Raw genomic sequence first — 41,642 nt, forward strand, 5'->3', positions numbered from 1 at the left:
GACCGACCTCGCCGATCGGGCTCGGCGTGGCGGGCGAGTCGTCGTAGCGGTCTCGCCGGACCCGGCCGAGCAGCGGCACGCCTGGCTCTTCCTGCCGCGCACCACCGACGGGCTACGGTTCGGTTCAGGTGCCGTAGTGGGCTGCGAAGCCGACGGCCGCCAGCGTGGAGAAGGCGTAGCGGACGTACCCGGCGTAGGCCTTGATCATGATTGTCACCTCCCCTCTGCAACGGTGGAGATCGCGCGGTGTGCGAGCGGCTCCGCCAGCAGGTACTGCCGGGTTGTCCGCTCGTCGCCGCGAGTCAGATGCCAGTACAGGTACTGGACGACGGTGACCGGTCCGAGGAAGACCATCACGGGGATGGTGTGTCCGATCAGTCCGGTAGCCAGGAGCACCAGCACGGCGGTGAGGGTGCCGAGCCCGCAGGCCAGGGCCACCAGGCCGGCGGTACGGCCGTACGCACGGCGCAGCACCAGCGGAGCCAGCGTCGCCATCAGCAGGTCTCCCACACCGAGCAGCGTGCTGTGCTGCACGTCGTCGAGCGCCCAGGCTGCCATCGGGAACAGCGGCAGTCGGCTCAGATCGACAAACAGGTCGAACATGATCGTGAACTGCCAGGTCACGACGATGTCGTAGACCGTCAGTGCCGCGGCGAACACGGCGAGATGGCGGGCGCGTAATCCGCCCTGTGCCCACAGATTCGCTATCCCGATCACCATGAGCACGACGACCGCATCATTGACGACCAGGAACACCTCGCTGGTGACACCGGCAGCGAGCCCGATACCGACATCGGCACCGACCAGGGCGAGGCAGACGGCCCATCTCGTCGCGCCGCGCACGAGCGGCTCCAGGACCACCAACAGCCCGGCGAGTGTGAACACCGCGAGCACGACCGCGACAACGATGATCGGGATCGATCTGTAGATGTGCGGCAGCAGTGCGAATGCCGTCATCGCCACGGCGACGTCGCGCAGGTTGACCACACCGAACGGCGGGCGTGTCACGGCCAGATGCCGGAAGTACCACCAGCCGCCGACGACGGAACAGGCCGAGCAGAAGAGCACGACGAGCATCGGTGCGATCATGACCGGCGCTCCCCGCTGACGAGGTCTGCACTGACCGCATGGTCGTCTGGTCGGGACGCGGCGTCGGTGCCGGCGCCGGGACTGAGGTCGGCCTCGCGCAGATCGCAGCGCAGGGGTGCGGGTGAGCGCAGCAGCGCGGGATCCTCGACCAGCCGCAGCTCCACCAGCGGTACACCATGACGCTGCAGGGCGTCACCTATCTGGGTGCGCACCGCAGGTCCGGATGAGCGCACCACGACATCGACAGCGACGCCGGCGCCGGCCGCCCTGAAGCCGTATCGGGCGGGCAATGGCACCGCCTCGACCGACTCGAGGGCCTGCACCACATCGGCGGGGAACGTGTGGCCGGTGCCGTGCCGCACCGACAACCGCCGCCGGCCCAGCACCTCGGCGAGCGCCGGCAACCGCCGCAACTCGCACGACACCGGCCCGTCGACCGTGCGCACGACGTCTTCGGTGTCGTAGCGCAGCAGCGGGGTCGAGGTGCGGAACGGTGGCAGCGGCGTACCGACCAGCGTGCCGACCCCGCCCGGTGCAACCGGTTGCCCGTCGTCGATGCCCAGGACCTCCACGAAGCACACTGTCGGCTCGTAGTGCAGGTGCCCTTCCCCGCACCGCATGGCACCGAACGGCACCAGCTCGGTCAGGGCGTACGTCTCGACCACCTCGATCGGGCCGAACACCCGCTGTGCCCGCTCCCGTAGCCCACTGGAGACCACCTCGCCGTTGACCAGTACCCGTTCCAGGCCGAAGTCATCCGGCCGGTAACCGGCGGCAGGCGCGAGCTCGACGAGCTGGCCGAAGTAGGACGAGGACGCCGACATCACGGTGATGTGCGGCCGGTGCCCGGCGACGGGGCGATGCTGAGCAAGGATGCCCAGGGTGATGAGCGGGTCTACCATGCCGTTGAGCTGGACAGTGGCGCCGACCGCTGTGGCCGCGTCCGACAATGCCGAAACGCCCAGTACATTGCGCGCGCTGACGGCGACGAGCACCTGATCCTGGGCACGCACGGTGCCTGCCTGAAACGCTCCCATGGCCGACAACGCGCCGATCAGATGCAGCTCATCGGCGGAGAACCATACCGTCGTGGCGCGACCGGTCGTGCCGGTTGTCGTGCACCGGTGGGCCGGCCGGGCATCCGCGCGGAGAAACGCGTCCGGGTCCTGCCGCAACGCGCGCTTGGGTGTCACCGGCACAGTCGCGAAGGTGTCGTAGGTCAGCGATGCCGGGTCGAGACCAGCCGCGGCGAAGACATCGGCGTAGTAGCGGGTACGCCCCGCGCGTACTGCCTGTTTCCGCAACCGCCGGCCATGCACCGCGCGTCGCGCTGCGTCGTCGAGCGTCACCCCGCCGAGCAGGTCGTCGCCGCCGACCTGCGGACCGAACTCGTCGGCGGCGGCACGCATGCCGGCAAGCAGGCGGTCGAACGAGCGTCGCTGGAACGGCACCCCGAGGGCGATCGATGCGCCGAAGCGCAACGCCGCGTACGCAGTCTCCAACATGGCGGCCCCCGTAGGTCTCCATCGATCAGCTGCGATCCAGCTTGTACGAGCGGGCGACAGAACCCGTATAGAACCCGTATACAGGCCGCATGGTGCGGCACCGACGAGGACTTCGTTGCCGCACGGCCTGCGGACTGGACTCGTCCCCTTCGACACGACTGGTGCTGCTGCTGGGCGGTTTCGCATGGCGAAGGGAGGAGCTGTCGATCTTTTGTCTTTCTGGTTCATGGCGTTCAGCAGCCGACCACCGGGCTGAGCGACGCGGTTTGCCGACGCCCGTCGGCGAAGGTGACGTGCTCCGTGACCGTCATCGAGGCATCGCTCGGTACCTCACGGGTGCCGGGCATTTTAAGGCGGTTGCGACCTTGCGACCACGCCACTCGGAATGGGTCATCACATCCTGCACGTACAGGTCGGACGGTCGGTCTTGGCTTCGCATGGCGATCACGGCGCCGACGACGCGACCGCCCACGATCGCTAGTGGACACGTCGAAGCGAATAGCTCGGCGTACAGCCAGTAGTCCGATGCGGTGCGAGGACGTACGTAGGGCTCGCCGAGTTACATGCGCTGCTCGACGTCGGCGAGGACGGTCTTGTCAAGCGGTCGGATCTGCATCGGGCTCCTTGATGCTCCGGCGACGGACGAGGTCAACCAGCTGCCGTGCCGGGGCCGCCGGATCGACGGCCTCGGCTATACCGCGACCGACGATGAGGAGGTCCCAGTCGGGGGCGGCGACCACGCCATGGACGCTGGCGCTGAAGCCGCCGGAGACGGCGACGGCAGTCTGCTCCAAAGGCGCATCTGCCGTGACGAGTCCAGCGGAGTTCGGCCGCGGACGCCGAGGTCGATGTTGGTGGTGACGACGAACCCCGGCGATCGCCAACACCGGCAGCGTCTCGGCGGCCGGGACACCACCAAGACCGATGCGACTGTCACCGATCCACCGCACCGGCGGCACCTGCCGACCCGGACCGTACATCCGAGTGCTGCATCGATGCGCCAACGCCCGCAGAGGGCATCCCCGCCACCTGTCCGCCCATTGAAAGCTACCGCAGCTGTACCCGCAATGCCGGCGTGCAAAGCCGCCGAAGCGACCAAGCACGAACGCCCGCAGGTCACCGCAGCCGCAGCAACACCCCCGGCGGGAGTTGACCCGCGACGGGTTTGAGCTGTGGGCACCTGGTAGCCCCGAACAGCAGATGCCTCGGCATCAGCGAAATCCTCGCTGCCGTACTGCCCCATCGACTGCGGCGTGAGGCGACGCCACATGGTGGCGAAGCCGCTGGCTCCGCCACCGACGTCATTCACCGTTCGTCGCTGCAGGACGTGCGACGTGCACTAACCGCATGCAGAGCAGCGCGTTCAGCGTGCCCGCGGCGGGGCCCTCGACGGCGTCGGTCGGCGCGACGCACGGACGAAGCCGGTGATGGCGGCCCGAGCGAGCCGAGGCGGCGCCCGACCAGCAGTGCCGCAACACCGACTCGGTCAACGGCAGCAATCACCGGCACCGCGGATCGGTGATCGGGCACAACCTGTGCACGGGTGTCCCCGACCGCGAGCCCTTCTCAGCGTCACGGCATCCCACCTGCTGGATCGGCCCGAGGGTAGCGGTCATCGAGCCTGGGTACCACGTATGGATTGATTGCAGTCGACCCGGAGGTCCACGTTGAGTGAGCGCTGGTACCGCAACGCGGTGATCTACAGCTTGGACGTGCGCGCGTTCCAGGATTCCAACGGCGACGGCGTCGGCGACCTACAAGGCGTGATCAGCCGCATCGACTACCTGAGCCGGCTCGGCGTCAACACCATCTGGCTGGGACCGATCCACCCGAGCCCATGGCGCGACGGTGGCTACGACGTCACCGACCACTACGGCATCCACCCGGCGCTGGGCAGCCTCGGCGACTTCGCCGAACTCATGAACGTCGCCGACGAACGCGGCCTGCGCGTCATGCTCGACCTGGTCCTCAACCACACCAGCGACGAACATCCATGGTTCACCTCCGCCCGGTCCGACCCCCGCTCCCCGTACCGCGACTGGTACGTGTGGTCCGAGGACGAACCGGCCGACCGCACCGAAGGCATGGTGTTCCCCGGCGTGCAGGAAACCACCTGGACGTACAGCGACCAGGCCGGCGCCTGGTACCACCACCGCTTCTACGACTTCCAACCCGACCTCAACATCTGCAACCCTGAAGTCCGAGACGAACTCGCCAAGATCGTGTCGTTCTGGCAGCGGCTCGGCGTCAGCGGCTTCCGCATCGACGCCGCACCGTTCACCATCGAACAGACCAAGCCGGGCGGCGACCCGACCGACCGCGACTACGATTTCCTGACCGAACTGCGGGAGAAGACCTCGTGGCGGCGAGGCGACGCCGTGTTCCTCGCCGAGGCCAACGTCCAGCGCGACGAACTGATGGAGTTCTTCGGCAACGCCGACGGCGCCGCGAACCGGCTGCAGATGCTCTTCGCGTTCGAGCTCAACGAAGCGCTCATGCTCGCCCTGGCCAAACAAGACCCGAAAGCCGTCCAAGAGGCGCTGGCGACCCTGCCTGCCCTGCCGCGGCACGGGCAGTGGGCCACTTTCCTGCGCAACCACGACGAGGTCGACCTGTCCGGCCTCGACGAACAGGACCGGCAGGACGTCCTCGACGCGTTCGGCCCGCAACGGCGCCACCAGCTCTACGAACGTGGCATCCGCCGCCGCCTCGCCCCGATGCTCGACGGCGACCAACGGCGGCTTCGCATGGCCTACAGCCTGCAGTTCACCATGCCCGGCACCCCGGTGCTGCGCTACGGCGACGAGATCGGTATGGGCGAGAACCTCCACCTGCCTGAACGCGACGCCATCCGCACACCGATGCAATGGTCCGCCACCGCCCACGCCGGCTTCACCACCGCCGACGTCGCCGACGCCGCGCTCATCCGGCCCGTCATCGACGACGGGCCCTTCTCCCACCAACACGTCAACGTCACCGACCAACGCCGCGACCCCGACTCGCTGCTCGTGTGGTTCGAACGGATGCTGCACACCCTGCGCGAATGCGAAGAGATCGGCGTCGGTGAGCACGACCTGATCCCCGTCGACCCAACCCCGGTCCTCGCCCACCGCGCGGAGGCGCCCAGCGGGACGGTCATCTTCGTCCACAACCTCACCGACCAGCCCATGCGGGTCGCATTGCCGCCAGACCTCGAGCACGACGACCACCCCGTCGAAGTGTTCAGCAACCGCGAGTACGACTCCCTGGACCTGCGAAATCTCGAACTCGACGGATACGGCTTCCGCTGGATTCGGCTACGCCGCACGCATGCCCGCCGCTGACGACATCGAGGAACCCGCGCGCCTGATGCGTTGCTGACCTCGCACGTCAGCTCGGCGCTGTTGGGCGACGTCGAGTACCCCGGCAACCGCCACCACGGTCGGTGCGTCTGGGGTGGAGGTCACGGACAGCTGCAGGATCGCGGCGCTGCACTACCACGACGCCGACGCGGCGGCCCGGCCCGCCACGTCCGGCTGACCTCTGCGTCGGCAAGCGCATCGACGCTGTGCAGCAGGCCGGGCCGGCCGAAAGGGCCCAGCCGCGCAGGGGCTCAGCGGACCTTGGGGCACCGTCGAAGAGCTCGTGTGCATCCTGGGCGCGGTGCCAGGTACTCCCGAAGGGGTGCGTTGACCGGCTGGTTGCCGAAGTCGGCACTGAGGACTGGATGCGGTTGAGGGGACCAGCTCATCGAGGACCGCTGGGTACACCGGCGCCGCGTCGGTGATGACCTCGGTGGGTCGCACCTTCAACGGGGTCATCGCCCGGCGGAAGAAACGTCGTGCCGCCGAGGCATCGCGGTGCTTGGAGACGAGTACGTCGATGACCTGGCCGTGCTGATCGACGGCGCGGCTCTACGGCGAGCACCAGGACCGCTGCGTCGTGGTCGAGGACCCGAGTCCTGGTGCATCTACATCGAGCGGGCCGACGAGGGCGTGGTACTGACGCGACCGGGACGGGTGCCCGACACCCGTCCCCCGTCGCCCTCCCCCACCACGCCGGCCAGCAACGCGAGGACCTGCTCCCGCAGGGCCGGTGCGACAGGGCCAGGCCCAAGCAGCTGCTCGAGCCTGGTCACGATCGCATCCGCCGGCCGCTTGTCCGCCACTCCTGCGCGCGAATAAGCACAGAGAGAGCCGCGCCCGAGGTGCGGCCAGTTCAATATCGACAGCTACTGCCCGGTGGGCAGGGGTCATGAGAAGAAGAGGACGGCTGCGAGCCCGGCGATCGACGCTATGACGCCGAAGGTAGCGGCGACGACGGCCGAGCCGAAGGCCACCACGAGCGCTGAGCCGCGCATGCCGGCGAGGTAGCACACAGCGATGATGCGGACTTCGCAAAAAAAGAGCAGCGGTCGTCGAGCTCTACACCCACCCGCCGAAGCAGACCACGGTGGTCTGCGCCGACGAGCTCGGGCCGGTGATCCCGCGCACGTTCCCGCCCGCGGCGGGCTGGTCGCCCGACGGCCACCGGATCAAAGCGCCCCTGGAGTACTCCCGGGGCAGCGACAAGCTGTGGGTGTTCGGCGGTCTGCGTATCCGCGACCGCACCGAGGTCACCTACTGCGCCGCATCCCGCAACAGCGACGGCTGGATCCAGTTGCTGACCCGCATCGCCGAGGCCAACCCCCGCGGCCCGATCCGGGTGGTCACCGACAACCTCTCCAGCCACACCAGCGGCAAGGTCCGCCAGTGGCTGACCCGGCATCCCCGCATCCAGCAGGTGTTCATCCCGAAACGAGCCTATTGGATGAACATGGCGGAGGGCTGGTGGCGGCTGCTGCGCCGGGCCGCGTTCGCCGGACAGACCTTCGCCGACACCGACGAGATCACCCACGCCGTGGACGTGGCCACCGCCCAGCTCAACACCCACGCCAACCCCTGGATCTGGGGACGCCCGGCACCACCGACCCGCACACTATGCCGCAAGTTCGTGTACTGCCTTTGAGGAACTACGCACTAGTCGGTTCGGCGATCGTCATCTCCAGCGTCGCCGTCTACGCCGACCGCACCGGGCAGCACTTCTACGACCCGAACGGCGGCTGGCCGGACCTGCCGCCGGCGGTCACCGAGGACCAGCCCACGATCCCCGCCGGGGACGAGAACTACGGCGCCCGGACGGTGGCGCTGGAGCAGACGCTGCTGCGCGCGGAGCGGTTCCCGGTGACGGTGCTGCGGCCCGGCTCCATCCACGGCCGTTTCGGGCACTATCCGCGGGAGTGGTACTTCGTCAAGCGGGCGCTAGACCGCCGGCCGTTCCGGATCCTGTCGCAGGGCGGGCGGAGCCGCTTCCACACCATGGCCGCGGTCAACCTCGCCGAGCTGATCCGGCTCGCCGCCGAGCGGCCCGGCAACCGGGTGCTCAACGCGGGTGATCCCGAGCCGCCGACCGTCCGGCAGATCGCGGCGACCATCTTCGCGGTGGTCGGGCACGAGGCGGAGGAGATCATCGTCGCGGGCGACCCGCCGAGCCCGTCGGTCGGCGACACCCTGCGGACGGTACCGCGGGCGGTCGTGATGGACATGTCCCGGGCGGCCGTGGAACTGGGCTACCGGCCGGTGGCCCACTACGCGGACGCGGTGCCGGACGCGGTGCCGGACGCGGTGCCGGACGCGGTGCCGGACGCGGTGCCGGACGCGGTGCCGGACGCGGTGCCGGACGCGGTGGACTGGATGGTGCGCGCGACCCGGGACGCGGAGTGGGAGGACGTGTTCGCGTACTTCTACGCCAACCAGGGCGACGCGGCGTTCGACTACGACGCCGAGGACCGGTGGGTGGCGTCACACCACCGCCGGTGAGCTCAGCGCGGCCCTGCCCGGTCGGCTTCGATCTCCGGCTCCGGCTCGGGTTCCAGGGTGGTCTCCAGCTGGCGGAACCTGCGGATCACCGGCATCGCGAGCAGGGCGCCGTTGGCCAGGACCTGCCAGCCGACGCCGATCACCAGCACTGCCTCGATCGAGGTGGCTTCGGCGACCGGTCCGCTCGCGGCGAGGCCGAGCGGACCGAGGGAGAACGCCCCGAGCGCGACGTAGGAACGGATCCGCGACAGCGCGTCCGCCGGGACCCGCTGCTGGACCGCGGTGGAGAAGACGGCGCTGAACGTGGTGCTGCCGAAGCCGGCCAGGAACGCCGCGACCACCACCGCGGCGAGCGGCGCCCGCAACGCCAGCGCCGCGGACGGTGCGGCCCAGGCGATCGTGACCGTGGTGGCGAGCACCAGCGGCCGGGACGGGCGGCGGCCGAGCATCGCCGCGCCGCCGACGATGGCGCCGACGCCGTACACCGCCATGACGATGCCCCAGGCCCCACCGCCGCCGTAGTGCGACTGCATCTGCACCGGGCCCAGGACCAGGAACGGCGCCCAGACGAGCAGGTTGAACATCGTGAACTGCAGCGTGATCGCCCACAGCCAGCGCTGCGAGCGGAACAACGTCCACCCCTGCCGCAGCTGACGCAACATCGACGGTCGGCCCTCGCCGGAGGTGTCCTGCAGATGCTTGTCCTGTACCCGCAGCAGCAGCACCGTGGTGACGCTGATGCCGTAGCCGGCGGCGCAGACCAGCAGCGCGGAGACCGGACCGGCGACCGCGACGAGCACACCGGCGATGGCGGGGCCGCCCACCGCCGCCGCGGAGCGCAGCAGCCCGAGCAGCGCGTTGGCGTCATGCAGCTGTTCGGTGGTGGCGAGCTCGGGCACGAGGCCTTCGAAGGCCGGCTCGAACAGCGCCTCGCTGAAGCCGACGAACGCGCACAGCGCCAGCACCGCCGCCAGCGGCGCCTGGTCGAACAGGAAGCACGCGGCCAGACCGAACTGCCCGAGCAGCCGCAGCGAGTCGGCCACGGCCAGCACGTAGCGGCGCGGGAACCGGTCGCCGATCACGCCGCCGCCGAGCAGGAACAGCGTCAGCGGCAGAATCCGGGCGGCCAGCACGAGGCTCAGGTCCGACAGCGAGCCGCCACGCGACAGCATCGCGAAGGTGAGCACGACGGCCGCCATGTTGGCACCGAGCAACGAGGACGCGAACCCCGCGGCGAAGATCCGGAAGTTTCGTTGCTGCAGCAGGACCAGACTGTTGCGATCGAATCCGATCAGACGCACGACGAGAACCCTCCCCCACCACCGCGTAGCCCAGACTGCTCACGTACATCATCTAACTCAATCCACCGACGAACGTTGAGGTCACAGGCTGAGACGGGCATGGGAAATGCCCTCCGACCTGGAAGGATGGGAGTTGTCTAGGCTTCCGCCATCCGGGTCGAGAGGGCATCTCGTAGGTGCGATTGTTACATGCCCGCCGCGCGGTGGGCGCGGTGTTCGACGACGCGAATCTGGTGTCGTGTGCCGGGCTGGTCCCGGTGATGGGGTTGGCCGAGCGGGTCGATCTGGCCGGGCTGGTCCAGCGCCGGGTGCGGCCGGACATGTCGACCGGGTCGAACCCGGGTGGCAAGGCCGCTGCGGTCGTGGCGGGGATGTGCGCCGGTGCGGACAGCATCGAGGACCTGGACGTGTTGCGGCACGGCGGGATGGGCAAGCTGTTCGCCGGGGTGTACGCGCCGTCGACGCTGGGTTCGTTCCTGCGGTTCTTCACCTGGGGTCACGCCCTGCAGTTGGAGGCCGCTGCCCGGGACCTGCTGACCGCGCTCGCCGTGCGGACGCCGCTGCTGCCCGGAGCGTCAAGGCAAACGTATGTGGACGTGGATTCGTTGCTGCGCCGCGTCTACGGCCACGCGAAGCAGGGCGCGTCGTTCGGGCACGCCAAGGTCGGTGGGTACAGCGTCAGGTTGCGTGGCCTGTCGCCGCTGGTCGCCACGATCAGCACCGCCGGGTCGGCGCCGGTGATCGCCGCGACCAGGCTGCGGGGCGGCAGCGCAGGTTCCGGCCGCGGCGCGGCATCGCTGATCCGGCAGGCGATCGGCACCGCGCGGGCCTGCGGTGCCACCAGCCGGGTCCTGGTCCGCGCCGACTCCGCGTTCGGATCCGGTGTCGTGGTGTCGGCCTGCCGCAGGTCCGGGGTGAACTACTCCGTGACGCTGCAGTCCAACAGCAAGATCCGGGCGGCGATCGCCGCCATCGACGAGACCGCCTGGACCGCGGTGCGCTACCCCGGCGGCGTCTACGACGAGGAGACCGGTTGCTGGGTCTCCGACGCGCAGGTCCGAAACCACCTACACCGCGTTCGAGACCAGCAGCCACAAGGTCACCGCCCGGCTCGTCGTGCGCCGGGTCAAGGAACGCAACCCCGCACCCGAAGGGCAGGAGGAACTGTTCCCGCTCGGGCGGCATCACGCGTTCCTCACCGACACCGACGAGTCCACAGTGGACGCGGACCTGACCCACCGCGGGCACGCCATCATCGAACAGGTCTTCGCCGACCTCATCGACGGACCCCTCGCCCACCTGCCCTCCGGCCGGTTCGCCGCCAACGCCGCCTGGCTCACCCTGACCGCGATGGCCCACAACCTGCTGCGCGCCGCCGGCTGCATCATCGGACCCCGCTACGGCACCGCACGGGCCGCCACCATCCGCCGGCACCTGATCAACATCCCCGCCCGGATCGCCCGCCGAGCGCAACGCCTCGTGCTGCACCTGCCCGTCCACTGGCCCTGGCAACAGCACTGGCAGACCCTCTTCGAGCACATCCACCCACCACCCACCACCGCCTGAACCCCGACCAACCTGCCCCGCCCCGGGGCCCGATCACCACCACGGAGCACGCCGGAGCGCCCGGCGGAACAGCCACACCCACCGGCCGACACATCAACAAGCCTCAATCAAATGCCATCACAGGCTGCCGAACCCAAGATCGTCGGTGGATTGAGGCTAAGGTGGTTGGGTGTCTGTACTGATCACGGGATGTTCCTTCCAGTACCGTAAGAGCGTTGCCGTCTTCCGTAACCTGAACCTTGAATTCCAGCCAGGCGCGACCGTCGTCCTGGGTCCGAACGGGGCCGGTAAGTCCACATTGCTCTCCCTGATCGTGGGACTCCTGCAACCCGACTCCGGCACTGTCCGCGTCGGCGATCTCGCCAGCCACGTTCGGCGTACCCGGCCCCAGTACCGACGCTCCGTCGGATGGCTCCCGCAGAACGTCACCGCGATGCCCGGCCTGAAGGTGCGCGAACAGGTCGCTTACGCCGGCCCGCTGAAGGGACTCAGCCGTCGCGACGCCTGGGACAGTGCCGCCCGGGCACTCCATCGGGTGGCCATGCTTGACTTGGCGGACCGGCCCAGCAGGGCGCTTTCCGGCGGCCAACTGCGTCGCGTCGGGATCGCTCAGACTCTCGTGCACGACGCACGGCTCGTCGTCATGGACGAACCCTCCGCCGGCCTGGACCCGCGACAGCGACGGAGTCTGCGCGACGTGCTGAACGCGGTGGCCGGTGACGTCGACGTGCTGGTGTCAACGCACCAGACTGAGGACATCAGCGACGTGTACCAGCACGTAGCCGTCCTGAATCACGGTGTGGTGCGCTACCACGGCACGGTGCCGTCTTTCTTGGCGCTCGCCAAGCCAGGCACGGAATCGTCGCGGCAAGCGGAGGACGCGTACATCCGGCTCGTCGGCGCATCGGAATGACCATGCGCACGCTCTACTCCTGGCGCACCCGCGCCGAGACGTACGCGACCGTGCCCATGCTGGCCCTGGTGCTGCTGCAGGGTGCGGCGGTGGTCGACACCGCCACGCCCGGATACAGGACCGCCGCCACGGCAAAAGCAGACCTGATGCTGTTTATCGTGGTGCCGCTGTGCGCGGCGTGCGCGGCGTGGGAGGGTGCCCGACACAGGATCGGTCGCATCGACACGTTGACCATTGCCCGCCGGTCCTGGCAGGTCGCGCTCATTGCCGTCGCCCCGACGTTGGTGATGGGCCTGTTGGGGATCGCCGCCGCCGTCGCGGCGACAGCGCCGGCCGCAGCGGGCGCACCGGGCCTCCCCGACCCATGGCTGATAGCTGTCTATCTGCTGGTATTGGCTGGTCATACGATAGTCGGCTACGGCCTCGGCCGATGGCTGTCACCGGCCCTCGCCCTGCCGATCAGTTTGGCCGGCTCGTACGTCTGGCTGGCCTACCCGGCCGCGATCGAACCCTTCTGGATCCGTCACCTCAATGGGCTCTCCTTCGAGGGCTGCTGTGCAATCGACCAGAGCCCATCGCCGAGGGCTCTGTTGGCCACCGCCCTGTTCGCGGTCGCACTTGGCGCGGGCGTATTGATCGCCTTGGCAGGCACCCGCCGGATGCGCGCGGGTGGGGCCGCGACGTTGGCGGTACTGCTTGTCGTGGCGGCCACGGTGGCTTTGCCGCTGGGACCGTCCGCCGGGGCACCCCGCACCGGAGCGGTCCGGTGCGATGGAAGCAGGCCAGTGCTGTGCCTGTGGCCCGAGCAGGAGGGCTCCCGTAGCCTCATTCACGCCGCTCTCACCTCGGCGTACGCGCGGCTGGTCGATGTCGGCATGCCGCTGCCCGCGGTTGTCACCACCAAGGATGCCGAAACGCCGGATGCCATCTTCGTCGTCCTGGCGGCGCGACCACAGCGCCGGGGTGTCGTGCTCAGCCTGGTTGCCAGCGCCGTGCCCGACACTGTGCCGGACTGTGCCACGCGCGGTGAGTGGCCGGGCGCGAACAACCGGGGCGCGTTGATGGTCTGGATGGCGTTGGCCGCCGGCGTGCCGACATCGGATCTGGGTGACGTCGCACCGCCGGAGTTCATCGACCTGGCCTCGCGTGTACGTCAACTGACCAACGAGCAACAGCTCGCGTGGTACCACGCGAATCTGGCTCCACTGAAGGATTGCAGCGTCCAGCCCCAGCTCGACCCGTCCGCCTTCCAGGACGGTGCCGGGTGATCTGGTGGTGGCGGACCCGCGCCCTGACCGCGGTCAGCATCGCCTTCCTCGCCAGTCTGGTCGCTGGAATGGTGGTTGGCGGCGAGGTCCTGCCGCTGCCGAGCATGGCTGGTTCCCTGCTGGTGCCGGTCGTCTTCGCCTTGTTGCTGCCGCTCGTGCCGATCATTCTCCTCTGGTACGGCGTGGACCGAAGCAGCGGAGATCTCGACGCTACGGCGGTACGGGCAATGGCGGCCCGCGATCTTTCGGTGGCCGCCACCATGATGCTCGCAACCGCGGCGACCGTGGGCGTCACCTCCGCCGCTGGTTGGTGGGACCTGGGCCCCGGCTACCTGCGGAACCTCATTGGCTGTCTTGGCCTGGCACAGATCGTCGCCCCGCTGACCGGTTCGCGGTTCGCGGCGATCGCCCCGGTCGCCGCTGTGATCATCAGCGCGCTGTTCGGCACCGGGAATGGTGGTCTGGTGCGTTGGTGGGCGTGGCCGATCGCCGACGCCCGCGCCCACCTGGCGTTCATCGAGGCGCTACTCCTGATGGTGCTTGGCGGGGCCGTCGCGTTGTGCGGCGTCGGCCGAACTCGGCGCCGCCGACTTCTACCCCCACCCCCCCCACGCGAAGGGAAACGGTCGCACTCCGGGCACCTGGGGCCGGTAAGCCATGAAAAGCTGTAGGCGATTGAGACGGATACTCTGATCCGTCTGCGTTCGCCTCCTCAGCAGGCAACACGGTCGGCGGCGCCCCGAGGACGAACGGGCCACGATGCAGATGTGTCCGTCCCGCTGGACGCTGACCGGCGGCTGCCGGGGCGGGAGTTTCACGTCGCGAGGGCGTGAGAGGGATGGTGGTGCTTCCGCCTGGAAGACGATGGTCCCGGGAGGTCTTGGCGATGCGTCGGACCGGCCCATCGACCGTCTTGATGGTGCGAGTCGTTCCGGTCCTTCGGTGCCGGCGGGTGTGGGCTTGACAAGGAGTCCTCGGGCGGCGATCCGGCTTCACTGCTGAGTACCCTGGACCGATGGCAGCGACTGGTTCTCCTCGCCGCGGCGCATCGTGCTGCCGCTCATGGTCCCCGGCCTGACCGTCGTGCTGCTCTTCACGTTCGTCCTGCAGTGGGGCAACTTCTTCGTCCCGCACATCCTGCTGCTCAGCCCCGAGAAGCAGCCCGCCGCTGTGCCCATCTACACGTTCTTCTCCCAGTACGGCCAGGTCGCCTACGGCCAGCTCGCCGCATTCTCCATCCTCCACACCGCCCCCGTGCTCCTGCTCTACCCCGCACTGTCCAAAGTGCTCGGCGAGGCGTTCAGCCTCACCGGCGCAGTGAAAGGCTGAACCAGTACATGCGCATCCTCGGCATCACCGGCACCGAACTGTTCGTCGACGCACCGGAAGGCGGCCCCTTGCAGGTGGTCCGGGTCGAGGTCGAGGGCTGGCCCGGCCGGCTCGACATCACCGGCGACGGCGTGTGCGGGTCGGCCGAGGTTCACAGCGGTCCGGATGTCGAGGTTGGTGTCACGTGCACCGCGCCGCCCGGCACCGTGGTGCCGATCACGGTGGTCGCTGACGACGGTCAACCCTTTGCCACCACGCTCGTTGTGGCCGAGCCGGGCTGGACGGTGTGGATGGTGCCGCACTTCCACTACGACCCCGTCTGGTGGAACACCCAGGCGGCCTACACGGCGATGTGGGACCGGGCGGGCCGCCTGGGCACCGAGTTCCGGGCGCAGTTCCAACACACCGGCTTCGACCTGGTCCGGCTGCACCTGGAGACGGCGCGGCGGGACCCGGACTACAAGTTCGTGCTCGCCGAGCTCGACTACCTCAAGCCCTACTGGGACAGCCACCCCGAGGATCGCCGGTACCTGCGCACGCTGCTGGCCGAGGGACGCCTCGAACTGATGGGCGGCACCTACAACGAGCCCAACACCAACCTCACCTCCGCCGAGTCCACAATCCGCAACCTGGTGCACGGCATCGGCTTCCAGCGCGACATCGTCGGCGGCGACCCCCGCACCGCCTGGCAGCTCGACGTCTTCGGCCACGACCCGCAGTTCCCCGGCCTCGTCGCCGACGCGGGCCTGTCCTCCTCGTCCTGGGCGCGGGGCCCGTTCCACCAGTGGGGCCCGATGCTGTGGACGTACGAGCCGCGCGACGGGTGGGGCGACCCGTCGACGATGCAGTTCAGCTCCGAGTTCGAGTGGATCTCCCCGTCCGGGCGCGGGGTCCTGACCCACTACATGCCGGCGCACTACTCGGCCGGCTGGCACATCGACGCACAGCCGACCCTCGCCGGCGCGCAGCAGAGCGTCTACGAGCTGTTCCTGCTGCTGAAGAAGGTCGCCGCGACCCGCAACGTGCTGCTGCCCGTCGGCACCGACTACACCCCACCAGCCAAATGGGTGACCGACATCCACCGCGACTGGAACGCCCGCTACGCCTGGCCACGCTTCGTCGTCGGCCTGCCGAAGGAGTTCTTCGCCGCCGTCCGCGCCGAACCCGGCTTCACCCCGTCACCGCAGACCCGGGACATGAACCCCGTCTACACCGGCAAGGACGTGTCGTTCATCGACACCAAACAGGCACAGCGGCACATCGAGGCGCTGCTCACCGACGCGGAACTGTTCGCCACCGTCGCCGCCGCCGTGCACGGCGCGCCGTTCCCGCACGCGGCGGTCGACAAGGCGTGGCGGCAGCTCGTGTACGGCGCCCACCACGACGCGATCACCGGCAGCGAGTCCGACCAGGTCTACCTGGACCTGCTGACCGGCTGGCGGGAGGCGCACGACCTGGCCGGCACGGTGCTCGACGACGCGCTGCGCCGCCTCGGCCCGCAGGACAGGGACGGACCGGGACGGGCGGTGGTCGTGTTCAACCCGTCGGCGTGGCCGCGCACGGACCTGGTGCGGGTCCGCATCGAGTTCCCCTCCCCCGGCCCGGCCGGTGTCGCGGTCGACGACCTGCCGGTGCTGCTGGAACACGTGACACACCACGACGACGGCAGCCTGGCCGCAGCGGACGTCGTGTTCCGCGCCGTAGACGTCCCGTCGCTCGGCTACCGCACGTTCGCCCTGCGCGCGGACGCCGCCGCGCAGGGCTGGTCGCCGGTCGGCGGTGACCCGGTCATCGCCAACGAGGCCTACCGGGTCGTCGTCGACCCGGACCGTGGCGGCTGCGTGTCCAGCCTCGTCGACCTGCGCACCGGCCGCGAACTGCTGCAGCTCGGCCGGGTCGGCAACGAGCTGCTGGTCTACGACGAGTACCCGGCCCACCCCCGCTTCCACGAAGGCCCCTGGCACCTGCTGCCGAAGGGCCCCGCCACCCACGGCTCGTCGCGGCATCCCGCCACGGGCGTGCTGGTCGAGCACTCCCCGCTCGGCGAGCGGATCACCGTCACCGGCGCGACCGGTCCCCTGCGGTACACGCAAACCCTGACCCTGTGGCGCGGCGGTGACCGACTGGAGCTCACCACCAAGATCGACGACTTCACCGGCGCCGACCACCTCGTCCGGCTGTGCTGGCCGGCCGACGTCAACGGCGGCCTCCCGGTCAGCGAGGTCGGCAACGCCGTCGTCGGCCGCGGCTTCGGCCTCATCAACGTCGACACCGAGCAGTCACCATGGACCCTCGACAACCCCGCACAGCACTGGTTCGCCGTCTCCAGCACCGTCCGTGTCGACGTCCACGACCCCTCTGGCACCCGCCGGCACACCAGGGCGATCGGCATCGCCGAGATCGTCGCCGACGACTCCGACCTCCCCGACGTGCGCGAGCTCGCCGTGGCGTTGGTCCGGCGCGGCGTCACCGCCACCACGACCCGCCCCGACGGCCCCCGCTACGGCCGGCTCGCCGTCGACTCCAACCTCCCCGACGTGCGGATCAGCGTGGGCCGCAACCCATTCACCGAGGCCGTCCTCGCCGCAGCCGGACCCGCATACGCCGACGAGATCGACCGGCAGGTCACCGCGACCGGCGGCGCCAGGGTGTGGGTGCCCGCCGCGAAGGCGCTCACCGAGGTATGGGTGCCCAACGCGGACCTCACCGGCGTCCTCGACCTGCCCGTCCTCGTGGTCGTCGGAGCGCTTCCGCAGCTGCGCCAGGACCTGGCCGCCGTCAGCGTGGTGCCGGTGACCTCGCCGTGGCCGGCGGATGACACGGTCGATCCCGATCTCGACGACCGGACGGTGGCGCTGATCAACCGTGGCGTGCCGGGCTTCGCGGTCGACACCACCGGCGCGCTGCACCTGTCGCTGCTGCGCTCGTGCACCGGCTGGCCGTCCGGGGTGTGGATCGACCCGCCGCGGCGCACCGCACCCGACGGCTCCACCTTCCAGCAGCAGCACTGGACACACACGTTCGACGCGGCGCTCGTCGCCGGGGCCGGCGACTGGCGCGCCAATCGCCTGGTCCGGCACGGCCACGAGGTCAACCACCCGCTGCACGCCCGCGTCGTGGCCGGCACCGCCACCACGGCTCACAGCTACCTGCTGGTTTCGCCCGACAGCGACGTCGTCGTCACGGCGCTCAAGCCCGCGGGGAACCCGCTCGCCACCGGTACCACCGCCGCCACCGTCGACAGCGTCACGGTGCGTCTCTACGAGGCGGCCGGCGCACCCGCCGACGTCCGGCTCGACCTGTGGACGACCGTGACCCACGCGGCATCCACGAATCTGCTGGAGGACCCAGGCGAGGCGCTGCCCGTGAAGAACGGCGGGGTGCTGCTGTCGCTCGACGGCGCCGACATCGCGCAGGCCGTCGTCCGGGTCGGCCCAGTCCCCGCGGCCGCTACGCCCACCGGGCCTGCCTACGCGAAATACTGGCTGCACAACAGCGGACCGGCACCGACCGGCAACCTGCCAGTGACCATACACCTGGATCCGCCCGTCACGGCCGTCGACGGGCCGGTGGAGATGACGGTGACCGTGGCATCGGACCTGACCCACGACGACGCCACCGGCACCGTCGCGCTGGACGTGCCGGCGGGCTGGCGCGCCTCGCCCGACAAGGTGCCGTACTCGGTGAGGCCGGGCGGCCACACCAGCACCCAGGTTGTCATCGAGCCGCCATCGCCCGCCACGCCGGGCGTGCACTGGCTGCGGGCCCACACCGAGCACGGCGTCGAGGACTTTGCCCGGCTGCTCGTCCGCACCGCCGCACCCGAGACCGTGACCGCAACCTGGGACACCGACGCCCTGAACCTTCGGCCCGGCGAGTCCGCCATCGCGGTGCTCGACCTGACGACCGACGCGGCGAGCCCGATCGTCGTCGAGGTGCAGCTCATCAGCCCCTGGCACACCTGGGACATGTTCCCGGCTCCGTCGACGCGGGTGTACCTGACCGAACGCGAGCGACTGGAGATCCCGGTCGAGGTCCCTGACGGCCACGGCCACGGCCGGTGGTGGGCCCTGTGCAGGATCGCGCACGCCGGCGAGCTGCACTACACCGCACCGATCACCATCGAGGTGACGGCGTGACCGGCACCACCGGCGTGGCCGCCTGGGTCGCCGACCGGCCAGTCACCGTCGCCACGGTTGAGGAGCGGCTCACCGCCCTGCGCCGCGGCCCGTACGCGGCGCGGCTGCCGCACCCGGACACCGCCGAGGGCCGCAACCTGCGCCGCTGGATGGTGCAGGTCCTCACCGTCGAGGCCGTCGTGGAGCACGAGGCCCGGGCGCTGGGCCTCTCCCCCTGCGATGACACGCCAGTGCCGCTCACGCTCGCCGAGGCGCTGCGCACCGGCGGCGTGACCGCCGCGGTCGTCGCCGCCCACCCGCTCGCCCGGTCGTTGCGGACGCACGTGGCGCCGCCCGTGCCAGCGCCGCAGGACGAAACCGAGGCCTACTACCACCGCAACCGCGACCGGCACCCGCAGCCCTTCGCCGACGTCCGCGACGACCTCGCCGCCATATTGGGCGCCGAGAACGCCGAACGCCGGTTCGCGCGGTGGCTGGAGCAACGCTGCGCGGCCCTGGTCCACCTCGAACCCGGCTACGAACACCCCGGTGACCCCCGCCACCCGGACGCCGTCCACCGCCACTGATGTGGCCGGCGTGTCTCGGCATTGCTCAGGCCTCGCGTTCGTCGGGGGTAAAGCGTCCGCGCTTTGGCCCTGACGGTCTTTGCCCAACGGCGACGTTCACCGCCGGGCCTTGCGCCTGCCGAAACCCCATCCGCCCTGGTGGGGCCTGTGAGGGAGTGCCGGAGACATTGACCCGGTTGCTGGGCCTGGGCGTAGCTGGTGATCGATGCGACATGATGGGTTTCCGTGCTGCTGCGACTGGCGTACCTGGCGGTGACGAATGCGTTCACGGTGTTGCGTCTGCTGCCGATGAGCAATCGGGACAAGGACGTGGAAATCTTTGCGATCGCCTCGGCGGCATCCTCCACGAATACCAACATGCCGCCCGACCTGCACGGATGAGGTTTTCGGCAAGGGCAGCGCTCGATGACGCCCTCGCCGTAGTTGGGGAACCAGGCGTCGCCGAACGCCAGCACACGGTCCAGCACGCCCGGGCCCATGCCACCGACGAGGATCGGCGGGTGGGGGCGCTGGGCCGGCTTCGGGAATGACCAGATCCGTTCGAAGTCGACGTACTTGCCGTGGTACGACGCCTCCTCCTCGGCCCAGATCGCCTTCATCGCCTCGATCCGCTCGCGCAGCACGGCCATGCGCACCCGCGGGTCGGTGCCGTGGTTGCGCATCTCCTCGCGGTTCCACCCGGCGCCGACGCCGAACTCGAAGCGGCCACCGGAGAGCTGGTCGAGCGAGGCGACCTCCTTGGCGGTGATGATCGGGTCACGCTCGATGACGAGGCAGATGCCGCTGCCGATACGCAGCCGGCTGGTGGCCGCCGCTCCCCCATGCGGTCTGGATCAACCAACCAGCGCTGGAAGCAGCAGTACAGAAGAACTAGGGAATCTTGTCTCAACGATCTTGACAGGTTCCGGTGGGACAGCGATCGTACGGCCTGTGGGTCCAGCCATCAACGTTCCCGTGCACTGCTGCCGGACCGTGCAGGTGCGGCAGTCCGCCCGCCGAAATAGTGCCGCCAGTCGCGGCTTGCCATCCGCAAATGGCGGATTTCACTGCGGATCGACCATCCCCTGTGGACACCTGACGGTCTCGGCCCGTCAGTCGACGTGGCACTCTTCCTTGCCCGAGCCGGGTCGCTCAACGGCACACGGATCCTCGCGGACCGGCCCGACAATCATTGTCCCTGAGACATCAATGCCTCGGGGCCGTCGCGCGATGTGATATTGACTATCTTCAAATTCGGTGTCGCGGCAGGTAACAATCGCTCGACGCCAACAAGATCCGAGCGAGGCGCTCGGCGAGGGAACGTACCGACGGCCCGTTGCTCTACATCCTCCTTCAATCCTCAACTGCGGAGCTCATGATGATCATTGGTGTGCTCAGGGAGTCACGCCCGGGAGAGACGCGCGTGGCAGCGACGCCAGCCACGGTGGTGGGGCTGGTCAAGCTGGGTTACGAGGTGATGGTGGAGTCCGGCGCCGGTCTGTTGTCCTCGTTTTCGGACGAGGCGTACGTCGAGGCGGGCGCGACGATCGGTCAGGCGTTGAAGGCCGACATCGTGTTCGCCGTCGACGCGCCGTCGACCGCGCAGCTGGACCTGCTGCCCGAGGGCGCCGTGCTGATCAGCATGCTGTATCCGCGCCTGAACCCGGACCTGGTCGCGGACCTCTCCCGGCGACCGATCACGGCACTGGCGATGGATGCCGTACCCCGGATCTCGCGAGCCCAGTCGCTGGACGTGCTCTCGTCGATGGCCAATATCGCGGGCTACCGGGCGGTGGTGGAGGCGGCGCATGTGTTCGGCCGGTTCTTCACCGGGCAGGTGACCGCGGCGGGCAAGGTACCTCCGGCCAAGGTGCTCGTCGCCGGTGTGGGTGTCGCCGGCCTGGCGGCGATCGGTGCCGCCGGCAGCCTGGGCGCGATCGTGCGGGCGACGGATCCGCGGCCGGAGGTGGCCGACCAGGTCAAGTCGCTGGGCGGCGAGTACCTGTCGATCAAGACCGCGGACGTGGAGGTCTCCGCGACCGGTTACGCCAAAGAGATGTCGGACGACTACAACCAGCGCGCTGCCCAGTTGTACGCCGAGCAGGCTCAGGACGTCGACATCATCATCACCACGGCGCTCATCCCCGGCAAGCCGGCACCTCGGCTGATCACAGCCGAGATGGTAGCCAGCATGCAACCGGGCAGCGTGATCGTCGACATGGCCGCCGCCAACGGTGGAAACGTCGAGGGCACCGTCCCGGGCGAGGCGGTCGTCACCGGCAATGGCGTAACGATCATCGGCTACACCGACCTGGCGGGGCGGCTGCCCGCGCAGGCGTCACAGCTCTACGGCACCAATCTGGTGAACCTGATGAAGCTGATGACCCCCGGCAAGGACGGACAGCTCGTCCTGGACTTCGACGATGTCGTGCAGCGCTCGATGACGGTCGTACGCGACGGCGAGCTGACCTGGCCACCGCCGCCGGTATCGGTGTCGGTGGCCCCGGCCGCCGCCCCTCGGGCGACCAACCCGGTCGAACCTCGCGAGCAGCGACCGGTCTCGGCGCGCAGGCGGTTGACCCTGGTGGGGGCCGGTGCGGCCGTGCTGTTCCTGGTCGTGGCACTGTCACCCGCCGCGCTGCGGGGTCATCTCACGGTCTTCGCACTGGCGATCATCATCGGCTACTACGTGATCGGACACGTGCACCATGCCCTCCACACGCCGCTGATGTCGGTGACCAACGCCATCTCGGGGATCATCGTTGTCGGCGCCCTGCTGCAGCTCGGGCACGGTGACAACGTCGTGACCACGCTGTCGCTCGTCGCGATCCTGCTGGCCAGTATCAACATCTTCGGTGGCTTCGCGGTGACGCGCCGCATGCTCGCCATGTTCTCCAGGAGCTGAACTGATGACCGTTGAAACGGCTGCGCAGGCGGCGTACATCGTCGCCGCCCTACTCTTCATCCTGGCGCTGGCAGGTCTGTCCAAACACGAGACCGCCAAGGTGGGTAACACCTTCGGCATCGCCGGCATGGCCCTGGCGTTGGTAGCGACCATCGCGCTCGCGGTCGTCGACGAGATCAGCGGACTCGGTCTGACACTGCTCATTGTGGCGATCGTCATCGGCGCCGCGATCGGGTTGTACCGCGCGAGCAAGGTCGAGATGACCGGCATGCCCGAGCTGATCGCGCTGCTGCACAGCTTCGTAGGTCTCGCCGCCGTGCTCGTCGGATGGAACGGGTACCTGCACGTCGAGTCCGCCATGGGCGGGGCCGAGGCCGAGCTGCTGCGTCGCCAAGACCTCCTCGGGATCCACAGCGCCGAGGTCTTCATCGGCGTCTTCATCGGCGCCGTAACGTTCACCGGCTCGATCGTGGCCTTCCTGAAGCTGTCCGCCCGGATCACGTCCAACCCACTGATGCTGCCGGGCAAGAACATCCTCAACCTCGGTGCGCTCACCGCGTTCGGCGTGCTCACGGCCTGGTTCGTGATCGAGCCGCAGCTGTGGCTGCTGATCGTCGTCACCGTGATCGCCCTGCTCCTGGGCTGGCACCTGGTCGCCTCCATCGGCGGCGGCGACATGCCGGTGGTCGTGTCAATGCTCAACAGCTACTCTGGCTGGGCCGCGGCCGCATCGGGCTTCCTGCTCGAAAACGATCTGCTCATCGTCACCGGCGCCCTCGTCGGCTCCTCGGGTGCCTATCTGTCGTACATCATGTGCAAGGCGATGAACCGGTCCTTCATCTCCGTGATCGCCGGTGGCTTCGGCGCCGAGGCCGGGTCCGCCGACGACACCGACTACGGCGAGCACCGGGAGGTCACGGCCGAGGACGTCGCCAAGCTGCTCGCCACCGCCGACTCCGTGATCATCACCCCCGGGTATGGCATGGCGGTCGCCCAGGCGCAGCACGGCGTCGCCGAGCTCACCCGCAGGCTCCGGGAGAAGAGCGTCAACGTCCGCTTCGGTATCCATCCCGTGGCGGGCCGCCTGCCAGGTCACATGAACGTGCTGCTCGCCGAGGCCAAAGTGCCCTACGACATCGTCCTGGAGATGGACGAGATCAATGACGACTTCGCGGGCACCTCGGTCGTGCTGGTCATCGGGGCCAACGACACGGTCAACCCCGCGGCCACCGATGACCCCGCCAGCCCGATCGCCGGCATGCCCGTGCTCAGGGTCTGGGACGCCGACAGCGTCATCGTGTTCAAACGCTCGATGGCCTCCGGCTACGCCGGCGTGCAGAATCCCCTGTTCTTCCGGGAGAACAGCGCGATGCTCTTCGGCGACGCGAAGGACCGCGTGGAGGACATCCTCCGCGCCCTTTGACACTCAGGGAGCGCGGTCAGATCTGCGGAAGGGCCAGACGGACGGCAACTCGTGTTGGGTAATGATGCGTGTCAGCCCTCGGCACGACGCCAGCCCAACCGCGCTGGTCAAGAGGCTTCTCGAGCCCTCGATGCACTCGAACAGTCGAACCCCAACGCGGCCTGTCCCCCGCCTTGAGCCCTCGACGAGGAGCGCGACTTTGCCGCCGCGTCGGCCTCGTCCAACGTGCGCCCGCCGGTGTTGTTGCGCTCGCGGCTACCAGACGGCGCCGCTCCGGCGGTCCGCGAAGCATCGAGGCCCTCCATCAGCCATGATCAGGTGGGCACTCGTAGCCGACGTGCGGATACCCGATCCTGCCCGGGTCAGCAGTAGGTCCGCTCTGCGGTGTTGGCGACGCCGTCGGCCTGTGCGACGAGCTGGCCAGCCTTAGTGACGTACTCATCTGACCGGGCCTTCCATCCACCGGTCATGTTCGATGCGTCCCGTTCGAGCGACTCGATACCGGCTGTGTCTGGAGCGTTGGACGGTATGAACCCTGGCACCGCGGCCATCGCTGTGCGGTAGGCAGCGAGGTTCCGGTCCAGTCGTTCAACCGCATCGCGCACGGCGGTGATGTGGTCGGCGACAGCGGCAGCTTGCATACGTCTGTCAGTGGCATCCCCACGGTTGATCCCGCTCGCCCACTACCACCAAGATCAGCCGCCCGCGCACGCCGCAGTTAGGCAGCTACGGAACGTAATTTGTGGTCGGCTGGTCCTTGTGGGGACGAATCGATGAAGGTTGCCCGATGGCAATTCAACGCGTTGGGAAATGGGGCACTGTTGCGTTGCTCGATCGGGTGACGCAATGAGTCCGATTGCCTGCCGGCTCAGATGGCCCCGGCGAGCTCGGTGAACGCTGCGGCGACGCGGAGCCCACGCGGGGCGTCGACGCCGAGTTCGTCGTTGCCGCGGCGGAGGTTCTGCATGAACGCGTGTCCGGCGATGATCGTCTGCGCGGTCCGGTCGGTCCGTAGCCCGCCCGCGCCGCCGTCGGGCTCCGTCAGCGCTGCCCGGGTCAGCATCGGCACGATGACGCTCGCCATCGCACCCCCGACCACCAGGTCGTACACCACGTTCGGCAGCGCGTTCGCCAGGTTGTAGCTGTCCAGTAACCGGCTACGCAGTCCGAGCACGGCCGCCAGCACCAGGATCCTGACGAATCCGGCCGCCCGCAATGTCAGCGTCGCCACGGCCGCTCCCCGGCCCGCGCGTCCCAGGGACGATCCGGCTGTCCCGCCGACCTTCACAACGCCGACCGGTCAGCCACCGGCGACCAGTTGGGGGTGGGCGGCGACGAAGCCCTTGACCTGGTCGGTGCGTACGGCGGTGAGCAGGTTGATGGTGGTCTGGTCGAGGTCTTCGGCGGTGCCGTTGCCGGGCGACTAGTTGAACGTGCCCTCGTTCGACTTGATGGTGACCACGTCATCGCCGCTCACGCCGCGCATGGCGTACGCCCAGTCGGCCAGGTCGATGCCGCCGCTGTCGATGGTGATCGCCTTGCCGGCGACCTCGAGGACCTTGTTGAACCGCACGGGGTTGGTGAGCACGTCCTTGCTGAGCATCCTCTTGAAGACGGCCTTGATGAACTGTTGCTGGTGGCGTTGCCGGTCGTAGTCGCCGTTGGGCAGGGTCTCGCGTTGCCGGACGTAGTCGAGGGCCTGCCACGGTTCGAGGTGCTGGTAGCCGGCGTGGTAGACCACCGGGATCACGCCCGGAACCGGGTCCAGGCCCTGGCCGCCGTCGTCTCTGGTGTACTGCCGGAACGGGACCTCGGTCCCGCCCTTGCCGTTGTGACCGATGCTCACGGACGTGGTCTCCTGATCCACGTACATGTCGACCCCGCCGAGCACGTTGACGACCTGTTGGAAGCCGGTGAAGTCGACGATCCCCGCGCCGTCGAACGTCACCCCGCACAGCTTCTTGATCGTCAGGGCGAGCAGCTCGACGGCATGGCTGCGGGCGGCCGGCCCGGTGAGGCCGTTGCCACCGTAGGCGAACGCGGCGTTGACCTTGTCGTCGCCGCCCGGGTACTGCCTGGCCCCGTTGTCGTACGGCGGGATCTCGACCCAGGTGTCCCGAGGGATCGAGACCATGAACGCGGCGTCATACGTCGCCGGGATGTGCAGGATGATGATCGAGTCGGAGCGTACGGGTTCGCGAGGGTCCTGGCCGGGGCGGGCGTCGACACCGATGAGCAGGATGTTCTTCGCCCCTGTGACTGACGCGTGGCCGGGCTGCTGGGCCCGCTTGCCGGTGTCGCCGAGCAGGTTCTGCTCGACAACGTTGCGCATCGCGTACGAGAGCAGGGCCTCCTTCGCCACAAGCACCGCGCCGGGCAGCACGGCCAGCATCGTGCCGAGCACGATGCACCACCGCGCCCACGACGGATCCTTGGGCCGTGCGCGCTGATCCCGGTCCGTCGTCACGGTTGCCCGGCCGCGTGCGCGGCCGGGCCGGTCGTTCACCGAATCACCGGATCGGTGCGGTTCATCCGGAGAGGTCACCGGGCCGGCTCCTGTTCACGAGGTACGTCGGACAGGAGAAACCTACGGACCAGGTGGACCGGCAGCCGCGGCGTCTTGCGACATCAATCCCGAATTCCACCCCCTACGAAACCGGTGCCCGAGTCCGCGCCGCCGGTGTATCCCGTCTGTGCCCGGGTACGAACGGGCCGCTCGCAATACGCATCCGTCAGCGAACGTCACTCACGAGGATCCCATGTCGGTACTTCCTGTCCTCCATGCGGCGCAGTAGCGTCGCGGGGCCCGCGCCGCGCTGGTGGCTCTACATGTCGGCGTTCTTCCTGATCGCAGCGGGGTGGGCGCTCGCGCTGCCGGTCAACGGCACGTACGACGAGAAGGACCACATCGCCCGTGCATACGCCGTGACCACCGGACAGCTCACCACCCACCGCACGGTCGTCGACCGGCGCGACGACCGCAAGCCCGCGTTCCTGGTACCGGCAAGCCTGATGCCCAGCAACAGCAACGTCGACTGCGCCTGGGCGCCCCGCCCGGCGCGCTCGGCCGACTGCCAGCGCTGGACCACCGACCGGGCCCGCGTCCTCACCCCGAGCGGTGCGGCCAGGTACAGCCCGGTCTACTACCTGCTCGTCGGTGCGCCGCTGGTGCTCGCGCCCGACCGGACCGGCATCCTGCTCGCGCGGCTCATCTCGGCGCTGGCCGCGGCCGCGCTCCTGGCCGGCGCGGCCGGTGCCGCGCTGCGGCTCGGCAGCCGACTGCTCGCGCTCGGTGTCGTGCTCACCGCGACGCCAATGGCGGCGAACCTGACCGGCTCGGTCAACCCGAACGGCCTCGAGATCGCCGCGGGAGTCGCCGTCTGCTGCGCGCTGCTCGCCCTGCTGTGCGCGCCCGACGCACGGCTCGGCGGCCGCGCCGTGCGCCACCTGCTGGCGCTGGTCGGGGTCGGCTCGCTGGTGCTGCTCACCGTCCGCCAACTCGGGCCCGCGCTGCTGACGCTCATCGTGACGGCGTGCGCGGCGCTGGCCCGCCCCGGCCGCATCGCCCAGCTGTGGCGGCGCCGCGAGACGCGCTGGATCGTTGCCGGCTCGTGGTCGCTCGGCCTGGCCGGTTCGCTCGGCTGGATGGCGTACTCCGGCGTGGCCGGCGTCGCTCCGGTCGTCCGCGACGCCCAGCACCTCGCCCCGTTGGAGCTCGCGCAGGTCCTGGCCACCCGGCGCATCCCGTTCTATCTCAAGCAGGTCGTCGGCCAGTTCGACTACGGCGAGACCAAGCCGCCGCTGGTGGTCATCGCGGCGTGGTGCCTGCTGCTGGGCGCCGTGGTGGTGCCGAGCCTGATCCATGGCGGCCGCCGCCTCACCCTCGTCGCCGCCTCACTCGGCGCCGCCTGCCTCGGTCTGCTCCTGGCCCTGGAACTGCACTATCTGCCGATCATTGGCTGGTTCGCGCAAGGCCGGTACGCGATGCCGGCAGCCGCCGGCGTGGTGCTGTGCGCCGCCTGCGCGCCGCAGTTCGAGCGCCGCCTTGCCTCGCGGCACCGGCTACGCCCCTACTGCGCCGTCCTGACCGGCGTGGCCGCAGTCCTGCACGTGTACCTGCTGGCGTTCGTGATGACGCGTTTCCAGTCCGGCCCGGGCGCGCGCCTCGACCCGTTCACGGGCGTCTGGCGGCCACCGTCCGGCGCGCTGCCGCCGTTGCTGGCGGTGCTGGCCGGCGGCACGATCCTCGCGGTGCTCGCCGCGGTGGTGGCCGGCGACAGTACGCGTGGTCCGGTCCACGCACCGTCAGAGCAGCACGCGTTGCCGTCCATGCCGAACGTCCAGTGACGCGCTGACTCCGTCAGGCGCTGCTCGCGCGAAGCGCGGCGGCGTCACGCCGGGATCGCGGAGTCGACCGGCGCATCGGCAGCATCCGAGGGTCCCGCCGAGGGGCGGCTGCGCAGATCCAGGTGATCGAGCCAGGCGACAAACTGTCGATGTAGCGGCTCCGGGCTCAACGCGCGCCGTCCCAGGCTGGCAAAACTGTTCCGCGCCCCGGCAGGTCTCGACCATCGTCGTCGAACACCGCGACCGGCTCGCCCGCTTCGGGTCGAGCACTTGACGTGCGCACTTGCCGCCACGGGACGCACAGTGGTCGTGCTCGACAGCACCGAACCCGACGACGACCTCGTCCGGGACATGACCGAGATCCTGACCTCGTTCTGTGCCCGCCTGTACGGTCGGCACACGGCCAAGCGCCAGGCGCAGGCCGCGATGGACGCCGCCGAGGCCACAGCGTGAGCCGGGCCGAGCAGGGTTTTCCGCATCGAGCTTGATCCGACACCGCAGCAGCGTGCCGATGAAGCAGGAACGAGAATCACTGAGATTCTCCGAACGGTGTTTCTGCGGTCATGCGTTCGCGTTCGCGGCTACCTGTTCCCGTGCGACCTGCGATACCTGTTCCGGCGTGAATCCGAACTTCCTCAGCAGCTGTTTGAGCGGTGCGGAGGCGCCGAACGTATGCATGCCGACGACCGCGCCGGCGTCTCCGACGTACCGTTCCCAGCCGAGCGTCGACGCCTGCTCGACGGCGACCCGGGCGCGTACCGCCGGAGGCAGCACCTGGTCGCGGTACTGGCGTGGCTGCCGGTCGAACAGCTCCCAGCACGGCATGCTCACCACCCGCGCCGCGATGCCGTCGGCGCTGAGTTCGTCGCGTGCCGCGAGTGCCAGCGCCACCTCCGAGCCGGTGGCCAGCAGGATCACGTCCGGGTCGCCGGAGGGCGCGTCGGCCAGCACGTACCCGCCCATCGCGACCCCCTTTGCGGCGGCCAGCCGGCTCCGGTCCAACGTGGGCAGCGGCTGCCGGGAGAGAATGAGCGCTGCGGGCTCCCGACGCAGTCCGGCGACAACTCGCCAGGTCTCGACCACCTCGTTCGCGTCGGCCGGGCGAAACACCAGCAGTCCGGGCATGGCCCGCAGCGAGGCGAGCTGCTCCACCGGCTGATGGGTGGGTCCGTCCTCGCCGACCCCGATCGAGTCGTGGCTGAAGATGTGCAGCGTCGGAATCTCCATCAACGCCGACAACCGGATCGCCGGGCGAGCGTAGTCGGAGAAGATCAGGAAGCCCGACCAGTACGGGCGGAGCTTGGTCAGCGCCATCCCGTTGGCGATGGCCGCGGCGGCGTGCTCGCGGACACCCAGGTGGAAGTTGCGTCCGGACCGGTCGTCCGGCTGGAAGTCGCTAGCGCCGGGGAACGTGAGGCGGGTCTTGGTGGACGGAGCGAGGTCGGCCGAACCACCCAGCAGCCATGGCACCGCCTGCGCGAGCGCGTTGAGCACCTGGCCGGAGGAGTCACGGCTGGCGATGCCCTTCGCATCGGCCGGGAAGGTGGGCAGCGCACCTTGCCAGCCGTCCGGCAGTTCACGTCGCTGCATCCGCTCGATCTCGTCGGCCAGCTCCGGATACGCCCTGCGGTACGCCTCGAAGCTCGACCGCCAGGCGGTGCGGGCCCTGTCACCCCGGGCGCCGATGCCCTGCGCGAACCAGTCGTACACGTCGTCCGGGATGTAGAAATCGACATCCTCGGGCATGCCGAGGAACCGTTTGGTCTCCCGTACGGCGTCTGCGCCAAGCGGCTCGCCATGCGCTGTCGCGGTGTCTTCCACCGGCGAGCCGTACCCGATGTGGCTGTGCACCAGGACCAGCGTGGGACGCTCATGTTCGGCCAGGAAGCCGTGCAGCGCCCGCTGCACGGAGTCGAGGTCGTTGGCGTCCGCGACGGTCGTCACGTTCCAGCCGTAGGCCAAGAAGCGCTCGGCCAGGTCCTCGGTGAACGTGATGTCGGTGTGGCCCTCGATCGTCGTGCGGTTCGAGTCGTAGATCCAGCATAAGTTGGCCAAGCGCTGGTGACCGGCGAGCGAGGCGGCCTCCGCGGAAAGGCCTTCCATCATGTCGCCGTCCCCGGCGATCGCGTACACGTTGAAGTCGAAGAGAGGGAAGCCGTCCCGGTTGTACCGGGCCGCCAGCCACTGACCCGCGATGGCCATCCCGACGGAGGTCGCCACGCCCTGGCCGAGCGGCCCGGTGGTGCTCTCGACGCCGCTGGTCCACCGGTACTCGGGATGACCCGGACAGCGCGAGTCGAGTTGGCGGAACGTCTTCAGATCGTCGAGGGTGACCGAGGCACGGCCGAGGACCTCGTAGTCCGGGTCGACCGCCCGTACCCCGGTCAGGTGCAGCAGCGACCACAGCAGGGCCGAGGCGTGGCCCTCGGACAGCACGAACCGGTCCCGGTTGGGCCAGATCGGATCAGCCGGGTCGAACCGCAGGAACCGCTGCCAGAGGGTGTACGCGACCGGCGCGATCCCCATCGGCGTGCCCGGATGCCCGGACTCGGCCCGCTGGACCGCGTCCATGCACAGGCCACGGATCGTGTTCACGGACAACGTGTCCAGATCGGTCGTCGTGGTCGTCATCTGGCCGACCTCCCTCGTTCTCACGCCAAGGTCGGCGCGCCGACGTCCCAAGCCGTTCTGTACCAACCAATATCCACAGTGCCTCGACAGGCTCACCCGGACCGAGCGATTGTCCTGCTCTTCGCGACCAGCGCAGGTGCTGCTGAGCCGGCTCTGATCACTCACCCGTGGGTGATCCGCTCCCACCAACTGGGTGGATGTTATTGAGGGTGGCGGCTTCACCGGCCCGGTTGCCGACCTCCCGCAAGGTGGGTAGGGCCTGCTGGTAGTAGGACAGGGCCTGCCGGCGGTCCCCGAGCCCGTCGTACACCCGGCCGATGTTGTTAAGGGTGGCGGCGATGTTGCCGGGGTCGCCGACCTCGCGGTACAGGGTCAAAGCTTGGTCGTAATCGTCCGGCGCCAGTCGGGGCTGTCCGGTGGCATTTCTGGCCCAGCCGCGGCCGTAGAACGCGTCGGCATCCGGACCCAGGGTCAGCGTGGCGCTGGCCAGCACTCCGACATCAGCGAACCGGGACGTTCCCAACCACAGCCGAGCAACCCGGCGCCCGACCTGCCGGGCGATGACCGGTTCCCGGCCGGCCACCGCCAGCCGATGCACCTCCACCGCTTGGGCGATGTTGACCGCAGGCTGGCCGCAACCGTAGGACTCTGGTCCCGCCGACCCTGCACTGTCCATCAGGCCCAGCGTCCTCGCTCCCGTACCGTACTCACCCAAGCGCCGAGATGACTCGGAATCCGCAGAAGCTGCGACATCACCCGATGCCAACGCACGCTGACACACCGTGTCACTCTCGAACAATCGCCAACCGGACACAGAACCAAGCACACGGTCCGACGCCATGCACCGAACGGTCACCACATTGCGGACCGCCAATGCTCTCGTCACGAGAGCCGGTGCAGCAATCGAATGAACTGGGGTTGGCTCGGCGAAGTCCAAGGCCTGCAGATCAGCCTCGACGCTGCTGGCCGTAAGTTCGCAGCACTCGACCGGCTCGCCCGCCAGCAGCCGGTTCACGCGCCCGTGTCGTTGGGCATGCCGATCCTCCCTAGAGGGGAACGCCGATGACTCCGGCTGTGACAGGTGAACCGGGCCCGAGCCGGGGCAGGCCATACGGCCCTGTCATGAGGGCTCTGGTCTGACGAGCTTGGGTGACGGTGCGCAAGCGTCGGTCCGCTGCTGGCCAGCGTGACTGCTGTACTGGCGTCGCACGCTCACGCCGGATGGCACCGGCCGGGTCCCGGCCTCCTCTGATCCCCTTCGCACCCACTCGAACCTCTCCGGGAGGAAGCGAGCCGTCATGACACGCCAGACCCACAACGCGACCATGCAGCCCGGTGCCGCAGACCGGTCGGGCATGGTCGCCGCGTACCCGACGAGCTGGCCCTGCTGTACCCGGGCTGCTCAACGCCTGAGCGGGGCGCCGGCGGTCCGCGCCGGCACCCCGCAGCGTCATCGCGCTTACGGCAGCACGTTCACCGGGACCTCGCAGCCGTCGTTGACGCTCAGCACGTCGCCATTGACGTGCGGGCCGCCGTCGCCGAGGTCGCCGCCGCCCCCGCCGCAGTGCAGGAGGTCGTCGTCGGCCCCGCCGCGCAGCCAGTCGGTGCCGTCCCCGCCGCGCAGGGTGTCGTCGTTGTTACCACCGTCGATCTCGTCGTTGCCGTCGTTGCCGTACAGGATGTCGTTGCCGTCGCTGCCGTCGACCTCGTCTTCGTCGTCGCCACCCGACACCCAGTCGTGGCCGTTGTCGCCGTCGATGATGTCGTCGCCGCCCCAGCCGCAGATGGTGTCGTTGCCGTCGCCACCGTTGATGATGTCGTTGCCCTGGGTGCCGCCGATGACGTCGGCACTGGCCCCGGCGTTGACCGGCACGCCGGGCAGGGCCTGGATGGTGATCGGCAGCCCGTTACAGGTGCCCGGCAAGGCCGCCGAAGCCGGCGCCGCGACGCCGACGACGGCGAGCGGCAGCCCCAGCAGGGCGGCGGTGGCCGTGCGGATCAGGTACGGCCGGATGGTGCGTCGGTTCGTGAACACGTCGGTGTCCTCTCGTCCCGGACCACTCCGGAGTGGAGGGTCTCGATGACCAGGGACACGGCCGGTATGTCAGCGACACGTAAGGATCGGGTCAGCGGCCGATAAGGTCCGATGCACGACACGCGTTGTTAGGAGGGGCGGATTGGGATCGAGACGATCGAGGCGTACGAAGCACGCATCCGCGCCCACGTCGTACTGTGCTGGCTCGCCCTGCTGCTCATCCGCATCATCGAAACCCGCACCGGCACGACCTGGCCCAAACCCGCCTTCGGCCTGGCCACCTCGCCGCGGATCGACCTGTCGACGGTCGAGCGCGCCTTCACCGACCGCAACTCCGACCACGACGCCGACTACGCGGCGATGAGGCTGGTGAACTGGCTCGTGACCGCAGTGTGCGAGGTGCCGGTCGGCGAGGCCCCCGTTGCCCGAAGCGCGTATGTGCGCCGGTGCGCGAGCGGCGACATCCCGCCTGACGTGCCGCCGGTCGTGGCGGGGATCCTCGCCCGGCACGCCTCCGCCGCGGCACGGACGAACGACTTCACCTGGCGCCTGTTCGCCGGTGACCTCCACCCGGAGTACCCCGGCCCGTAGTCAGGTCCGATGCTCTTGCCGGTGGCAGCTCGTGCCATAGCCCGACCTCGCTGATGTCATGGCTGCCGTTCCTGTCCGTCAGGAGGTCGTGGGACTGCAGTAACCGACACACGTCCGGGATCCGATCGCGGACCTAGCGGCTTGCATCTTGACCAGGATGCGCGCCGGTTGGAAACTGCCACCACGCTGCGTGTCGAACTCATGTCATGGGGTGAATCATGGATGGCAGTGACCGCCTCACCGTGTACCTCCTGCACGACGCGACTGACGGCGGCCCTGCCGCACAGACGCTGCATGACATGCTGGCCGAACTGACGCCGCCGGTCGACCTGTGGCCACTCGGGACCGGGTCACCCGACTGGGTGGATGTGGTGCTGGTCGTGCTGTCGCCGGCCGCCGCCGTCGAGGGTGCACCGACTGCACTGACAGCCGCGCGCGTCCATGCCGCCGGGCGCGCCGTCGTCCTGGTGCGCACACATGCCGGCATGCAGCCACCCGCGGTGCTCGCAACGTGTCCGACGTTCGACCTCAATCTCAGCACCGACGATGACGCCGGCCTACCCGGCTTCGTCGCGCACCTGCGGGCGTTGGCCGCGCCGTCACGGGCCGTCGTCGAACTGGAGATGTCTGTCGAACGGCACCGCCGGAAGGCCGAGTCGTTACATGACGCCGCGAGGATCGCCTACGAACATGATGTCGTCGGGCCGGTGCAAGCCGAGCTGGCAGCGGAGCGTCGCCGGGCGATGGCGGTAGGCGGATCGGCGGAGCGCCCCCACGGCGACCACCGGCCACACCTCACCCAACGACGTGGTGCCCCGCCGTCATCGAAGGTCCGCATCGTGAACTATCCGACGCGGGGCTGGCTGCCTGGACGGCATGATCCGGAGGAGGCGCTCGCCGCGCTCACGGCAGCCCTCGGCAGCGGGAAACGCATCCTGACCGTCCAGGGGCCGGCCGGCAGCGGCAAGACCGCGCTGATGGCCCGCCTGTGCGACAGCCTGTCCGGCGCCGGTGCCGTCCCGGTCGACCTCGTCGTCTACGTGTCGGTCCTGGAGTTCGGCCTGTTGGCGCCGTCCGCGTTCGTCACGGTGCTTGCCGCGGCACTGGACACGACAGGACTCGCCCCCGCCGCGGTAGAAGATGCCCGGGACGGCACCCGGCCATGGTACGAGCGTCTCGAGGCAGTGTTCGACGCGCTCGGCACCACCCGCGTGCTGGTCCTCGTCGACGACGCAGACAGTGTCCTGGACGATCGCCGGCGTCTGCAGACCGGCATGCTGGGGCCGCTGGTCGATCAACTGCTGCGTGCCGGCGCGCCCACGATCCAGCTCGTACTCGGGTTGACCGTGGACGACGAACGGTGCATCTGGGAGTACGGCAACCTGGTGCAACGGGTGCGGCTCGCCACCGGCCAGCGACCGCTGCACTCGTTCCGCGCCGCGGTCGCGGCGCTGGATCCGCACGGTTGCCTCGCACTGTCCGGCGCGCTGGACAACGTATTCACAGAGCCGCCGGACGCGCCGACCGCCACCGCGCACGCGATCGAGTCGCTGACCAGCCTCCTGCGTTCGGATCCTGACGCGGCGCTGCCGGTCGTCCGCGGGCGGACCGCCGCAGAGGCCGAGCGGCTCCTCATCGATCGGAAGCTCGACACCCTGCATCGCACGGCGCGGCGGGTCGTCGAGGCGCTCGCCGTCTTCGACCGCCCACAGACCGCCGACGCGGTCGATGCTGTCCTGGACGACGTCGTCGCTGGTCCGAACAGCCGGGCAACGCTCGATCGCCTCACCGCGGACGGGTTCGTCCGCAGCGACGGAACCACCTACTTCCTGCCGGTGGACGACGTGCGGCCGGTCCTCGACCGGATCCCGCCCGATGCGCGGACCGCACGGTGCGAGAGCGCCTACACCTTCTACGACCGGCGTCGGCGCCCCAAGCCCAGCACCTTCGCAGACCTGACCCCGATCCTGCGACAGGTCGAGGTGCTCATCCATGCCGGCTGTGACCAGCGTGCGCTCGAACTGATGGACAGCCTCGAAGATCACTTCCTTGGCAGGTGGGGCCAGGGGCACGCGTTGCTGCCGTGGCGCCGCGACCTGACGAAGCGACTACTCGACGCCGGTGACGCAGAGTCCATCGGCGACCATTGGTCAAACGTGTCCCGGATCGCCGAAGCGCTGCGCGAGGTCGGAGCACCAGCGGCCGCCTTGCGTGAGCTGGCCGCGGCCAAGGATGAGATTGCTGAGCTCACCGGCGTGAGCGGTGCCCTCGTCGCCGTCCAGCAAGGCGCGGCCCTCTACGACCTCGGAAGTTGCAGCGATGCCAAGAGATACTTCGAGGTCGGCTACCGCGACGCCGTCCCCGCCGATGCGACTGAGGCGTCGGAGACGGCGCGCGCCAAGTGCCATGCACTGTCCGGACTCATGCTCTGCCATATTGAAACCGGTGCGTTCCAGCACGCCCTCGACCTGTACGCAGAGGCGATGAAGCACCTCGACCCGCTGATCCGGACCGACGTGCCGGCGCCGAGCGACCAACTGCTCCATGCGGCGCTCACCGTGAACAAGGGCATCGCTCTGCGCTGGTTGGACCGCCCGGCCGACGCTTGGACGGCCGTCGACGACGCTGCGCGGCGGCTGCAGGCCGCGGGGGCGCAGCACCTGCTCGGCCGCGTCAACTGTGTGCGAGCCAGCCTCGCACTCGACGCCGATGACCACCAGCAGGCATGCCTGCATGCCACGGCGGCCCTGCAACAGGCGGTGGCGGCGCCCACCCACACACTCATGTACGAGGCAAACGTCCGCCTCGCGCTCGTCGGCCTGCTGTCGGGCGATGATGCGATGGCACTTCCTGCGGCGCGTGCGGCTGACCGGTTGGCGCGCAGCGTGCGCCAGTTCGCCGGGACCGCACTGCTCGGGCTCGTGCAGCTGCGACTCGACGACGTCCAGGCCGCGAAGCGGTCGTTCACTGAGGCAATTTCGAAGACCACTGTGCTGCAACGCCGCGAGGGCAAGAACTTCGAGCTGCTGTTCTGGCACAGCCTGCTGCAGTTCGCGCTGGCGTCGTTTCAGACGGACTACGACCAGTCTGAGATCAGCGTGACGTACAAGGCGGCATGCAGACAGACTGGGAATCCGTCGGTGGCGAAACGACGCATCGACCGGCTGCTGAGCCTGGTCCGCGCAGCGGTCCCGGGCCGCGTCATCGACGTTTTTTGGACCGAGGATCCGCAGGCTGGCCCGGATGCTGGGCGCTCTGCGTCAGCTCGGTGAGGGTCGGATCATGTTCGCTGGCCAGCTGCGGGCCGAAACCCTCGGCCGAGACCTTCGCGAGAGGATCATCCAACTCCACCTCGGCCGGCAGCCGGCTGGCGTCCTCGGTCGTTCGCCGCTTCTTCTTGACGACGACCGACGGCTCCAGACCGCGTTCAACCATCACGACCTCCCGGCAGATCAACAGCTCAGCGTGTTGGCTACGGCACTCTGCGGTACGACGCTAAGCCCTGGTGGTCGAACCTGGCCATGCCTACTTGAGCGACCACATGGCAGGGACTGCAACGCCCCGGATGGCGCAGGCTGCCGCGTCTCGGGCGATGGACGCCAACGGCATGTCGGTCGTGGCACTGGCGTGCTGCGTGCGTCAGGATCAGCGGCACACAACTTCCGATGCCGCCGGCTGGAGGCAGGGCCGCCCATGTCTGTCCGGGTAGCGATCCGCGATCCACTGCCACTGTTCCGGCGCGGGATCGCGGCTGCCCTGCACGACATCGACATTGCCCCGGATGCGCCGGACGACCTGCTGGCCTGGACGCGCGAGCAACGACCGGCGATCGTCTTCCTCACACTGGAGTCCGCCAACGACTGGGCGCTGCTGGACCAGTTGTCGGCGTCGGCAACCGATATCACCGTCCTGGCGGTGCTGGTCGAGGCCACCACCGCGAACTACGTCCGCGCACTGTCCGCCGGCGCGGTCGCCTGCCTGCCCCGGCATGCGACGCCCGCCGCCGTCCGAGAAGTGCTGCAGTCGGTCCTGGCCGGCACCAGCGCCGTGCCCATCCAGGTGCTGCGTGTCCTGGCCGCACGGCACGCCTCCGTGGGGTCGAAAACCTCGACGCTCACCGACGAGGAGCTGTCCTGGCTCCGCGAACTGGCGCAGGGCACGAAGGTCGGCACGCTCGCCGAACAGGCCCGATATTCCGAGCGGATGATGTTTCGGCACCTCCACGAGATCTACCGCAAACTCGGCGTCCGGACGCGCACCGAAGCCCTGATGTACGGGCGTGAACAGGGCTGGCTGTGAACCCGCTGCGCCGCCCGACACCTGTAACGACACATCGATCCGTACACCAGGGAGCGTGGCTTGAATGACCGAGGTTGCGTCACAGAGCGCACCGCCGGGCCGGCGGTTCGTGGTGTACAACGGAGCCAGGGACGTCACCTGGTCCGACCGTCTCCGCATCGCCCTGCGACGCCGGGGAGCCGTCGTGGACCTGCCAACCGGCGTACCGGCATGGCAGGCCTTGCTCGCCCTCGACCCGCTCACCATCGGCGTGCTCATCATCACGGATCAGTCGACGATCACCAGTTCGAACATGCCCGGGTCAATGCGGGCCGCCTTCGACCTTGCCGCCGTCGGTCGGCTGACGCTCGTCATCGCGCACGAGGACGGCACTCCACCGTCCGGGTCAGCTGGCACGCTGGTCGAGGTCCCGCTCCAGGCCGATGAGGCCACGATGGCCGGCGTCGTCGAACAAGTGATTGCCGCGGCGGCCCCGACCGCGACGGGCCGTCTGGCCTGCGTGGTCACCACACTGCCCATGCTCGACGCCTGGGCAGCCGTGATGAGCGGCGCGGTGCGTCTCGACGACGCACACCATCAGGTCCTGGTAACGGCGGCCGGTGTCGAGCGGTGGAATCTTGCCGTGGTCGCCGCCGAGTCACCGCAGGCGAGCCTCAGCGCACTGTGGATGACGTGCGCGTCCCTCAGGCCGGACCTGATCGTGGTTCAGGCCGCCGGGTACGGCATCCGCGGTTCGGTGAATGTGAACGACGTCGTGCTGTCCTCACTTGTGGAGTATCCGTCGGCCACAGGAGCGGTCCGCTTCCGCCCCGCCGAGACCATTGACGGAATCGTCGCATCGATGGACACATCAATTGCGGTCGGACGTACCGTGACCGTCACTCCAGCACTGACCGACAACACACCACACGGCAATTGGTCAGGCGTCGCGGTGGTCGTGGACGGCGGCGGGCCCCCACTGCCGACCGGGCTGCCCGACTGGATCGTGGCCGTGGGCATCGTCGGGATGCTCGGCACACCCGAACCCGCTACCGACGAACATCGGCTCGCCACTTCGGTCGTGGCGGTCGTGCAACGCGTCGTTGCCGCATTCGCGGAGACGATCAACAAACGCGCCGTCCTCGCCGGACTGATACCCGGCATCACCGGCTTCGGCGACCGGCCACCGAAATCCGACCAGATCGACCGTTCGAAGATCGCGGAGGCGGTCGCGGCATCCATCATCTACGCCCCCTCGGGAGAGGACGACGACGCCAGCCCCCGCGTGGTCTCGCTGGAAGGACCGTGGGGTACTGGCAAGACGACCCTGCTGGGGCTTCTGCGCGAGAAGGTCCAGGCGTCGACGACCCCGACCGACACCGCTGCGAACGACGCAGCAGCATCGAAGACGCCGACACCGACGCCGGGACGGCGGCTGACCGCTTGGGGTGCCAGCCGGCTCCTCAGTCGTGCCGACCACGGCTGGGACGTGGGCGACGAACGCCGCTCGTCTGCTGCTGACACGGCGAAGCACGGCAAACTTGCGAGCTGGATCATCCGGCAGTGGCAACGACGAACCGGGAGCCGCCTCGTGCGCCTCGTTCGCCCCGACCTCAGCGCTCCCCGTCTCCAGAACGGGCGGAAAACCGCAGGTCCGACCTTCAGCCCGATCACCGTGTGGTTCAACCCTTGGTCGCATCAGTCGAAGGAGCAGATTTGGGCGGGGCTGGCGGGCGAAATCGCCACGACAGCAGTGGAACGGCTCTGCCCGACTCCTGAAGATCGGGAACGGTACTGGTTTTCGCTGAACATTCGAGACATCGACCGCCGTCGGGTCCAACAGGAACTGCACCGGCGCGTGCGGTCGCCGATGTTCCGGCTCGCGGTGTTCGCCTTGACGGTGCCGATCCTGGCGCGACTGGCCGACCCGAACGCGACCGCGGTCGAGATCCCCGCGTGGATTCCGCTGGCACGCACGTCCGAGCCTCCGGTCAAGATCGTGGCGGTGTTCCCGATCCTGCTATTCCTCATCGCGGCGGTCAACACGTGGTGGCGCTTCGCCTGGCGACCTGCCACCGACTTCCTACCCGCGGACCTCTTCCAATTGCCGGTGCTCGGTGGGGCTCTGCTCGACGGGGCGGCAGCAGGGGCCATCGCAGACCCGCTCTACCGCGGGCGGGCCGGAAAGCTGCAGATCTATCAACACGCTGTCCGCACGCTCGCCAAGGATGCCAGGCGGCAGCAGTGGTACCTCATTGTCTTCATCGACGACCTCGACCGCTGCCAGCCGCAGACGATCGCGGAGGTGTTCGAGGGCATCAACGCGTTCGTGGCGAGCGAGTTCGAACACACCAGATTCGTGCTCGCCATGGATCCGGCCGTCGTCGCCGCGCATCTGAACGTCGTCTACGCAGGTGTCCGGGACGCGCATGCCGTCGCCGCGCCGGAAGACCCGGACGTCGGCTGGGCATTCATGCGCAAGCTGATCCAACTCCCGGTGATCTTGCCGGTAGCGGCGATGGACCCTCAAGCGAAGCTCCTGACGAGGGTGCTCGGCCAGGACCCAATCGCGCCACCACAGCAGCAGCTGGCGACGACAGCACCGCAGCGAAGCCAGGACCCGTCGGCTAATGGGTTCCCGGACACCGGTCAGGGCACCGGAACCGATGCCGGGCAACCGGCGCTTCTCGTGACTTTTCCTGATGCCGACACCGGCACCGATGATGACGCCGCGGCCGATCCGCTGGTCATGAGCAAACCGTTCCTCGATCTCCTCGCGGTACGGCTCAGGGCACGCCCCGACTGCTCGTTGCGTGAGCTCAAACGCATGTTGACGGTATGGCAGTACTACGTCCGGGTCGCCGCAGCCAGTGACATCGTCGACAGCCCACCGCAGGAGACAGCAGGGCACCTGCTGATCCTCGCCGAGATCGTCACCCGGTGGCCATCGCTCCAGGCCCGTCTGCACTGCTTCGTCGAAGGAGACCGCGCCCTCCAACTGCTCGCCAAGGCAGCCACGACAAGCAAGGACGGTTGGGATGCCCACCTGGCGGCACTGCGGCTCAACGACCCGCGGGACGCGCCGGCGTGCAAGAAGCTGCGCGCCCTGCTGAGAGACCACGACGGTGTCGAGGTAGCCGCCCTCGCGGCCAAGCTCATGTGAGAAGAGCTGCCGAGGCCGCCGGATCCATTCCCCGAGGTGCGGCAATGCGAAGTATTCGTGCGCCGCGGCGGCCCGCTCGAGATCCGCGGCCGGGCGCCGCTCAACCATCCTCTCGGTGCCGTCCGCACAGATCGCGGTGAGGATGTCCACCACCGCCCACAGATGCCGGTCGCCGACCAGGCCATCCGCTGGAGGCGCCGTCGCACCCCTTTCATCTCACAACGAAACCGTTGGGCGGTGGATCGAGGCTTTACCTGGCCTTTTCGAGGGACCTCTGGCGGACTATGTCGACGCGGACCTGCGGAACGCAGGTCAGCGTGGCGGCATTTTGTCCCTGGTGACCGCGTTTTCGAGATCCCGGGCGAAGGTGTCCGGATCGCGGGTGCGCACGTAGGTCGACACGGCTTCGTAGAAGCCCTCCTGGAACTGTGGGCTCATGGCCTCGCCGTGGGCGATCGACAGCAGCACCGACGAGCCCCAGAGGCTCTTCGAGGCATCTCGCTGGTAGACAGACAGGGACGAAGTATCGACGTTCCGGAGCACCGGTACCGACCCCTTCGCCTTGCTGAACGGAATCTGGGTCGCCGGCTTGCTGATGTCGCTGAGGAAGGCAAGGGCGTTCTTGGCGTTCTTGGCTCTGGTCGCGGCCACGAAGACGTCGACGACCGCGAGGAAGCTGTCGTCGGTGCCGGGAAACGCCACAGCTCCGAAGTCCTTGCCCTCCCGTGCGCCGGAGGTGACCAGTTCGCCGTACGCCGAGTCGTTCATGGACTCGAA

General features: G+C 69.0%; 28 protein-coding genes and 8 pseudogenes. 18 read left to right on the forward strand and 18 right to left on the reverse strand.

Annotation, left to right across the window (positions count from 1 at the left end):
- Positions 1-213: 213 nt before the first annotated feature.
- The 4 genes and pseudogenes from AB0H83_RS45240 to AB0H83_RS45255 form a co-directional block, all read right to left on the reverse strand.
- Complete coding sequence (locus AB0H83_RS45240) at positions 214-1,077, reverse strand: hypothetical protein (RefSeq protein WP_360107875.1); 864 nt, start codon at positions 1,075-1,077, stop codon at positions 214-216.
- 8 nt (positions 1,078-1,085) lie between these two features.
- Positions 1,086-2,750 (reverse strand): AMP-binding protein, encoded by a 1,665-nt coding sequence (locus AB0H83_RS45245; RefSeq protein ID WP_360107878.1) that lies wholly within the window; start codon positions 2,748-2,750, stop codon positions 1,086-1,088.
- A gap of 151 nt (positions 2,751-2,901) precedes the next feature.
- Positions 2,902-3,132: pseudogene (locus AB0H83_RS45250) on the reverse strand (GNAT family N-acetyltransferase); the annotation flags it as partial.
- A 58-nt stretch (positions 3,133-3,190) separates the two neighbouring features.
- Entirely contained in the window at positions 3,191-3,544 is a 354-nt protein-coding gene (locus AB0H83_RS45255; protein ID WP_360107881.1) for a hypothetical protein, read from the reverse strand.
- Between the two features lie 717 nt (positions 3,545-4,261).
- Between AB0H83_RS45255 and AB0H83_RS45260 the strand changes: the two genes are divergently transcribed.
- Positions 4,262-5,917: an alpha-amylase family protein gene (locus AB0H83_RS45260; RefSeq protein ID WP_360107884.1), complete on the forward strand. Its 1,656-nt coding sequence runs from the start codon at positions 4,262-4,264 to the stop codon at positions 5,915-5,917.
- Positions 5,918-6,067: 150 nt separating this feature from the next.
- Here AB0H83_RS45260 and AB0H83_RS45265 read toward each other — a convergent pair.
- The 3 genes and pseudogenes from AB0H83_RS45265 to AB0H83_RS45275 form a co-directional block, all read right to left on the reverse strand.
- Positions 6,068-6,484, reverse strand: a pseudogene (locus tag AB0H83_RS45265) (DDE-type integrase/transposase/recombinase); the annotation flags it as partial.
- Between the two features lie 59 nt (positions 6,485-6,543).
- Entirely contained in the window at positions 6,544-6,711 is a 168-nt protein-coding gene (locus tag AB0H83_RS45270) for a hypothetical protein (protein ID WP_360107887.1), read from the reverse strand.
- Between the two features lie 114 nt (positions 6,712-6,825).
- Positions 6,826-6,951, reverse strand: coding sequence for a hypothetical protein (locus AB0H83_RS45275; RefSeq protein WP_360107890.1), 126 nt, complete (start codon positions 6,949-6,951; stop codon positions 6,826-6,828).
- Positions 6,952-6,986: 35 nt separating this feature from the next.
- Between AB0H83_RS45275 and AB0H83_RS45280 the strand changes: the two are divergent.
- Together AB0H83_RS45280 and AB0H83_RS45285 are read left to right on the forward strand one after the other, a co-directional pair.
- Positions 6,987-7,580: pseudogene (locus tag AB0H83_RS45280) on the forward strand (IS630 family transposase); the annotation flags it as partial.
- Positions 7,577-8,431 carry a hypothetical protein gene (locus AB0H83_RS45285; protein ID WP_360107892.1) on the forward strand — a complete coding sequence of 285 codons (855 nt, stop codon included), beginning with the start codon at positions 7,577-7,579 and terminating at the stop codon, positions 8,429-8,431. The pseudogene AB0H83_RS45280 and the gene AB0H83_RS45285, both read left to right, overlap by 4 nt.
- Before the next feature lie 2 nt (positions 8,432-8,433).
- Here the strand turns inward: AB0H83_RS45285 and AB0H83_RS45290 are convergent, their stop codons facing one another.
- Positions 8,434-9,732, reverse strand: coding sequence for an MFS transporter (locus tag AB0H83_RS45290; RefSeq protein WP_360107895.1), 1,299 nt, complete (start codon positions 9,730-9,732; stop codon positions 8,434-8,436).
- A gap of 176 nt (positions 9,733-9,908) precedes the next feature.
- On the opposite strand from AB0H83_RS45290, the pseudogene AB0H83_RS45295 reads away from it, so the two are divergent.
- The 7 genes and pseudogenes from AB0H83_RS45295 to AB0H83_RS45325 all read left to right on the forward strand — a co-directional run bounded on the left by AB0H83_RS45295 (position 9,909) and on the right by AB0H83_RS45325 (position 19,513).
- A pseudogene (locus AB0H83_RS45295) lies at positions 9,909-11,298 on the forward strand (IS1380 family transposase).
- A gap of 169 nt (positions 11,299-11,467) precedes the next feature.
- Positions 11,468-12,211, forward strand: a complete 744-nt coding sequence (locus AB0H83_RS45300; protein WP_360107897.1) for an ATP-binding cassette domain-containing protein — start codon at positions 11,468-11,470, stop codon at positions 12,209-12,211.
- Between the two features lie 2 nt (positions 12,212-12,213).
- On the forward strand, positions 12,214-13,479 hold the full coding sequence (locus AB0H83_RS45305) for a hypothetical protein (protein WP_360107900.1): 1,266 nt from the start codon (positions 12,214-12,216) through the stop codon (positions 13,477-13,479).
- A complete protein-coding gene (locus tag AB0H83_RS45310; protein ID WP_360107903.1) occupies positions 13,476-14,150 on the forward strand; it encodes a hypothetical protein in 675 nt (224 codons plus the stop codon). Before AB0H83_RS45305 ends, AB0H83_RS45310 begins: the two co-directional genes overlap by 4 nt.
- Positions 14,151-14,541: 391 nt before the next feature.
- Positions 14,542-14,808 carry a hypothetical protein gene (locus AB0H83_RS45315; protein ID WP_360107906.1) on the forward strand — a complete coding sequence of 89 codons (267 nt, stop codon included), beginning with the start codon at positions 14,542-14,544 and terminating at the stop codon, positions 14,806-14,808.
- Between the two features lie 8 nt (positions 14,809-14,816).
- Positions 14,817-18,947 carry a glycoside hydrolase family 38 C-terminal domain-containing protein gene (locus tag AB0H83_RS45320; RefSeq protein ID WP_360107909.1) on the forward strand — a complete coding sequence of 1,377 codons (4,131 nt, stop codon included), beginning with the start codon at positions 14,817-14,819 and terminating at the stop codon, positions 18,945-18,947.
- Positions 18,944-19,513, forward strand: a complete 570-nt coding sequence (locus tag AB0H83_RS45325; RefSeq protein WP_360107912.1) for a hypothetical protein — start codon at positions 18,944-18,946, stop codon at positions 19,511-19,513. The genes AB0H83_RS45320 and AB0H83_RS45325 overlap by 4 nt, the downstream gene beginning before the upstream one ends.
- Here the strand turns inward: AB0H83_RS45325 and AB0H83_RS45330 are convergent.
- Positions 19,462-20,316: pseudogene (locus tag AB0H83_RS45330) on the reverse strand (TIGR03619 family F420-dependent LLM class oxidoreductase); the annotation flags it as partial. The gene AB0H83_RS45325 and the pseudogene AB0H83_RS45330 sit on opposite strands and share 52 nt — an antisense overlap.
- A 30-nt stretch (positions 20,317-20,346) precedes the next feature.
- Positions 20,347-20,532: pseudogene (locus AB0H83_RS45335) on the reverse strand (hypothetical protein); the annotation flags it as partial.
- 338 nt (positions 20,533-20,870) lie between these two features.
- On the opposite strand from AB0H83_RS45335, the gene AB0H83_RS45340 reads away from it, so the two are divergent.
- Positions 20,871-22,397 (forward strand): Re/Si-specific NAD(P)(+) transhydrogenase subunit alpha, encoded by a 1,527-nt coding sequence (locus AB0H83_RS45340; protein ID WP_360107952.1) that lies wholly within the window; start codon positions 20,871-20,873, stop codon positions 22,395-22,397.
- Positions 22,398-22,401: 4 nt separating this feature from the next.
- Positions 22,402-23,820 carry a Re/Si-specific NAD(P)(+) transhydrogenase subunit beta gene (gene pntB, locus AB0H83_RS45345; RefSeq protein ID WP_360107914.1) on the forward strand — a complete coding sequence of 473 codons (1,419 nt, stop codon included), beginning with the start codon at positions 22,402-22,404 and terminating at the stop codon, positions 23,818-23,820.
- A 362-nt stretch (positions 23,821-24,182) separates the two neighbouring features.
- On the opposite strand, the gene AB0H83_RS45350 is transcribed toward pntB, so the two are convergent.
- From AB0H83_RS45350 to AB0H83_RS45360, 3 genes and pseudogenes are all read right to left on the reverse strand, one after another.
- Positions 24,183-24,461, reverse strand: a complete 279-nt coding sequence (locus tag AB0H83_RS45350) for a hypothetical protein (RefSeq protein ID WP_360107917.1) — start codon at positions 24,459-24,461, stop codon at positions 24,183-24,185.
- Between the two features lie 359 nt (positions 24,462-24,820).
- A pseudogene (locus AB0H83_RS45355) lies at positions 24,821-25,078 on the reverse strand (lipid II flippase MurJ); the annotation flags it as partial.
- Positions 25,079-25,243: 165 nt separating this feature from the next.
- The gene (locus tag AB0H83_RS45360) at positions 25,244-26,224 is read right to left on the reverse strand and encodes an LCP family protein (RefSeq protein WP_360107920.1); all 981 of its coding nucleotides are present in this window, start codon (positions 26,222-26,224) and stop codon (positions 25,244-25,246) included.
- A 377-nt stretch (positions 26,225-26,601) separates the two neighbouring features.
- Here AB0H83_RS45360 and AB0H83_RS45365 point away from each other — a divergent pair, with 377 nt between their 5' ends.
- Entirely contained in the window at positions 26,602-28,167 is a 1,566-nt protein-coding gene (locus tag AB0H83_RS45365) for a DUF2142 domain-containing protein (protein ID WP_360107923.1), read from the forward strand.
- 214 nt (positions 28,168-28,381) lie between these two features.
- A pseudogene (locus AB0H83_RS45370) lies at positions 28,382-28,620 on the forward strand (recombinase family protein); the annotation flags it as partial.
- Positions 28,621-28,728: 108 nt separating this feature from the next.
- On the opposite strand, the gene tkt reads toward AB0H83_RS45370, so the two are convergent.
- From tkt to AB0H83_RS45385, 3 genes are all read right to left on the reverse strand, one after another.
- Positions 28,729-30,798 carry a transketolase gene (tkt, locus tag AB0H83_RS45375; protein WP_360107926.1) on the reverse strand — a complete coding sequence of 690 codons (2,070 nt, stop codon included), beginning with the start codon at positions 30,796-30,798 and terminating at the stop codon, positions 28,729-28,731.
- A gap of 157 nt (positions 30,799-30,955) precedes the next feature.
- On the reverse strand, positions 30,956-31,813 hold the full coding sequence (locus AB0H83_RS45380; protein ID WP_360107929.1) for a tetratricopeptide repeat protein: 858 nt from the start codon (positions 31,811-31,813) through the stop codon (positions 30,956-30,958).
- A gap of 444 nt (positions 31,814-32,257) precedes the next feature.
- Complete coding sequence (locus tag AB0H83_RS45385; RefSeq protein WP_360107932.1) at positions 32,258-32,833, reverse strand: calcium-binding protein; 576 nt, start codon at positions 32,831-32,833, stop codon at positions 32,258-32,260.
- Positions 32,834-33,202: 369 nt separating this feature from the next.
- Between AB0H83_RS45385 and AB0H83_RS45390 the strand changes: the two genes are divergently transcribed.
- On the forward strand, positions 33,203-33,424 hold the full coding sequence (locus AB0H83_RS45390; RefSeq protein WP_360107934.1) for a hypothetical protein: 222 nt from the start codon (positions 33,203-33,205) through the stop codon (positions 33,422-33,424).
- Positions 33,425-33,642: 218 nt separating this feature from the next.
- Positions 33,643-36,696, forward strand: coding sequence for an ATP-binding protein (locus AB0H83_RS45395; RefSeq protein ID WP_360107937.1), 3,054 nt, complete (start codon positions 33,643-33,645; stop codon positions 36,694-36,696).
- Here AB0H83_RS45395 and AB0H83_RS45400 read toward each other — a convergent pair.
- Positions 36,626-36,880 (reverse strand): hypothetical protein, encoded by a 255-nt coding sequence (locus AB0H83_RS45400; protein ID WP_360107940.1) that lies wholly within the window; start codon positions 36,878-36,880, stop codon positions 36,626-36,628. The genes AB0H83_RS45395 and AB0H83_RS45400 overlap by 71 nt on opposite strands.
- A gap of 171 nt (positions 36,881-37,051) precedes the next feature.
- Between AB0H83_RS45400 and AB0H83_RS45405 the strand changes: the two genes are divergently transcribed.
- Both AB0H83_RS45405 and AB0H83_RS45410 read left to right on the forward strand, forming a co-directional pair.
- The gene (locus AB0H83_RS45405) at positions 37,052-37,723 is read left to right on the forward strand and encodes a response regulator transcription factor (protein WP_360107943.1); all 672 of its coding nucleotides are present in this window, start codon (positions 37,052-37,054) and stop codon (positions 37,721-37,723) included.
- A 184-nt stretch (positions 37,724-37,907) separates the two neighbouring features.
- Positions 37,908-40,865, forward strand: coding sequence for a P-loop NTPase fold protein (locus AB0H83_RS45410; protein WP_360107946.1), 2,958 nt, complete (start codon positions 37,908-37,910; stop codon positions 40,863-40,865).
- 312 nt (positions 40,866-41,177) lie between these two features.
- On the opposite strand, the gene AB0H83_RS45415 is transcribed toward AB0H83_RS45410, so the two are convergent.
- Positions 41,178-41,642 (reverse strand): hypothetical protein (locus AB0H83_RS45415; RefSeq protein ID WP_360107949.1); only part of this gene is annotated, 465 nt, incomplete at its 5' end.

The organism is Dactylosporangium sp. NPDC050688, from assembly GCF_040654515.1.
Lineage (GTDB): Bacteria > Actinomycetota > Actinomycetes > Mycobacteriales > Micromonosporaceae > Dactylosporangium.

What these genes read in the sequence shown, in the direction of transcription:
- AB0H83_RS45315 (WP_360107906.1), top strand. Translation starts at nt 14,542, where the DNA reads ATGGTCCCCGGCCTGACCGTCGTGCTGCTCTTCACGTTCGTCCTGCAG.
- tkt (WP_360107926.1), bottom strand. Translation starts at nt 30,798, where the DNA reads ATGACGACCACGACGACCGATCTGGACACGTTGTCCGTGAACACGATC.
- AB0H83_RS45340 (WP_360107952.1), top strand. Translation starts at nt 20,871, where the DNA reads ATGATCATTGGTGTGCTCAGGGAGTCACGCCCGGGAGAGACGCGCGTG.
- AB0H83_RS45305 (WP_360107900.1), top strand. Translation starts at nt 12,214, where the DNA reads ATGCGCACGCTCTACTCCTGGCGCACCCGCGCCGAGACGTACGCGACC.
- AB0H83_RS45395 (WP_360107937.1), top strand. Translation starts at nt 33,643, where the DNA reads ATGGATGGCAGTGACCGCCTCACCGTGTACCTCCTGCACGACGCGACT.
- pntB (WP_360107914.1), top strand. Translation starts at nt 22,402, where the DNA reads ATGACCGTTGAAACGGCTGCGCAGGCGGCGTACATCGTCGCCGCCCTA.
- AB0H83_RS45240 (WP_360107875.1), bottom strand. Translation starts at nt 1,077, where the DNA reads ATGCTCGTCGTGCTCTTCTGCTCGGCCTGTTCCGTCGTCGGCGGCTGG.
- AB0H83_RS45350 (WP_360107917.1), bottom strand. Translation starts at nt 24,461, where the DNA reads ATGCAAGCTGCCGCTGTCGCCGACCACATCACCGCCGTGCGCGATGCG.
- AB0H83_RS45365 (WP_360107923.1), top strand. Translation starts at nt 26,602, where the DNA reads ATGCGGCGCAGTAGCGTCGCGGGGCCCGCGCCGCGCTGGTGGCTCTAC.
- AB0H83_RS45320 (WP_360107909.1), top strand. Translation starts at nt 14,817, where the DNA reads ATGCGCATCCTCGGCATCACCGGCACCGAACTGTTCGTCGACGCACCG.